Origin of the sequence: Citroniella saccharovorans, from assembly GCF_035481615.1 — a bacterium.
Lineage (GTDB): Bacteria > Bacillota > Clostridia > Tissierellales > Peptoniphilaceae > Citroniella > Citroniella saccharovorans.
The window spans coordinates 1,382,119-1,439,789 of the sequence record NZ_JAYKOT010000003.1; the positions used below are offsets into that span (position 1 = coordinate 1,382,119).

At 32.3% G+C, this 57,671-nt stretch carries 43 protein-coding genes and 1 tRNA gene (2 of these 44 only partly in view); 9 read left to right on the forward strand and 35 right to left on the reverse strand.

What is annotated here, in order from left to right:
* The 3 genes from VLK81_RS09375 to tyrS form a co-directional block, all read right to left on the reverse strand.
* Window positions 1-177: the beginning of an ABC transporter permease gene (locus tag VLK81_RS09375; RefSeq protein ID WP_324620384.1), read on the reverse strand. Its footprint begins 1,458 nt before the window's first position; only the first 177 of its 1,635 coding nucleotides appear in the window; the start codon lies at window positions 175-177; the stop codon falls past the left edge of the window.
* Window positions 178-804: 627 nt separating this feature from the next.
* On the reverse strand, window positions 805-2,199 hold the full coding sequence (locus VLK81_RS09380; RefSeq protein ID WP_324620385.1) for an MATE family efflux transporter: 1,395 nt from the start codon (window positions 2,197-2,199) through the stop codon (window positions 805-807).
* 4 nt (window positions 2,200-2,203) lie between these two features.
* Window positions 2,204-3,415, reverse strand: a complete 1,212-nt coding sequence (tyrS, locus tag VLK81_RS09385; RefSeq protein ID WP_324620386.1) for a tyrosine--tRNA ligase — start codon at window positions 3,413-3,415, stop codon at window positions 2,204-2,206.
* Between the two features lie 368 nt (window positions 3,416-3,783).
* Here tyrS and VLK81_RS09390 point away from each other — a divergent pair, with 368 nt between their 5' ends.
* The gene (locus VLK81_RS09390) at window positions 3,784-4,578 is read left to right on the forward strand and encodes an Mrp/NBP35 family ATP-binding protein (protein ID WP_324620387.1); all 795 of its coding nucleotides are present in this window, start codon (window positions 3,784-3,786) and stop codon (window positions 4,576-4,578) included.
* 9 nt (window positions 4,579-4,587) lie between these two features.
* Entirely contained in the window at window positions 4,588-5,034 is a 447-nt protein-coding gene (locus tag VLK81_RS09395) for a GatB/YqeY domain-containing protein (protein ID WP_324620389.1), read from the forward strand.
* A 54-nt stretch (window positions 5,035-5,088) separates the two neighbouring features.
* Here the strand turns inward: VLK81_RS09395 and VLK81_RS09400 are convergent, their stop codons facing one another.
* The 3 genes from VLK81_RS09400 to VLK81_RS09410 all read right to left on the reverse strand — a co-directional run bounded on the left by VLK81_RS09400 (window position 5,089) and on the right by VLK81_RS09410 (window position 9,041).
* A complete protein-coding gene (locus tag VLK81_RS09400; RefSeq protein WP_324620391.1) occupies window positions 5,089-6,252 on the reverse strand; it encodes a CD0519/CD1768 family membrane protein in 1,164 nt (387 codons plus the stop codon).
* 146 nt (window positions 6,253-6,398) lie between these two features.
* Entirely contained in the window at window positions 6,399-8,693 is a 2,295-nt protein-coding gene (locus VLK81_RS09405; protein ID WP_324620393.1) for a heavy metal translocating P-type ATPase, read from the reverse strand.
* A complete protein-coding gene (locus VLK81_RS09410; RefSeq protein WP_324620394.1) occupies window positions 8,694-9,041 on the reverse strand; it encodes an ArsR/SmtB family transcription factor in 348 nt (115 codons plus the stop codon).
* Window positions 9,042-9,290: 249 nt separating this feature from the next.
* Here VLK81_RS09410 and nox point away from each other — a divergent pair, with 249 nt between their 5' ends.
* The gene (gene nox / locus VLK81_RS09415; protein WP_324620396.1) at window positions 9,291-10,637 is read left to right on the forward strand and encodes a H2O-forming NADH oxidase; all 1,347 of its coding nucleotides are present in this window, start codon (window positions 9,291-9,293) and stop codon (window positions 10,635-10,637) included.
* Window positions 10,638-10,853: 216 nt separating this feature from the next.
* On the opposite strand, the gene VLK81_RS09420 is transcribed toward nox, so the two are convergent.
* The 9 genes from VLK81_RS09420 to VLK81_RS09460 form a co-directional block, all read right to left on the reverse strand.
* Window positions 10,854-12,059, reverse strand: coding sequence for a sensor histidine kinase (locus VLK81_RS09420; protein ID WP_324620397.1), 1,206 nt, complete (start codon window positions 12,057-12,059; stop codon window positions 10,854-10,856).
* Entirely contained in the window at window positions 12,059-12,736 is a 678-nt protein-coding gene (locus tag VLK81_RS09425; protein WP_324620399.1) for a response regulator transcription factor, read from the reverse strand. The genes VLK81_RS09420 and VLK81_RS09425 overlap by 1 nt, the downstream gene beginning before the upstream one ends.
* 12 nt (window positions 12,737-12,748) lie before the next feature.
* Entirely contained in the window at window positions 12,749-13,408 is a 660-nt protein-coding gene (gene phoU, locus VLK81_RS09430; protein WP_324620401.1) for a phosphate signaling complex protein PhoU, read from the reverse strand.
* Between the two features lie 14 nt (window positions 13,409-13,422).
* Entirely contained in the window at window positions 13,423-14,172 is a 750-nt protein-coding gene (pstB, locus tag VLK81_RS09435) for a phosphate ABC transporter ATP-binding protein PstB (protein WP_324620403.1), read from the reverse strand.
* On the reverse strand, window positions 14,165-14,992 hold the full coding sequence (gene pstA / locus VLK81_RS09440; RefSeq protein WP_324620404.1) for a phosphate ABC transporter permease PstA: 828 nt from the start codon (window positions 14,990-14,992) through the stop codon (window positions 14,165-14,167). The genes pstB and pstA overlap by 8 nt, the downstream gene beginning before the upstream one ends.
* On the reverse strand, window positions 14,992-15,840 hold the full coding sequence (gene pstC, locus VLK81_RS09445; RefSeq protein ID WP_324620521.1) for a phosphate ABC transporter permease subunit PstC: 849 nt from the start codon (window positions 15,838-15,840) through the stop codon (window positions 14,992-14,994). The genes pstA and pstC overlap by 1 nt, the downstream gene beginning before the upstream one ends.
* A gap of 78 nt (window positions 15,841-15,918) precedes the next feature.
* Window positions 15,919-16,863 (reverse strand): substrate-binding domain-containing protein, encoded by a 945-nt coding sequence (locus VLK81_RS09450; RefSeq protein WP_324620406.1) that lies wholly within the window; start codon window positions 16,861-16,863, stop codon window positions 15,919-15,921.
* Between the two features lie 277 nt (window positions 16,864-17,140).
* On the reverse strand, window positions 17,141-17,968 hold the full coding sequence (locus VLK81_RS09455) for an aminopeptidase (RefSeq protein ID WP_324620408.1): 828 nt from the start codon (window positions 17,966-17,968) through the stop codon (window positions 17,141-17,143).
* Window positions 17,901-18,377 carry an aminopeptidase gene (locus VLK81_RS09460; RefSeq protein ID WP_324620410.1) on the reverse strand — a complete coding sequence of 159 codons (477 nt, stop codon included), beginning with the start codon at window positions 18,375-18,377 and terminating at the stop codon, window positions 17,901-17,903. The genes VLK81_RS09455 and VLK81_RS09460 overlap by 68 nt, the downstream gene beginning before the upstream one ends.
* A gap of 100 nt (window positions 18,378-18,477) precedes the next feature.
* Here VLK81_RS09460 and pepF point away from each other — a divergent pair, with 100 nt between their 5' ends.
* The 4 genes from pepF to VLK81_RS09480 all read left to right on the forward strand — a co-directional run bounded on the left by pepF (window position 18,478) and on the right by VLK81_RS09480 (window position 22,763).
* Entirely contained in the window at window positions 18,478-20,262 is a 1,785-nt protein-coding gene (gene pepF / locus VLK81_RS09465) for an oligoendopeptidase F (protein WP_324620412.1), read from the forward strand.
* Between the two features lie 273 nt (window positions 20,263-20,535).
* The gene (locus VLK81_RS09470) at window positions 20,536-20,751 is read left to right on the forward strand and encodes a helix-turn-helix domain-containing protein (RefSeq protein WP_324620523.1); all 216 of its coding nucleotides are present in this window, start codon (window positions 20,536-20,538) and stop codon (window positions 20,749-20,751) included.
* A gap of 2 nt (window positions 20,752-20,753) precedes the next feature.
* Window positions 20,754-21,656, forward strand: coding sequence for an adenine-specific DNA-methyltransferase (yhdJ, locus tag VLK81_RS09475; RefSeq protein WP_324620414.1), 903 nt, complete (start codon window positions 20,754-20,756; stop codon window positions 21,654-21,656).
* A gap of 9 nt (window positions 21,657-21,665) precedes the next feature.
* Window positions 21,666-22,763 (forward strand): hypothetical protein, encoded by a 1,098-nt coding sequence (locus VLK81_RS09480; RefSeq protein ID WP_324620416.1) that lies wholly within the window; start codon window positions 21,666-21,668, stop codon window positions 22,761-22,763.
* Window positions 22,764-23,304: 541 nt separating this feature from the next.
* Here the strand turns inward: VLK81_RS09480 and VLK81_RS09485 are convergent.
* The 10 genes from VLK81_RS09485 to VLK81_RS09530 all read right to left on the reverse strand — a co-directional run bounded on the left by VLK81_RS09485 (window position 23,305) and on the right by VLK81_RS09530 (window position 48,091).
* The gene (locus tag VLK81_RS09485) at window positions 23,305-24,822 is read right to left on the reverse strand and encodes a hypothetical protein (RefSeq protein ID WP_324620418.1); all 1,518 of its coding nucleotides are present in this window, start codon (window positions 24,820-24,822) and stop codon (window positions 23,305-23,307) included.
* A complete protein-coding gene (locus VLK81_RS09490; RefSeq protein ID WP_324620420.1) occupies window positions 24,819-24,986 on the reverse strand; it encodes a hypothetical protein in 168 nt (55 codons plus the stop codon). The genes VLK81_RS09485 and VLK81_RS09490 overlap by 4 nt, the downstream gene beginning before the upstream one ends.
* The gene (locus VLK81_RS09495) at window positions 24,970-25,698 is read right to left on the reverse strand and encodes an ABC transporter ATP-binding protein (protein WP_324620422.1); all 729 of its coding nucleotides are present in this window, start codon (window positions 25,696-25,698) and stop codon (window positions 24,970-24,972) included. Before VLK81_RS09495 ends, VLK81_RS09490 begins: the two co-directional genes overlap by 17 nt.
* 135 nt (window positions 25,699-25,833) lie before the next feature.
* Window positions 25,834-27,621, reverse strand: coding sequence for an ABC transporter ATP-binding protein (locus tag VLK81_RS09500; protein ID WP_324620424.1), 1,788 nt, complete (start codon window positions 27,619-27,621; stop codon window positions 25,834-25,836).
* On the reverse strand, window positions 27,608-28,471 hold the full coding sequence (locus VLK81_RS09505) for an ABC transporter ATP-binding protein (RefSeq protein ID WP_324620426.1): 864 nt from the start codon (window positions 28,469-28,471) through the stop codon (window positions 27,608-27,610). Before VLK81_RS09505 ends, VLK81_RS09500 begins: the two co-directional genes overlap by 14 nt.
* Window positions 28,449-29,339, reverse strand: coding sequence for an ABC transporter permease (locus VLK81_RS09510; RefSeq protein WP_324620428.1), 891 nt, complete (start codon window positions 29,337-29,339; stop codon window positions 28,449-28,451). The genes VLK81_RS09505 and VLK81_RS09510 overlap by 23 nt, the downstream gene beginning before the upstream one ends.
* Before the next feature lie 470 nt (window positions 29,340-29,809).
* Window positions 29,810-31,069, reverse strand: a complete 1,260-nt coding sequence (locus tag VLK81_RS09515) for an MSCRAMM family protein (protein ID WP_324620429.1) — start codon at window positions 31,067-31,069, stop codon at window positions 29,810-29,812.
* A 31-nt stretch (window positions 31,070-31,100) separates the two neighbouring features.
* Entirely contained in the window at window positions 31,101-34,151 is a 3,051-nt protein-coding gene (locus VLK81_RS09520) for a pilin N-terminal domain-containing protein (RefSeq protein ID WP_324620431.1), read from the reverse strand.
* An 838-nt stretch (window positions 34,152-34,989) separates the two neighbouring features.
* Window positions 34,990-36,534 carry a SpaA isopeptide-forming pilin-related protein gene (locus VLK81_RS09525; protein WP_324620432.1) on the reverse strand — a complete coding sequence of 515 codons (1,545 nt, stop codon included), beginning with the start codon at window positions 36,532-36,534 and terminating at the stop codon, window positions 34,990-34,992.
* Window positions 36,497-48,091: a SpaA isopeptide-forming pilin-related protein gene (locus VLK81_RS09530; RefSeq protein ID WP_324620433.1), complete on the reverse strand. Its 11,595-nt coding sequence runs from the start codon at window positions 48,089-48,091 to the stop codon at window positions 36,497-36,499. The genes VLK81_RS09525 and VLK81_RS09530 overlap by 38 nt, the downstream gene beginning before the upstream one ends.
* Before the next feature lie 824 nt (window positions 48,092-48,915).
* Here VLK81_RS09530 and VLK81_RS09535 point away from each other — a divergent pair.
* Window positions 48,916-51,207: a S8 family serine peptidase gene (locus tag VLK81_RS09535; RefSeq protein ID WP_324620434.1), complete on the forward strand. Its 2,292-nt coding sequence runs from the start codon at window positions 48,916-48,918 to the stop codon at window positions 51,205-51,207.
* Between the two features lie 91 nt (window positions 51,208-51,298).
* A tRNA-Lys gene (locus VLK81_RS09540) sits at window positions 51,299-51,374 on the forward strand.
* A 185-nt stretch (window positions 51,375-51,559) separates the two neighbouring features.
* On the opposite strand, the gene VLK81_RS09545 is transcribed toward VLK81_RS09540, so the two are convergent.
* The 10 genes from VLK81_RS09545 to VLK81_RS09590 form a co-directional block, all read right to left on the reverse strand.
* On the reverse strand, window positions 51,560-51,745 hold the full coding sequence (locus VLK81_RS09545; protein WP_324620435.1) for a hypothetical protein: 186 nt from the start codon (window positions 51,743-51,745) through the stop codon (window positions 51,560-51,562).
* Window positions 51,746-51,849: 104 nt separating this feature from the next.
* Entirely contained in the window at window positions 51,850-51,975 is a 126-nt protein-coding gene (locus VLK81_RS09550) for a hypothetical protein (RefSeq protein ID WP_324618953.1), read from the reverse strand.
* A gap of 145 nt (window positions 51,976-52,120) precedes the next feature.
* A complete protein-coding gene (locus VLK81_RS09555) occupies window positions 52,121-52,348 on the reverse strand; it encodes a phage holin family protein (protein WP_324618951.1) in 228 nt (75 codons plus the stop codon).
* The gene (locus tag VLK81_RS09560; protein WP_324618949.1) at window positions 52,348-53,613 is read right to left on the reverse strand and encodes a glucosaminidase domain-containing protein; all 1,266 of its coding nucleotides are present in this window, start codon (window positions 53,611-53,613) and stop codon (window positions 52,348-52,350) included. Before VLK81_RS09560 ends, VLK81_RS09555 begins: the two co-directional genes overlap by 1 nt.
* A gap of 16 nt (window positions 53,614-53,629) precedes the next feature.
* Complete coding sequence (locus VLK81_RS09565; RefSeq protein WP_324618947.1) at window positions 53,630-53,911, reverse strand: hypothetical protein; 282 nt, start codon at window positions 53,909-53,911, stop codon at window positions 53,630-53,632.
* Window positions 53,912-53,935: 24 nt separating this feature from the next.
* On the reverse strand, window positions 53,936-54,334 hold the full coding sequence (locus VLK81_RS09570; RefSeq protein WP_324618946.1) for a hypothetical protein: 399 nt from the start codon (window positions 54,332-54,334) through the stop codon (window positions 53,936-53,938).
* Between the two features lie 3 nt (window positions 54,335-54,337).
* A complete protein-coding gene (locus VLK81_RS09575; RefSeq protein WP_324618945.1) occupies window positions 54,338-55,795 on the reverse strand; it encodes a hypothetical protein in 1,458 nt (485 codons plus the stop codon).
* Window positions 55,796-55,798: 3 nt separating this feature from the next.
* Window positions 55,799-55,930, reverse strand: coding sequence for a hypothetical protein (locus VLK81_RS09580; protein ID WP_324618944.1), 132 nt, complete (start codon window positions 55,928-55,930; stop codon window positions 55,799-55,801).
* On the reverse strand, window positions 55,914-56,279 hold the full coding sequence (locus VLK81_RS09585; RefSeq protein WP_324618943.1) for a hypothetical protein: 366 nt from the start codon (window positions 56,277-56,279) through the stop codon (window positions 55,914-55,916). Before VLK81_RS09585 ends, VLK81_RS09580 begins: the two co-directional genes overlap by 17 nt.
* Before the next feature lie 12 nt (window positions 56,280-56,291).
* Window positions 56,292-57,671 carry the 3' portion of a phage tail spike protein gene (locus VLK81_RS09590; RefSeq protein WP_324618941.1) on the reverse strand. It continues 720 nt past the right edge of the window, so the window shows 1,380 of its 2,100 coding nt (coding positions 721-2,100); its start codon lies off the right edge, out of view; its stop codon occupies window positions 56,292-56,294.

A 57,671-nucleotide genomic window follows, 5' to 3' on the forward strand; every position in this document is an offset into this window, starting at 1 on the left:
TTCGGCAAAAAGGCTGAGAATAGAGGTCCTATAAGACTCTGATCTATAGTTTTCAATAAATGTATTCATTGCATTAAAATCAGACTTATAAGTAAAATATGATAATAGTAAGGCTAAAACTATAATAAGTGGGATTATTAATTTTCTATGAAGCTTAATAAATTCAAACCTTATCATTTCTTCTCCTTATGTAAGGCTAGAGTTCTCTAGCCTAGTAAGTTATTTATTGTTCCAACCATAGTCTGCTAAATCAAGTGTTCCTTCATAAACAACTTTTATATACTTTTCTGTCTTATATATGGCTTTTAAAAAAATATAACCCTGATAATAGTGTCCACTATCATAAACTCTTCTATGGATTGAAGCTGGGAAACTATCAGAATAATATTTTATCTCTTCTTTATAATATATCGATTGTAAGACTTACGCCATTGGCTCTACTATTTCTTCTCCTCTTAAACTTTCAGCAAAAGTAGCTGTAATTGGACTTATCAAAATAGCAAAAACTAAGACAAATAAGGTAAGCTTTAAAGTCTTCTTCATTTTTTTCACCTCCTTTTATTTAAATCTTATATAAGTAATTTTTCTCTTATATACAATATTAAAAATCTAGTCCTTTTCTTTTTTTCTATATATTTTTAAATTCACTTTAACCACTTTTGTTTAATTTATTGTATCACACTAATTTGCTTTTGTCCAATTTTTTTCTAATTTTTTAATCTTAGTAGATGATTAGTTATGTAATCTATCTGTAGTATTTTTTTTCTATTAAAAAAGGCTGGAATATTCCAGCCTTCTAAAAATCTATATACCAACTACAAATTCTCCATCTTTTTCAAAATTATGAGTTAAAAAATTAGATTTTATTAAAAAATACGTAGTAACAAGAGTAGACAATAAATCACTTACAGCCATTGCAGTCCAAATTCCATTTATATTTAAAAATATAGGTAAGATAAAAAGCAGTGGCATTAAAAAAATTAATTGTCTTGTCATTGAAAGAATAAAACCAACTCTAGCCTTTCCAATTGATTGAAATAATCCGGATCCTACAAATTGAAATCCCAGCATAAAAGTCATAGAGTTATAAATTCTAAGACCAGGTACTGCAATTGGTTTAATCGCTTCAAAACTTGCACTATCTTTAACAAAAACTCCAACGAGCGTTTCAGGAAATAGCATCATCACAAGCCATCCTAAGCTTAAATATATGGTGGCATATTTTAAACTTAATCTTAAAGCATTTTGCACTCTCCTATATTTTTTTGCACCATAATTAAAGCCAACAATAGGCTGAAGACCTTGATTAATTCCAAAAATTGGCATAAAAACAAGCTGACCAATGCTGTCTATTATAGCCATAGATGAAGTTGCAAGGTCTCCACCATATTTTTGAAGCTGGTGGTTAAAGCCAACTGATACAAGGCTAAAAACAAGCTGCATTGAAAAAGGTGTTATGCCTAGAGAAATTATTTCCTTAATATAGTAAGTTTCTAACTTCATATCCTTTGGAACAATTTTTAAAAGACTTTTACCAATTGTAAAATAACGGATAGTCCATAAAAATGATAAAAATTGTCCAATTCCTGTTGCTAAAGCGGCTCCCTTAACCCCCATATCAAAGATAAATATAAAGACATAGTCTAAAATTATATTACTAATAGCACCTATAAACATAGTAGCCATAGCAACTTTAGGGTTACCTTCTCCCCTAATAAAATTATTTAGGGCAAAGCCTATCATATTAAATGGTCCAAATAAGACGAGTATTTCTCCATACTCTTTTGCGTAAGGAAGAATGGTCTCAGATGCTCCAAAAAGTACTAAAAGTCTTTCTAAATTAAAATATAGTAATACTGATAAGGTTACACTTATAAGTATAATTAAGGAAAAAGAAGTACCTAGGATTTTCTCTGCCTGATCTTTTCTATTTTGCCCAAGCCTAATTGAAGCTATAGAGTTTCCACCAAGTCCAACTAACATTGAAAAAGCCATCATTGATAGAACAATTGGTAAATTTAAATATACTCCACCAATAGCTAACTGGCCAACACCATTACCCAAAAATATCCTATCTACTACATTGTAAATGGCTGTTACCATCATCCCAATAATTGCTGGAATAGAAAATTTTACAAGAAGTTTACTAATATGCTCCTCACCAAGCATCCTGGACCTTTCATCTTTTATTTCTGTCAAAAAACTACCTCCTAACAATTCTTACAAAATTTTTCTTTCCCTTTTGTAAGATAAGCTCACCTTCCTTAAAACTATTATCATCAATAAGAAGTTTTGGATCAGTAACTTTTTCTCTATTTACACTAATTGCATTTCCCATAACAAGTCTTCTTGCTTCAGAATTTGACTTAGTAAATCCAATTTTTGTAAGTAGATCAAGTAGGCCTATTTCTCCTTCTTCTAGGACAAATGTATCCATATTTTCTGAAGAAATTCCTTTTTCAAAAACAGCTCTAGCAGCTTCAAGTGCAGCCTTAGCCTTTTCTTCTCCATGGATAATCTTACAAACTTCATAGGCAAGAATTTCTTTAGCCTCATTAATCTTCTCACCTTCCAAAGCTCCAAGTCTCTTACACTCTTCTGTATCAAGGAAAGTTAGCATAAGAAGGTATTCACAAACTTTAACATCTTCAACGTTTCTCATATATTGGAAAAGTTCATTTACAGAAGTTTTATTTTCATCTAACCAAACAGCGCCCTTTTGGCTTTTTCCCATCTTAGTTCCGTCAGCCTTAGTTAGAAGTTTGAAGGTCATTGCATAAACCTTATCATCTCTTAATTTTCTAACAAGGTCATAACCTCCAAGAATATTTGCCCATTGGTCAGATCCGCCCATCTGTAATTTACACTTATGTTTATCATATAAAACTAAGTAGTCATAGGACTGAAGCAGCATATAGGAAAGTTCAAAGTAGGTAAGACCTTTTTCTAACCTATTTTTATAAATATCTAGATTTAGCATTTGATTTACATTGAAATGAGTTCCTATATCTCTTGCAAATTCTAGGAAATTTAAATTTCTTAGCCAGTCTTTATTATTTTCAATAATGCCATTTCCATCAGAAAAATCTAAAAATCTAGACATTTGTTCCTGAAATCTTCTAGCATTTTCATCAATTGTTTCTTCAGTCATTAAACTTCTCATATCATTTCTTCCAGAAGGATCGCCTATCATAGTAGTTCCCCCTCCTAGAAGTGCAATTGGAATATGTCCATGTTTTTGCATTCTCATCATAACCATAATTTGAATAAAGTGTCCTATGGTTAAAGAGTCTGCTGTAGCATCAAATCCAATATAAAATTTAACTCTTTCTTTTTCTAATAATTCACTTAACTCATCTTCAAATGTTGCCTGCTCAAAATATCCTCTTTCTTTTAACTCGTCAATAATATTCATTTTTCCCTCCTAAAAAAAATAGCTATTAATGATAAAGGGACGACTGAGCCGTGGTACCACCCTCCTTTGCCATTAAATAGCCTCAAATTTATCTAAAATGATAAGTTTAAAGAAATAGCTTAGTTGTAATTCCTTAAAAAATAAGTACTGGGTCTAAGCCTTCTTATTATTTAATTTTATAAAACAATTATAACATAAGACTCGTAATTATAAAAGATATATTTTTTAGAAATGAATTTATTTAAATATTATAAAATCACTAGGTCCAGTATGCTTTTTTTCTAATATATTAAAATAAATTTATAAACTTTGTTTAAACAAAAAATATATTTATGATATAATCTAAAGAAGAAGGAAGTGATTATTACTTGGAAACAAATGCACAAATATCAAAGTCACATAATCCAGTTTTAAATAAACTTAGGTTAAATGATAAATCAAGAGTTAAAAAAGTAATTGGAGTTTTAAGTGGAAAAGGCGGAGTAGGAAAGAGTTTTGTATCTTCTAGTCTTGCAGTTCACGCAGCAAAACTTGGAAAGAGGGTAGCTATATTAGATGCAGATATTACTGGGGCATCTATTCCAAAATCATTTGGAATTCATGAAAATGCCCTCCAATCAGATGGACTCATCCTTCCAGCCATAACTAAATCAGGCATACAAATAATGAGCGTGGGCCTACTTTTAGAAAATGAAACCGATCCAGTTATATGGAGAGGTCCTGTAATTTCAGGAGTTATGAGTCAGTTCTACACTGACGTCTACTGGAATGATGTTGATATAATGTTTGTAGATATGCCTCCAGGAACAGGCGATGTAACCCTAACAGCCTTTCAAAGTTTTCCATTAGATGGAATAATTATAGTTTCATCTCCTGGCGACTTAGTTAGCCTAATTGTCGAAAAACAAGTTAATATGGCTAAAAAAATGAATATGAAAATTCTTGGTCTAATAGAAAATATGTCTTATTTTATAACACCAGACACTAGAAAAAAATATGAAATATTTGGTAAAAGTAGACTTAATGAATTTTCAGAAAAACTTCAAATCTCTGCTCTAGGTTCTCTACCAATTGATCCAAAAGCAAAAGAACTTGTAGATGCTGGAAGGATTGAAGACTATTACAATATAGATATAGAAAAAATAGTAAAGAAAATAATATAAGGAGATAATATGGGATTTTTAAATGATTTAAGAAAAGATAAAATGTTAGCAATGAAGGAAAAAGATAGGCTTAAAGCTTCAGTAATTTCAAATATAATGAATGGCGTTCTACTAATGGAAAAAGAAGCTAAAAGAGAAATTCAAAAAGATGAGGGAATGAAGATTGTAAAGTCTGAACTTAAGCAGGCAAAAGACACTCTAGAATCACTACCTAGTGACCACGCTGACCTTATTGAAGAGACAAAAAAGAGAATAGAAATTATTGAATCTTATCTTCCTAAACAATTATCCGAAGACGAATTAAAAAATATTATAGAAAAAATTATTGAAGATAATTCTTTAGACAAATCTCCAAAATCTAAAGGCCTAATTATGAAAAATTTAATGGCAGAACATGGGGCAAGTGTTGATGGAAAACTTGCAAACAAAGTTATAGATAGTCTAATTAATGGTTAAATTTTCTAAAAAAATAAAGCTATAAGGTCATTTTTTGGCCCTATAGCTTTTTTATTATCCTAATAGTAAAAACAAAAAGTGAGCTGAAATACCTGCTGCTAGTCCGCCAAGTGTATGAGATAAAATTGCCTTAGGAGCAAGTTTTCTAACTCCAAGTGCATCCATCATACCAACATGAGTTGAAAGATATCCTGACCAGCACATTCCAAGAGCTGTAAATACAGCTATATCATTTGCAGTAATTGAACCGTCTGTAAGTAGTTTTGGAACCATTCCAAGAGCCGCCCCAACACTTCCTAAAGCTGTAAGTGGAAAAGCGATAGCTTCATTGGAAGTAAATCCAAAAAGAGTATTTAAAACTGGAGAAAGAAAAGCTCCAACTTTAGGAATCAAAGCAACTCCTTCATAAGCTGCACCAGTATAAACCATATTTCCAGTTTGAGGATCAACTGAGCCCTTATAAGTTAATATCATAACCAAACTACATATAACAACTACTCCAGGTATAATATCAAAACCAATTTGAACTCCGTTTTTGCCGCCTTCAAGTAAAGCATTTAAAACTCTCTCTACTGTAGAGCCTTCAGTTATTTCCCTATATCCATCACTTTTTGCGAGCTTTTGTAAAGCCTCTTTTTCCTTGTCATATCCAAAAAATTTCTTTGTGAAAATCATCATAACCCTAACAGAAACAATAGAGCCTATAACAGCTCCTAAAAGGCCAATACTAGCAGCCTTCATATATTCGCTTCCATTACCCTGACTAGAAAGAAAAGTCCATACAATAAGTCCCATCCCAAAAGATGTTCCTAAGTTACAAAGAGTTGGAATCTGCCAATCTTTAAAATATTTTTTAAATCCACTATCAGCAGCAAGTCCAATAATTGCTGGATTATCAGATAAGAAAGTTGTTACAACTCCAAGAGCAGCAGCTCCAGGAAGATTGTATAAAGGCTTCATAATAGGTGAGATAATCTTATTTACTAGAGCAATAACTCCAAACTCTGAAAAAAGTTTTGAAAGAGCCCCTGTAAGAACAGCTATAGCCATTATGAAAAACACAGTATTTAAAAGTAGGTCATGGGCAGTGGCCATAAGAGTATTAAACATATTACCAACTCCCATAACTGAAGCTATGTAGGTAAACATTCCAACTACAACAAATAAAGTGATAAAGGTATCAAGGCCAATTTCCTTTTTCCTTTTGGTATTATCCATTCCATCCTCCAAAATATTTATTTTGATAAAGATATTCTAACACAAAAAACGTTTTTTTAAAATGATTTTTTAAATATCTTTTGAAAAATATTTTTATGCCAATAAAAAAAGTCTAAAAGCTAGACTTCTAACTTTTAGACTAAAAATTAAAACTTAGTAAATAAAATTCTTACAGCATTTAAGATAGCAAGTAGGGCAACTCCGGTATCTGCGAAAATGGCAATAGCCATATCTGCTTTTCCAAAAAAGCCTAAAACTAAAACAATTAATTTAAAAAGAAGGGCAAAGATAATATTTTGTCTAACTACTCTTAAAGTTTTTTTAGAAATTTTCAAAAACTTGCCAATGAGACTTATATCATCATTCATAATTACAGCATCACTTGCTTCAACGGCTCCATCTTCTCCCTTATATCCCATACTTAGAGAAACATCTGCTTCAAGCATAACAGGCGCATCATTTAATCCATCTCCAACAAATAATACACTATAGTCTTTTTTAAGATCTTCAACTATTCTTCTCTTATCTTCAGGGAAAAGCTCCCCATAAGCATTTTTAATAGCAAGTTTATTTGCCACTTCTTTTGTAATTTCTTTATTATCCCCACTTAAAATACTTGTTTCTTTTATTCCAAGACTTTCTGAATTTTTAATAAAACTTCTTACTTCTTCTTTAATTTCATCTTCAATAATAATACATCCAAGATATTTTTCATTCTTTGCGACATAGGCCTTAGTTGCAATAGTATTTACTTCTTCAAAATCAATAGAAAATCTATTCATCAGCTTTTCATTACCTACATAAATCTTATCTCCATTAACTATGCTAACTAAGCCTTCTCCCCTAAAGTCTTCACTTTGAACATCTTCTCTAAAGGTAAAATCTCTAACTTCAGCCTTTATTGACTTACTTATAGGATGATTAGAGTTTTGCTCAGCCATGGCAGCTAGTTTTAGAATTTCTTCCCTACTTTCACCTTTTGAAATAACTTCTGTAACTTTAAAATTACCTTTTGTAAGAGTACCAGTCTTGTCAAAAACTAAATGATTAGCCTTGCTTGCACGTTCCAAAACTCCAGAACCCTTAACCAAAATTCCTTCACTGGAAGACTTTCCAATTCCAGCAAAAAATCCAAGTGGGATTGAAATAACTAATGCGCAAGGGCAAGATGCAACTAAAAATACCAAAGACCTATAGACCCAATCTTTAAATGGAATATCAGTAACTAAAGGCATCAAAAAAGCCATAGCTAGAGCTAAAATTACAACTGTAGGAGTGTAAACCCTAGAGAACTTAGTAATAAATTTTTCCTCTGGTGAGGACTTAGAGCTAGAGTTTTCTATAATATCCAGTATTTTACTTGCCATAGAATCCTCAAATAAGCTATCTACTTCAAGAGTAACAGGAGAATTTAAATTTATTGTAGCAGAATAAACCATATCGCCCTCAGACAAATTTTTTGGAACACTTTCCCCTGTAATCATCTTTGTGTCAAATGAAGAATTTCCATTTATAATTTTACCATCAACTGGAACTCTTTCTCCTGGTCTAACTAAAATCTTATCTCCAATATTTAAGTTCTTACTTTCAACCTTCCTTATCTCGCCATCACTTATAAGATTTGCATACTCTTCTCTTAAATCCATAAGGCCTTCAATTTCCTTTCTGGACTTTTCAGTAGCTAAATCTTCTAAAAATTCCCCAATAGCATAGAGAATCATTACAGTTAGTGCTTCCTTATACTCTCCAATAGCAAAAGCTCCAAGACTGGCTATAAGTATTAAGAAATTTTCATCAAAAACCCTACCTTTTTTTAGATTATTTATTGCATTAATAATAACCTTATGTGAAACTAAAAGATAAGATATAGCAATTGTAGAATAAAGCATAAGCTTATTTTTAATAATAAAACTTAAGGCAAAAAGTAAAATTGAAATAATTAAATATGCTGACTTAGCCAAATTTGATTCTTCTTTTTCCTCATCCTCATCCTCATCTTCATCTTTAATGCCAAAATCTACAGAAGAATAGGCTTCAATTTCTTTGAAACAATCGTTAATCTTTCTCATGTCCTTTTCTTCCAAATCCCTATTAGAATTAATTATAAGTTTTTTCCTAGAAAAATCTACCTTTACAATTAAAAAATCAAAAGATTTATTTATTAGTCTTTCAATCTTCATCGCACAATTTGCACAACCTAAATTATTTATATCATACTGATAGCTTTTTCCTAAACTAATTACATCCATAGATGGATAGAATTTTTTAAATAGTGAAGAAGGGCTTTTTGGATTAAAATCATCCTTTGCATTTATAGAAAGAAAGCCTTCTTCGCCTAGTAGGTCTAGGTCTAAAACCCCCTCCAAACCTTTTAGCTTTTCTTTAATATCTTCCTCATCATCTTTTTTAAAATTATTTAATCTATACAAATATCTTTTCATCTAAACCTCCTTAACATGTTCTAAACCTATACTTAAAATATCCCTAATATGATCGTCATCAAGAGAATAAAAAATATTTTTTCCTTCTCTCCTAGCCTTTACAAGCCTTGAAGCCCTAAGGACCCTAAGCTGGTGAGAAATAGCAGACTGGCTCATACTAAACAAATCAGCAATATCTTGCACGCATAACTCTTTAATAACAAGAGCAAAAAGAATTTTAACCCTAGTAGAATCCGAAAAATTCTTAAAAAGGTCTGAAATTTCAATTATATCTTCTTCCAAAGGTAATTTATCATTGATCTCTAAAATCTCTTCAGAACTAAAATGATCTATATTAACATCAGCCATAATACACCTCCTTCTCATATGTTCAACTGTTCATATGTTTATATTAAACTCTTTTTCTAAAAAAGTCAAGCAAAATTTAAGTAATTTTATAACTTTTAATTAATTATTTGTTGAAATATAATATAAAACAAATTTTTATTTATATACTTTATCTTGATTTCACAAATAAGCTATGTTAAAATGAAAGTATGTAAATCATACTCTTTTACTAGGGTAATTTTACAAAAATATTATTATTCGGAGGATGTCATGACAAAAATTATTTTAATTGGAGCAAACCATGCAGGCACAGCAGCTGCAAATACAATTTTAGACAACTTTAAAGACGTAGAGCTTACAATCTATGATAGAAATAACAACATTTCCTTCCTAGGATGCGGTATGGCACTTTGGATTGGAAATCAAATTTCTACTTCCGACGGATTATTCTATTGTAGCAAGGACGTATTTGAACAAAAAGGCGCTAAGGTAAATATGGAATCTGAAGTTTTATCAGTAGATGAAAAAAACAAAAAGATAAAAGTTAGATTAAAAGATGGAAGCGAAATTGAAGATACTTACGATAAACTAATCCTTGCAACCGGATCAAGACCTAGATCAAACAATACCCCAGGAGAAGATTTAGAAAATGTAGATGTAGCTAAACTTTTCCAAGATGCTCAGAAAGTTAAGGCTACTGCACTTAAAGATGAAATTAAAAATGTTGTTGTAGTAGGTTCAGGTTATATAGGAGTTGAACTTGCTGAAGCTTTCCAAAGAATTGGAAAAGAAGTAACCCTAGTTACTAGAGATGAAAAAATATTAGAAAATTATTTTGATAGAGAAATTTCAAAAGACCTTCAAGATTCTATGACTGAAAATGGAATAAAGTTAGTATTTGGTGAAGATGTTGTAGAATTTAAGGGTGAAGGCGGAAAAGTTAAATCTGTTCTTACAAATAAATCTGAATATAAAGCAGAACTAGTTATAAACTCAATTGGATTTGTTCCAAATGTATTTTTAGCTGAATCTTTAAAAAAACATGAAAGAAGTGGAGCTTACCTAGTTGACAAAACATTTAAGACATCAAACGATGATATATATGCTATAGGCGACTGCGCAACAATTTATTATAAGCCAACTGAATCAAATGAATATGTTGCCCTTGCAACAAATGCTGTTCGTTCAGGAATTGTAGCAGCTTTAAATGCCTGCGGTCTAAAATTAGAAACCCCAGGAGTTCAAGGTTCTTCAGGAATGCAAGTTTATGGACACAAAATTGTAATGACAGGTCTATCCTTAGACTTTGCTAAAAAATATGGAATAGACGCCGAAGTAGCTGATTTTGAAGATCTACAAAAACCAGAATTTATGGAAAATGTTGAAAATGATAAAGTTAAGATTAGAATAGTTTATAGAAAAGATGATAGAAGAATAATAGGTGCACAAATGGCATCAACTTATGATATGTCAATGGGAATCCACATGTTTAGTTTAGCTATACAAAAAGATGTTACAATAGACGAACTTGCCCTTACAGACATCTTCTTTATGCCTCACTACAATAAGCCATATAACTATATTACAATGGCAGCTCTAGGAGCAGTTTTAAAATAAATTAATTATAATTTTTAAAGCCAGATTATTTTACTTTAGGCCCCAAAATTATTGAGCTTAAGCTTAATTTCTGGCTTTTTTAATTTGTACAAATAAAAAAATCTATTTTATTTTACTTTTCTAGACTTAGCATTCTATTTTTATTAGATTACTTACAAAAAAAGAGAATGAAAAAAATCATTCCCTTAAATTCAAATTTTTTAAACTATTTTCAGATTACTGAACAAACTTAGGTAATTCAACTATAAAAGTTGATCCCTTACCAATCTCACTTTTTAAATCTATTGATCCATTGTGGTTAAGAACTATATATTTTACAAGCGAAAGTCCAAGCCCCGTTCCCATAGTCCCATTGCTTGACCTATTCACCATATAAAATCTTTCAAAAATTCTTCTCTGATCTTCTTTTTTAATTCCAATACCAGTATCTGCTACAGATAAAGTAACACTTCTTTCCTTATTTTTTACCTTAACATATACACTGCCGCCCTTTAGATTATACTTTATAGCATTTGAAATTAAATTTGTAGCAAGTTCATACATCATTTTTCTATCTGCATTTAATAAAGCTTTTTCGCCTTCAAAGCTTAAATTAATCTCCTCAATCTTTGCATAGTGGATCATATCTTCCGTTACCTCTTCTGCAACTTCAGAAAGATCTAGCTCTTCTTTTTTCATCTTATCCTTATATCCAGAGTCATACTTAGAAAGCTGAAGTATCTCATTAATCATTTGAAGAAGTCTATTGCCCTCAGATAAAATAATATTTGAAAATTTTTCTACATCCCCATCCTTAACTAGTCCGCTTGCAATCATCTCAGCATAACCGTTGATACTTGTAAGAGGCGTCTTTAATTCATGGGTTACATTAGCAGTAAATTCTCTCCTGCTTTTTTCTGCTTCAATAAGTTTTTTTAAAGTATTTTCTAAAGTTTTTTTCTTGTCCCCATCATAAACACTAGTTAACTTATCAAAAACCTTATCTGGATCTGCCACCTTGCTATCTCCAGATAAAATTCCTTCAATAAGTGTGTTCATATTTTCTATTGGTTCTAATACGGTTCTAAGTCTTTTTTTCCTTAATCTTTCTTCAATTATAAGTAAAAAAGATAATAATATAAGATTTGAAAAAATAAGGTAAATAATAAAACTTGAGAACATTTCTATATCAGGATATATATAATACTCTTCTCCACTTTTTGACCTTATTGTTTGAATGGGATTTTGATTAGGTTTTTTACTTATAATATAAGAAGAAAGATGAATTTCTTCATCTTCTATCTCTATTTTCCCACTTAATGAATTTATATTTTCTTCACTTGGCAAAAAATAAAATTTACTAATAAATATATTTGCTAATGATAAAGCTATAAAAAAAATAATTATAAAAAAAGTGGAAAGTCTATTTAACTTATTTTTCATTATTCACCTAATTTGTAGCCGACATTTCTAACAGTAACAATATATTCTCCAGCCTCACCAAGCTTTTGCCTAAGAGTTCTTATATGAACATCTACCGTCCTAGATTCTCCTTGATAATCAAATCCCCAAACTCCAGTCATAATTTTATCCCTTGAAAGAACTATTCCCTGGTTATTAAGTAAAAAGGTTAAAAGCTCAAACTCTTTGAAAGTGAGTTCTACTCCATTTCCATCAACTTCAACTGTTCTTTTACTAGGATCTATTTTAAGTTTTTTATATGAAGATGCCCCTTCTGGCGTTTCATCTTTTCCAACCCTTCTTAAAACAGCTTTTATTCTTGAAATAAGTTCTAGAACTCCAAAAGGCTTAGTTATATAATCATCAGCCCCCATATCAAGCCCCTTAACCTTATCATACTCAGCTGTCTTTGCAGTAAGCATTATAACAGGAATATCTTCAAGGCTAGAATCATGCCTTATTTTATCTAAAATATCATAGCCTGAATCTTCCCCTAGCATTATATCGAGTAAAAAAAGGGAAGGTTTTTCTTTTTCCAAAGCTAAATATAAACTTTTAGAAGAAGAAAAGCCCTTAGCTGAATATCCACTAGTATCCAGAGCATAGCAAATTAACTCTCTTATATTATCATCGTCTTCTACTACAAATATCTTATCCAAATATGTCACATCCTATAAATTTTTTTTGTAGATATGTTCACCCTCTATTGAATAATATACCCAATCCGCTATATTTACAGCATGGTCTGCAATTCTTTCAAAATATTTAGCAATCATTATAACATCTATTATTAGTTCTTTGTCTATTTCTTCATTGTTAAAAAAATCCTTCACTTTATCTTTAACTTTTGAAAAATAATCATCAACATAATCATCAGATTTTATAATATCTTCAACAAGGCTAGTGTCACCACTTTTTCTACATTCGATAGCCCTAGTTACAATCTTTTCCGTTTCCTCTCCCAAAGAAATAAGATCATCAAATATTTTAAAACTTCCCCCAAGATTAATTCTTCTTTCCACAATTTCTGAAATATCGATAGTTTGTCTACCGATTCTTCTCATATCAGTTACCATTTTTAAAGAAGAAGAAATATATCTTAGGTCTTTAGCTACAGGCTGCTCTTTCATAATAAGTTTTATTGACCTGCCTTCAACAACAGAATCATATACATAAATATCAGATTCATATTGTAGACAAGCTTTTGCATCGTTTAAGCTATCTAAGCTTATAGCTTTATTTGAATACTCAATACACTTACTTAAAATTTCTCCAAATTCACTCAAACTATTATCTAACTTTTGTAATTGTTTTTCAAAATTATCTCTCATATTATTGGCTCCTTTTAACCGAATCTTCCAGTTATATACCTTTCTGTTCTTTCATCTTCTGGATTTGAGAATAAATCATCTGTTTTTTTATATTCTACTAGATCTCCTAAAAGGAAAAAGCCTGTTTTATCTGAAATTCTTGTAGCTTGCTGCATATTGTGGGTTACTATAACAATAGTATACTTCTTTTTAAGTTCAAATAAAAGGTCCTCGATTTTAGATGTAGATATTGGGTCTAAAGCTGATGTAGGTTCATCAAGTAGAATAACTTCAGGGTCAACAGCAAGTGCTCTTGCTATACAAATTCTCTGCTGCTGTCCTCCGGAAACCTGAATAGCATTTTTCTTTAGGTCATCCTTAACTTCATCCCAAATTGCTGCATTTTTTAAAGATCTTTCAACAACTTCATCTAGTTCCTTACCCTTTTTCATTCCATGAGTTCTAGGTCCGTATGCAATATTATCATAAATTGACATAGGAAATGGATTTGGCTTTTGAAAAACCATTCCCACTCTTTTTCTTAGAGCATACTGATCAATATCTTTCCAGATTTCTTTATTATCTAAGAAGATTTCCCCTTCTTTTCTATATCCTTCAACTAAATCATTCATCCTATTGATAGCTCTTAAAAGAGTTGACTTTCCGCATCCAGAAGGACCGATAAATGCAGTTATTTCGTTTTCTTCAATATTCATATTTACATTTTTTATAGCCTTAAAATCACCATAATATGAATTGAAATTTTTTATTTCTATCTTACTCATTAATTCCTTCCTTTCCAATTCTACCAGCAAGTCTAGTAGATATGAAATTAATAGTCAAAACTAAAATTAATAAAACAACACCAGCCGCATAAGCCTCTTTCCTATGACGAGCTTCTCCAGATAAAATATACATATGAACTGCAAGAGTTCTAGCTGGAGATAGTAAATTTTTAGGAATCGTTGGATTTGCACCAGCTGTATATAAAAGGGCAGCAGTCTCTCCCACAATTCTTCCTACAGATAAGACAATACCTGCCAAAATACCAGGCATAGCTGGAGGAATTACAACCTTAAAAATAGTTCTTAAATTCATTGCCCCAAGCCCAAAACTTGCTTCCCTTAAAGAATTTGGAACAGACTTTAGAGCTTCTTCAGTCGCAGCAATTATAAGTGGTAAAATCATAATTGAAAGAGTAAATGCTCCTGCTAGCAAAGAATATTTCCAGCCCAAAAAAGTTACGAAAAATATTGACCCAAAAAGTCCATACACTATAGAAGGGATTCCGGCTAGAGTTTGAGTAGTAAGTCTTACCGGTTTAATTAATGGATTGTCTTTTTTGGCATATTCATTTAAGTAAACAGAAGTAAGTATTCCTATTGGCCCTGCAATTAATAATGCAATTACAACCATCAAAATAGTATTTATAATAGCTGGTAGCATGGAAAGATTTTCTGATGAATATTTAATAGAAAACATATCTAGTTTTAAATTTGGAATTCCCTTAATAACAACATCTATTATCACCATAAATAAGATTAAAAATGTTAAAAATGCAGCTATATTTACTAAAATTTTAAAAATTCTACTCTTTTTTTCCATCAGTACCTTTCTCCTTTATTAACTAAGTTAAAGCAAAGATTAATAATGAGTATAAAAACAAATAACACAGCTCCAGTTGCAATCAAAGCTTCCAAATGTAGTCCCGCTGCATAATTCATCTCTGTAACTACATTCATAGTCATAGTTCTAACTCCATCGAAAATCCCCTTAGGAATTCTTGGCTGATTACCTGCAACCATAATAACAGCCATAGTTTCTCCAATACTCCTACCTATTCCAAGAATTATAGAGGAGAATATACCACTTTTAGCCGCAGGAACAACAACTTCAAAAACAGCTTTTTCGTGACTTACTCCAAGAGCTAAAGCTCCTCTGTAAAAAGATTTTGGAACAGCAGTTATCGCACTTTCAGAAAGATTAATGATAGTTGGAAGAATCATAATCCCAAGTAGTATTGATGCTGTAAATATATTCATTCCATTTCCAAAGTTTAAGCTTCTAAAAAATGGCACAAGTACCATTAGGGCAAAATACCCAAACACAATAGAAGGAATTCCTGCCATTAAATTTAAGGCTGTTTTTAACGGTTTATAAAGTTTTTTTGGACAAAAGTAAGACATAAAAATAGCTGTTAGAACTCCGATTGGAACTCCAATAATGACCGATCCCAAGGTTACATAAATACTTCCTAATATCATCGGTAATATTCCAAATTCTGGAGGATTGTTGGTTGGTTTCCAAGTTTTACCGAATAGAAAATTAAAAGGTCCTATTTTAATAATTGCGGGTACACCTCTAAAAAAGATGAACCCGCAAATTAATATAACTGATAATATCGAAACTACAGTTAATATTAGGAAAAGTATTTCAAAGAATCGTTCGATCATCTTTTTTCTATTTAATAAGTCTTGTTCATTTTTATTAATAGCTTTGTTTTGGGTCGAACTATTCACTTCTACCATCTCCTATTTTACATCCTTCCAATCTCTTAGTTCGCCTAAGAAAATATTTTTAATGCTTTCCATAGAAATATCATCTATTGAGTTGTTTTTATTTACTATAACAGCTATACCATCTTTAGCCATTGCTTCTCCATGAATTTTTTCAGCTTCCTCAGTTTTTAATTCTCTTGAAGCCATACCAATATCTAAAGTTCCATCAATTGCTCCTGTAACTCCTGCAGTTGATCCAGTTGGATTTATAGAAACTTCGATATCTTTTTGAACTTCATTAAATTTTTCTACGATTTTTTCCATAAGTGGTGTAACTGAAGTTGATCCACCAACAGTAACTTTTCCGCTTAAGCCTTCTTTAGCTTCATAAGCTTTTGCTGAATCAAGTATTGAAATGAAACCAGATTTTTCAACTATTGGTTGAGCATCGCTTGACATAATAAAATCTACAAGAGCCTTAGCAGGTTCAGAAATTTCTCCTTCCTTCCACATAATATTGAAAGGTCTAGAAATTTTGTAAGATCCATTTTTAATATCTTCTACAGAAGCTTCAACTCCATCAACCTTTAAAGGTTTAATAGTATCATTTACAGATCCTAGTGAAATATATCCAATAGCTGTATCATCGCCAGATACTGTAGCTACTACTGCATCTGTTCCATTTTGGATAACAGCTTCTTGCCAAGTCATATCATTTTTATTTTCATCAATAAGTCCAACAAGTTCTGTAAAAGCTCCTCTTGTTCCAGATCCATCTTCTCTAGATATTACATTTATTGTTCCTAGTGAAGAAGTTTCATCCTTCTTTTCTTCCTTATTTTCATCTTTCTTTTCTTCTGTTTTAGTTTCTGTAGTAGTCTTGTTATCTTCAGGAGCTTTTGTATCATCCTTTTGACATCCAACTACTAAAGCACCTATCATTGCCATTAGTAAAAATAGTTTAAAAAATTTTTTCATCAAAATCACCTCTAAAATATTTTTTGTTCATCCTTATTGTATAGATCAAATGTTAAATACTATCTACTCTAATTGTAAAATCTATGTAAAGTTTAAGAAAAAAGTTCAAAGTTCAAATAAAAATTTCCCTATATTTTAGACTTTGTTAACTTCTTGTTAGACTTTTAAAAAAACTCTATTTTTAGCTTTTTCTTTTTTTCTCAATATTAAATCCAAATAAAAACTGTCCCCATTTATAATAAAATAGGGACAGTAAAGCTTTTATTTAATTTTATTTTTAGATAGCAAAGTTTCCATTTTCAAAAACTTTTACTTCTTCTCCATCTTCTTTTACACCAACTATTTCAAGGTCTCTAGCTCCAACCATAAAATCAACGTGAATTAAAGAATCATTTACGCCTAGTTCTTTAAGCTCTTCATTAGACATATTTTCTCCATTTTCAACGCAAGTTGGATAAGCTTTTCCAAATGCAAAGTGGCAAGAAGCATTTTCATCAAAAAGTGTATTGTAGAATAAAACTTTTGAATTATTTATTGGTGAATCATAAGGCACAAGGGCAATTTCTCCAAGAGTATTTGCTCCTTCTCCTTGATTTAACATATCTTTTAAAACTTCTTCTCCCACTTCAGCCTTGAAGCTAACAACCTTTCCATCCTTAAACTCAAAGGAGAAATTATCAATTATATTTCCTCCATAGGAAAGAGGTTTTGTAGCAACAAGTTTTCCATCTATTCTTCTACAGTCTGGGCAGGAGAAAACTTCTTCAGTAGGAATATTAGCTATAAAAGTTTGACCCTTAGCGTTTTTTGAATCACCAGCAATAAACTTGTGGCCCTTTGGAAGTCCAACTGTTAAATTGGTTCCATTTGAGGACTTATATATAAGTCTATCAAATTGCATTTCATTTAACCAATCAGCATGTTTTGCCATTGTGTCAAGGTGGTCTCTCCATTTCTGAACAGGGTCATCTTCGTCCATCCTAGTTACGAAAAATATCTTTTCCCAAAGCTTTCTAACAGCTTCTTCTTCATCTAAGTCAGGAAAAACTTTTTTTTGCCCAAGCCTTAGTAGAAGCTCCGGCAACGCACCAAGATACAATATCATTCATAGTGTATTTCATAGTATCTTTTAAGGCAAGTCCAAAAGCCCTATTGCTAGCTTCAATCTTTTCACTATCTATGCCCTTTAAAAGTTCTGGATTACCTCCAGTTATAGAAATTCTTCCGTAGCCTTCTTCCCCTGCATACTTAGCCTTTTGAACTATATAATCTGGAACTTCAGATAAAGACTCTTTACTTTCATTTTCAAAATTCATTCTAATAATAGATTCATCTGAAATATCAACAACAACTTTTTCTGCCCCAAGTTCATACAAATTTTTTACAATAAGTCTTGCAAATTCTATAGTTTCTGTGCTAGTTCTTATCATAATCTTATTTCCCTTTTGGCATCCTATACCAACCTCACTGATAAGTTTAGCATAGTCATTTAATTTTTCTTCAAATGTTTTCATATATATAACCTCCTTTTTTACTATTATAACACAAAGCTTTTAATATATGTTATTATATTAATATAGAAATTAATTCATAAGTAAAAGGGAGGATTATACTATGGAAGTTAAAAAAAGAGAAGAAATTGATGATTCTTTAAAATGGAACTTAGAAGATTTGGCTAAAGATTTTGCTGAAGTAGATGAAAGACTTGAAAAATTAGAAAAATCAACTGAAGAATTTATTTCAAATTACAAGGGAAAAATTGTAGATGAAGATATCTTTTTAAAAGCCACCGAGATAACAGAAAAAATCTATATCGAGATGTCTCTTTTGGGTTCAAGAGTAGCTCTAGAAGTTGAAGCAGATATGACAAATGAAGAGTCTATAATAAATTTGCAAAAAGTAAGTTCAATACTCCACCAAATAGAGACAAAAATTAGCTTTTTTGATTCTGAAATTGCAAAATTAGATGATAAAATCTTAGATAAGGCAGGAGAAAAAGATAAGAGCCTAAAAAAATATATAGAAGATATAAAAAGAGAAAAGAAACATAAACTCGGAGAAGAAGCAGAACTAGTTATCAAAACTCTTGAAGAATCTTTTCAGATTCCTTATAATTCATACAATATGGCAAAAAATACCGATATGAAATTTGGGGAATTTAAGGCAAATGGTAAAGATTATCCACTTTCCTACAACCAATTTGAAAACTTTTATGAATATGAAAAAGATACATCTGTTAGAAGAGAAGCCTACAAGGCATTTCATGAAAAACTAGAAGATTATAAAAATGTAACAGCTTCTATCTACCTTAACCATTTAAAAACAGAAAAGGCCCTAGGAAAATTAAGAGGCTTCCCATCAACAATAGACTATCTTCTATTCCCACAAGAAGTAAGTCCCGATCTTTACAATAGACAGCTTGATGTGATTATGGAGAAGTTAGCTCCACATATGAGAAAGTATGCTTCAATCATAAAAAGAGCTTATGGACTTGACAAGATGACTCTTGCAGATATAAAGCTTGACCCTTATGGAAAAGAAAAGAAGGTAAATTTAGAAGACTGTAAAAATTATATTCTCGAAGGCCTAAGTGCATTTGGCGAAGACTACAAAGCCATGCTAAAAGAAGCTTTTGAAAATAGGTGGATAGATTTGGCAAATAATATAGGAAAATCAACAGGTGCATTTTGCTCCTCACCTTACGGGTCCCACTCCTACATCCTATCTTCATTTAGTGGACTTATGTCTGACTGCCTAACCCTATCACACGAACTTGGCCACGCAGGAGCATCTTACTATTCAAATAAAGAGCAAAGACTATTTTCATCTGATCCTTCTATGTACTTTGTTGAAGCTCCATCTACTGCTAATGAAATAATAATGGAACTTTTCCTTTTAAAAAATGCAAAGACAGACGAAGATAGGGCTTGGGTACTAGCACAAATAATCTCAAAAACCTACTTCCACAACTTTGTAACTCACTTTATGGAAGGATATTACCAAAGAGAAGTCTACAAGATGCTCGATAGTAACGAAGCAATAACAGCTGACACTCTATCAAAAGTTTTCAAAGAAACGCTTGAAAAATTCTGGGCAGATAGCCTTGAAATACCTGAAGGGGCAGAGCTTACTTGGATGAGACAGCCTCACTACTATATGGGACTTTATCCTTACACATATTCAGCTGGACTTACTATAGGAACTAAAGTTGCCTTAAATATTGATAAGGATCCTTCCTATGCAAAAGTATGGATTGATACCTTAAAACTTGGTGCCTACTATGACCCTATGGGACTAGCAAAGGCTAGCGGAGTAGATATCTCAACAGATAAACCTCTTACAGAAGTTATAGAATTTATTGGAAAAGTAATCGACGAGCTTGATAAGCTAATAAAATAAAAATTAAATCAATAAAAAAAGCTTCCAGCTTGGAAGCTTTTTCTTTACCTAAACTAAAATATTTTTCACTTTATCCTTATCTTAAGATATAAGAAAGCTTTTCTTAAAATTTTGTATTTTAACGAAGGCTTTTTTTAATTAATTTCCCAAATCTACTAATTTTTTCTCAAAACTTTTTTTAGCTAAAATCTTAAAAACAATAATCAAGTTGTAGAATATGGTATAATATTATAGAAAAAATGTATAAAGTAGAAGATTTATTTGAGGTGGATTATGGGATTTTCCTATGACAAATTATGGAAAAAATTAATAGATGAAAAAATGAATAAACTAGACCTACAAAATGCCATAAACACAACTCCACATACCATAGCTAAAATGGGACGAGATGAAAATGTTAGTATGGAAATACTTGGCAGAATTTGTAGGTATTTTAAATGTGATATATCTGAGATTTTAGAATACAGAATAAATAGTGAGGTAAAATAAGCATGGATTTAAGAGAATTCGAATTTTATGAAAATGAAAACTCATTAGTTATTAATGGTGATGCTTTAGATGTATTAAAAGCAATTGAATCGAATAGCATAGATTTAATTTTCGCAGATCCTCCATACGGGATTGGTAAAGATTTTGGTAATTCTAGCGATTTCTTTAATAATTCAGGAGAATATTTTAATTGGTGTAAGCTATGGATTGATGAATGTATGAGAATTTTAAGTAAGAAAGGAGTAATGTATTTTATGTCATCAACACAGTATATGCCGATTCTTGATACTTATGTTGATAAAAAATATTATGTTATAAATAGGATTGTTTGGACTTATGATTCATCAGGCGTACAACCAAAAAATAAGTTTGGCTCTAATTACGAACCTATACTTATGATTACTCATGATAAGAATACAAAATATAAATTTTATAGAGAGAATATTATGATTGAAGCAAAAACTGGTGCTCAAAGAAAATTGATTGATTATAGAAAGACTCCTCCTCAACCATACAACACTAAAAAAGTACCAGGAAATGTATGGGAGTTTCCAAGAGTAAGATATAGAATGGAGGAATATGAAAATCATCCTACACAAAAGCCTGAGTTATTATTAGAACGAATAATCTTATCAGCAACAAAACCTGGGGATATTGTTTTAGATCCTTTCAGTGGCAGTTTTACAACTTCTGCAGTTGCAAATAGATTAGGTAGAAAATCAATAGGAATAGAACTCAATCATGAATACTTTAAAATTGGTTTAAGAAGAGCTGGCATAACTAAAGAATATAAAGGTGAAATATTGAAAAAAGATAGATCTAGAAAAACAAAAAATAAGTCTAAGCAGGATCATATTGACGAAATTAATAAAGAAGAAGGAAATGTTCAGTTAAATATGTTTTAGAGGTGTTTAATGAAAGAATTTATAAAATCAATATTAAATGACGAGCTAGCAGATGAAATAAGCAATAAAAGGGTTGAAAGTGTAGAAATATTTTTCAATAAGTCCCAACTAATACAATATTTTGATTATAAGATGGGAGCTATTTACGGTAATTCTAAATCTCGAAGAAGCCTTGCTAATATCTATGCAATTTACTCCATACTTTATTTTTATACTAATGATTTTTTTAATAGACCAGAAGAATATAGAGGTTTTACTGGATATGAATATATGAAATTATTTAATTTTTATAGAAGTTTATATGGTGGAGAAAAACTACAAAATCATGCACTTAACTCTCGTGTAAATGGTGAGTTTGAAAATAAATTCAAAAAGACAAATCAAGAACAATTAATTATTATAAATGATGGTAAGTATTTAATTCATATAGATTATTTATATGTCGATGGTTTTGATATTGGAAAAATTTGTAGTAGAATCTGCGAAGAATATATAAGTATATTAAAATTAAAAGATAATAAACTTGTTTCTGATATTAATGAATTGATTTCTCTTAAAAATTACAGCGATAAAAAAGATAAAATATCTGAATTCTTGGTATCGGATTCAGAAGCTAGAATTTTTGAAATAATATCATATGCAATTTTAAAAAATCATTATAGTAATATTGAAGTGTATTTTGGTTATAGCATGGATTCGTTAGTGAAAGAACAACTAACTCTATATAAAACTGGAAGAACAAATGCAAACGATGGTGGAATAGATTTTGTTATGAAACCTTTGGGAAGATTTTTTCAGGTTACAGAAGTAGACGTATATAATAAATATTTACTTGATATTGATAAGGTTATGCATTATCCAGTTACATTTGTTGTAAAAACAACACGTTTATCTCAAGAAATATATGATGATTTAAAAAAATATATAAATATTAGAGCAAACGGCATGAAGGTAATAATTGATAGATATAATAAAGCTATTGAAGAAATAATTACAATTAATGAACTGAAAAAATGGTTATATAATTTAAATTCGAATGAAATTGACTGCTTATTAAGAGATATAGACTTATACTATAAACTCGAGTTAAATATACCTTTGTCATAATACTTGCAAAATAAATATTGAGGTTAAACAAATGATAGCGTTGACTGTTTAGAGAAAGTTTTAAATTATATGCTAAAATAATATTAGCATCAAAAATCCTTGGTCTTAGGTATATTAAGAGGCTATGAGCATTAAACTCATAGCCTTTTCTCTTGCCACTTAAAGACTCCCTGATTAAGATTTTTCTAAAATCCCTAATTCAATGAGCCTTTTGGAAGCTTTCAAGTTATTGACAAAGTAGCAAAATCCAAAAGTTAGCTTTCTATACGAAAGAAATTGTAAGAAATTTAAATTGAAATAATCCGCCCGTAAATCGCACTGTTTGAGCGTTAGCGAGCTATCGATTTACAGGATTATGAGATTTAAAATTTCTCAATTTCTGCAGTCGGATAAGCGTTTTTGGATTTTGTCTACACTCTGAAAGCTTCGACCTTGGAAGCTTTTTCTTTACCTAAACTAAAATATTTTTCACTTTATCCTTATCTTAAGATATAAGAAAGCTTTCCTTAAAATTTTGTATTTTAACGAAAGCTTTTTTTAATTAATTTCCCAAATCTACTAATTTTTTCTCAAAACTTTTTCTAGCTAAAAATTTTAAAATAAAAATTAAAATAATATGAATAAGTAAATATATTCCACCTATTATTTGAAAATCTTCAAAGCTATCTCCTATATTTTCTATGATATTAGGCAGTACAAATATTAAAGAAAAAATATAGGCAAATAGGATTAAAGCCATTATAAAAGAAGCATTTGATCTTTTAATCGCCTGAGCTGGATTATCCCAGTCTAGTTTTACAAACCTACTCCCGATAAATAGTCCTAGGTAATTTGTATAGAGAATTCCTACACCGACCCCAAGCAAAAGTCCTATTATCACAAAAGGTTCCCTAAATAAAAATATAGATACCACAATAATAGGCAAAACATTGAAAAGAGAAATAAAGAAAGATGCCTTTATTCTTCCCCTAATCTGATCTTTTGAACTAATTGGAAGAGATTTTACCAGCCAAATATGTTTTCCCTCCCTAGTAAGTGAGCTGTAGGCGCTTTGCCCTTGGATGCTTACAAAAATCGTAAGTGTAAGATAAATAAAAGAAGAAAGAAGAACTTTTGCTCCCATACTCATCATACTTAAAAATTTATATAGATCATTTAAAACTGAACTAAATTCTAATCTTTCACCGCCTGCAATAAATGGAACTACTATAAAAATTATCATCATAAGTCCATAAATAGCTATATTCATAAGATAAACTGGAGTTTTAAATATTTCAGAAATCTCCTTTTTTGCAATTAAATTAGAAATATTTGTCCTGGCAAATTTTTCGCCTCTTTTTTTCTTACCTATTCCCTCACTTCCTGAAATAGCCCCCTGAACCATAGGCCTTGATCCAAGTTTTACAGAAATAAATACTAAAAATACAGTTAAAATAATCTGACCTAGAAAATATAAAACATTTTGTCCTATACCTAGATTAGAATCTAGACCCTTGGAAAATAAAAATATATTGGCAAATAAGGTCTTTAAAAAAATATTTGAACTTAAATCCCCTATCCTTTCCATAAAAATACTGGCAAATTTTTGCTTAAATATAAACTGTGCAGAAAATGAAAATACCATAATAAGTACAAAGCCTAAAATCTGAAGAATATTTTTAACAGACTTAAACCTATTTATATATTTCATTATCCAAACAATTACAAGCTGAAGAACACTTACAGTAGATATGACAATTAAAAAGCCTGAAATAATCACATTTACCAAATAAAAACTAGAAAGGCCCTGCCTTATATAAAAAATTCCAATAGGAATCGTAACAGCAAGTGATACAAGTACTCCAAAACTTTGAGATACAATTAGCTTAGATAAATACATATCCTCTTCTCTTATAGGAAGTCTAAGCATTATCTCAAGATCCTTTGAATAATAAATACTTGAAATAATCATAGCCAATGAGAAAAGTAGGGTAATCATAAATATACTTATGCCGTAGCTAAGATTAACTACAAACTTGCCACTTAACTTATAAACTGACTCCAGCGAACTTGAAATCATAATGGCAAAAAAAGAACTGCATAAAATATAAGAACCCCATAGCCAAAAATAGAAGCCAAAAATCTATTTCTAGTCTTTTTATCTTTTAGTGCAGCCTTCGGGTTTAATATCGCCCCATAACTTACTGCAAAATCCTTTTTTAAAATATTAATTAGACTCTTCATCTGTAAGCTCCAAGAATATTTTTTCAAGGCTGCCTTCATCTTTTGCCTTTTCCTTTAAGTCCTCAAGACTTCCAACAGTAATAAGTTTTCCCTTATTTATAATAGCTATAGTGTCACATAAATTTTCTGCAACTTCCATAACATGAGTTGAGAAAAATACACTCTTACCCCTATCGCACCTCTCCCTCATTATCTTTTTCAAATTGTAAGAGCTTTTAGCATCAAGCCCAACCATAGGTTCATCTAGTATCAAAATATCAGGATCCACAATAAGAGCCCCAATTAAAGTTATCTTTTGCTTCATACCGTGAGAATAAGACTCGATATAAGCTGAAAGATCATTTTCTATTTCAAAAATCTTAGCATATTCCATAGACCTTTTCTCTATTTCCTCACTAGCTAGACCGTAGCTTTTTCCTATAAAGCTTAGGTAGAACTTCCCAGTCATTTTCTCGTAGATATCTGGATTATCTGGAACATAGGAAATTTTTTTCTTGGCAGATATTGGGTCCTTTAGTCTATCCACTCCTCCCACCATAATCTTTCCCTCGTCTGGACTTAAAAGCCCAGTAATCATCTTTATAGTAGTTGATTTTCCTGCTCCATTTGGACCAAGAAAACCAAAAATTTCCCCATCATTTACCTTAAAACTTACATTATCAACAGCTAGCTTCGCTCCAAATTTTTTAGTCAAATTTATAACTTCAATCATATTAATCTTCCCCCTCCCCTATATAGTATAACAAATAAAAAAATCTTCTTAAAAATTAATTTTTTCTTTATATTCTCATAAAAATACCAGCTTAGAATAGAAGACCCTCCAAGATGGCATTTGAAAAAATATTTACTAAAACTGACTTGTGTAAAGCTCCTTGTAGTAGCCTCCTCTTTCAAGAAGCTCAAAGTGCTTACCCTTTTCAATAATTTTTCCGTCTTTTAAAACAACTATCTGGTCTGCATTTATAATAGTAGAAAGCCTGTGAGCGATTATAATACTAGTTCTTCCCTCAACCAGTTTTTCCATAGCCTTTTGAATACTTCTTTCAGTTTTAGTGTCGATTGATGAAGTCGCTTCATCTAAAATAAGAATCTTTGGAGAAAGAGCCAAGGCCCTTGCAATAGTTATTAACTGCTTTTGGCCCTCAGATATTCCCTCTCCATCTTCCTCAAGTTTAAAATTATAATCCCCATTAAGCTTCATAATAAAATCATCCGCATAGGCATTTTGAGCATATTTCTTTATCTCAGCATCTGTTAAACTCTCCCTACCATAAGAAATATTATCTCCAATTGTGCCCTTAAAAAGCCAAGTGTCTTGAAGAACCATAGAAATAAAAGTCCTAAGATCCCTATCTGAAATATCTTTAATATCCACCCCATCAATTAATATACTTCCCTTATCCGGCTCGTAAAATCTCATCAGAAGATTTACTAGAGTAGTCTTACCAGAGCCAGTCTCTCCAACCAGGGCTGTTGTAGAACCTTCCTTGATATCCAAGCTAAAATCATCAATAATAATATCCTTTTTATTATATGAAAAAGTTACATTTTTAAATTCTACACTTGGTCTTAAATTATTAATATCTACCTTAGATAATTCATAGGCTCTCTTCTCTTCAGCATCCAATACCTTAAAAATCCTCTCCGATGCGGCAATTCCAGATTGAAGGACATTTAAAATCTCTGTCACCATCTGAACCGGCCTAGTAAATCTTCTAGCATATTGAACGAAGGACTGAAAATTACCAATATTTAAACTTCCCTTGAGGATCATATATGAACCGCCAATAGAAACCCCGACCATACCAGCATTATTAATAAACATAGATATAGGCATTATAATTCCCGATAAAAAGTCAGACTTTTTAGAAGATTCCTTCAGTCTTTCATTTTTTTCTAGAAAAGCATTTAAGGCACTCTCTTCAAAGTTGTAAGCCTTAACTAGCTTATTTGCAGAAATCATCTCTTCAATATGGCTATTTAAATTCCCCAAATCCTTATATTGAATAGAAAAAAGCTCCTGCGACTTTTTAAGAATCCTAACGGAAAAAAGTGCCGTTAGAGGAATTACAAAAATAGTTATCAGAGTTAGGATGGGGCTAATTGAAAGCATAATTATAGTTATCCCAACTATTACAACAAGAGAGTTAAATATTTGGTTTAAAACTTGGTTTAGGGAGTCGGCAAGTGTTTGAATATCACTTGTCATCCTAGACATCAAGTCGCCAACAGGATTTTTATCAAAAAAAGATATAGGTAGGCTTTTTAACTTCTTTGAAAGGTCTTCCCTCATAGTGTAAATTATAGAAACTTTTACCTTGTTACTAATTTTAAGCCTTAGCATCTCTGCAAAATAAGATATAAGAAAAATAATAATAAGTTTGTAGATAAAATTCATAAATTTACCTAAAAGAAAATTACCCTCACTCAAACTATCAATAACATAATTTGTAGTATTACCCATGATAAGTGGTCCTAAAATGTCGAAAATAGTACCTACAATCCCAAAAATTACAGTCAAGAAGATCAAAAATACATGTGGTTTCAAATATTTAGAGAGTCTTTTTAGGGTCTTTAGGGTGCTTTTATCTAATTTTCTTTGGTCATTTGGATCTATTTTTCTATTGTGCCCCATATATATCCCCTCCTGAAAAATCCTGCGACTCTAAAATTTCCCTATATTCTTCTTCATTTTCCTTCAAATATTCGTGACTACCTATACCTAAAAGCTCTCCATTTTTAAGTAGAAGAATCTTATCAAACTCAAAAATAGCCCTAGCCCTTTGACTTATAAGAATCATTAGCTTATCTGCAGCCTTATTTAAAAGTTCTTCACGAAGCTTTCTTTCAGTTTTAAAATCAAGCGCAGAAAAAGAATCATCTATTAAAAATAAGCTTGCGTCCTTGTAAACTGCCCTTGCAATAGAAATCCTCTGCTTTTGTCCGCCGGAGAAGTTCCTCCCCCTTTGAACAACCTCTGACCCTATTCCCAGTTCCTTTTCAAAGACAAAATCAGCCTGAGAAATATTAAGAGCATCAATAAGAGCATTATCCGAAAAGCTAGTATCACTACTCATAATAACATTCGACTTAACAGTTCCCTCAATCAGCCTAGGCTTTTGCTCAATATAAGAAATACTATCCCTTAAAGATTTTAAACTGTAGTCCTTTATATCCCTACCATTTATTAAAATCTGCCCTTTATCTACATCATAAAATCTAACCAAAAGACTAGCAAGGGTAGTTTTCCCAGATCCAGTAGACCCAATAATTCCAAGTTTTTCCCCCTTATTTAAGACAAAACTTACATTTTTTAAAGAGTAACTTTGAGAATTTGGATACTTAAATGAAACATCCTTAAACTCTAGCTTTTCAATCTCATCTAGGATAAGATCTCCACCTACAGTCTTCTCCTCATCTATATCTAAAATTTCATTAATCCTATCAAGCGAAGCCTGAGCTCTAGGAATTTGGGCAATAATCATAGAAATAAAAGAGAAAAGAAAGCATAATATTGTTGGCATATTGAATAAAACCTATAAGGTCTCCAACCTGCATATTATTTCCTAAGATTAGATTTGACCCATAGTAGATTATACCAACTAGGGTCATATTCATTACAAAACCCACAAAAGGAGCAAATATAGCTGCATAATCTCCAGTCTTTTTAAAAACATCCGAATAATTTTTATTGAACTTTGAAAAATTTTCCTCCTCAAACTCTTCCTTGTTAAAAGCCCTTATAACCCTAATCCCACTTAGCCATGCCCTAAAGTGTTCACTTAACTCATCGAGGCTTGTTCTGGATTTTTTAGATAGGGGAATTACCTTTTTAGTAAATAAAAAAATACCAACTAGAGTTATAGGTAGGGATACAAAAAACACTGAAGATAGTTTTAGATTGGTGGAAAGAGCCATTATAATTCCCCCAATAAACATAAGAGGCGCCCTAAGCATCATCCTAAGACCAATCCTAGTAAGTTCCTGAACCCCTCTTACATCGTCAGTGGTTCTGACAATTAAAGAAGAAGCCCCAAACTTATCATAAGTTTTTATGGGAAAATCCTGAATAGACCTAAACATATCCTCCCTAATATCACTTGCAAAAGAAGCAGCAACATGAGTTGAATAGTAAATTGATATAATCATAAAAACCGATGATAAAACAGAAATAAGTAGCATTAAAGCCCCTTTTTTTAAAATATAATTTGTATCAGTATTTGCTACACCTATATTTATAATATTTACAGTAATTCTTGGAATGAGTAAAACCCCAATAACATTTACAAAAAGAGATAATACAACAATTACAATCTCCTTAATATATTTTTTTAATCCTCTAAACAATTTCATACCATCACCTATAATCCTTCTCTTATATATATTCCCATAACTTGCCTATTATAACACAAAATGAATACAAAAAAGGAATTAAAAAATAGCCTTTACTATAATTTTTATAAGCTTTAGTCTTTTTTAGCATGCTTGTCTACTAGCTAATAATTATAAAACTTTATAAGCTTAACTTAAAGACCTACCTTCCCAAAGCAAATTAATGGCATTAAAAAAATTAAAATAACAATATTAGAATAATATATAATATCTCCTAACTTTCTATATACTCTACTATTAAAGGCAATATATAATAAATTCTAAAATAAAATTAAAAAATTTATCTTTTTTACTTATCTCTTTCTTTTTAAATTCCATTTTTTACTTAAATCTTTTTAAGCTCAAAATATTTTTAATGAGGCAAGAAAACTTTTCCCTCCCCTTTCTTCCAATTAAAAAAACGCCTGAATACTCAGACGTTTTAATAATTTCTAAACAATTTCTTTTTTATCTCTCACTAAACTTATTCCCATTGCAATTAGGATAAGACCGCTTATGCACATAGCTATAAAAGCTACATCACCAGTTTTTGGAATTTCTGGTGGCCTCTTAGGAGGTTTTTCAGGTGGGTTTTCCGGTGGATTGTCTGGAGGTGGTGGAGGTGGTAGTTCGTCATTTTTTATAAATAAAATTTTAGTACTACTTTCTTCACCAACAGTGAATTTTATAGGATCTTTAAGTTTCTTATATCCCTTTGGAGCTTCAATCTCCCAAAGATAATAATCTCCAAACTCAAGGCCTTCCACACTAAACTTTCCATCTTCGCCAGAAGTAAGGATAATATCCTCTCCATTTTTTTGAACTCTCACATAAGAGCCGTCAACAAGTTTTGTTACGACAAACTTAGCTCCCTTTAGAGGATCACTATTTTTAGAAGATACCTTTATAAAGTTAAATCCCCCGTCTTTCTTGTTGATAACAGTTATTGTAGTTTCCTTGCCGGCCCTAATTACTATAGTAAACTCCCTTTTCTCTGCCCTATATCCCTTCAAAGGTTTTACTTCCTTGAATACATAAACTCCAGGCTCTAAGCCTTCAACCCTTATATATCCATCCTTGTCAGTATATAGAACCTTAAAAGTTCCATTCTTGTCGTAGCGAGTCCCACTTTCATTTGTAGGAACCCCTAGAAGCTCACCAGTAGTATTTAGAGGGTGGTCTGTTGAAAAGTAAAGTTCAAAACCAACGCCAGCTAAGGCTCTACCCTTTTCGTCAACTTTTTTAAGTTTTCCAGTTCCTGGGTTTTCTTCAAGCTCTAGCTTGGAGGAAATAGGATTTTTGGTATTATCTGGAACCTTGAAGGAAAGGAAGGCCTTGTAGGTGCTATCAGCCTTTAAAACATCAAGACCTACATAGCATCCTTCCTCTAGATTTGTCCTTATTACATAGCCTCCACTAGAATTTCCTTTTAATTGAATAGGTTCTCTTTTAAAAAATTCCTTAAGCTCAGAAAGCTCCATCCCCCTAAGTTTTTCTATAAACTTTTCAGGACTTTCAGCCTCCATTAGTTCATTATCCACCTTCCAAAGGTAGATATCCCTTGAGACAATACCTGTCTTTACATTGCTAGTTTCAAAAACAACCGGATAGCTAGCTGCCTTTGCATAAGCCCCTAAACTAAAAGTGAGTGCAAAAAAGAGGATGCTTAAAAGAATGGGGCAAATCTTATTAAATTTTTTTATTCTTTTCATAGAATCCTCCTTTGAAAATTGCCTATTAAAATTAGAATTCTTCTCTTCTATTTCTTCTCATTAGTACAAGAGCACCACCCATAATTAATAGACCTGCTACTGTAAATATAACAGTACCAATTCCACCAGTTTCTGGGATTTTAACGATTTTATTTCTTACTCTTAATCCGTAGCCTTCTTTAAGTGCTTTTGCATTAGCTTTCTTTTGTTCTTCAGTAAGTTCTGTTCCTGCTTCAGCTTCAATGTCTAAAGTGTATCTTAATTCTTTTTCAGCATCTCCCTTATATGTGTCTTTTCCAATTGTAAATGGAACTGGATCAATCTTAGCATATCCCTTAGGAGCTTCAATTTCCACTAATTCATAGTCGCCATAAGCTAGACCTGTAATTTCAAATCTACCTTGATCATCTGAAGTTAGAACTAAAGCTCCTTTTTCTACAGCTTCTTTTTCGTCTTTTGCTTCAATCCAGTCGTAGTTTTGTCTAGCTGCTTTAAATGCATCATCTCTAGTTGTTCTTAAAGTTTCTAATTCAGCTTCTACTGCTGCTCTATCATTATATGGTTGATCATTAATAGTTACTGGATATTGTACTCCTTTTCCTTCAGCCTTAGCTTCTTCAACGATTTTATTGAAAGCTGCTATAAAGTCATTGTAAGCATTTTCTGCATCTGTATATTTCTTATATTCTTCGTTTATTTCATCTGCTGGTTTAAGAGTTAGATACTTAGTTACATTATTTTCTTTTTTAGTTACTAAGAATTTAGCTCCAGCTAATCTTTCTAAATCTTGTCCTTCTTTGTCATTAGTCTTAACAAATTTTCTACCACCAGTTATAACCTTTGGTTCAGATGGGTTAAGTGGTTCAGGGTTATTTGTCTTAGTATTTGTTACGGTAACTGATCCATCTTTATATTGTTGATTATCACCTTTACCTGGTGTCTTTTCATATTTTGCTGCATAACCGATGAATTTTTCTTCTGCCTTGTATTGACGATTCTTATCTAGATATTTCCAAGTGAAAGTAATATCGTCAGTCTTTGTAACTTTTTCTTTAGTTACTGGGTTTTGGAATCCTTGACCTTCTTTGCTTCCGCCTTCTGCATAATCGCCAGTACCATCTCTGTAAGCTTCAAATTCTTTTACAGCATCTTCATATTCTTCATCAGTGTTAAAGTTATCTCTTGATGGAGCAACTAAGTCTTTTTTAGTTACTTCTTTACCAGTTTGTGCATCTTTAAGAGTAAATGTTACATCAATTCCATCTTCTGGAAGTTCAGTACCATCTGCCCATTTCTTAATTACTTCATAATTTCCATCATCATTTGGTTTAACTGGAACAGGAGTATTTCCCTTGTTCTTATCGTTACCATAGTTGAAAGTAATATCATTTGATTCTGGAATGTCTGTTACAGTTGTGTTATTAATTTCTGCACTATAAGTTAAAGTAATTTTTGCTTCTTCTTCTTTTCCATTGATAGCTTTAAGTCCAGCTTCTGTAAGTTCAAGAGTAAATCCGTCTTGAGTTTCAGATAAAGTGTACCAAGCAGTATCCATTACTTCGTCATTGTATTTTATAACAATAGATTTACCTTCGTACTTAGTTCCAGCTTTATCCATGTCTTTTGTAACGAATGTTAGACCGTGAGTCATTTTATCGTCCCAGAATGCTGTTCCCCATTTAGTTTTAGCTGGGATTTCAGTTTCTACTTTATATTCAACAATATCGCCAATTTTATGATCTACAGTTTGTTTTTCTCTAGTTGGGTTTGAAAGATCAATTCCCCATTTTGCGATTAATGCTTTATCTGCATCTGTATAAGCTTTTTGTGCTACTTCATATTCTGTTGAATCTTTTGAATAAATTTTTTCTGCTTTATCAAAAGCTATTTTGTGAGCTACTGCTGCATCAAGTGCTTCAGCTTCTTTTGTAGTCATAAATTTCTTAGCTTCATCTAGAGAGAAGTTCTTATCAAGTCTTGGTGCGTTGTCAGTGTTCTTTGGATAAACGTGAGCATCTACTACAACGCCTTCTTCGTTAACTAATGGAAGTGTAATCTTAACTGGAACTGCCTTTGAGTCAGTTAAAACTTTTCCACCATTATTGTATGTTGATTTTTCAACAATTTCATCAATTTCAAATTTACCATCTAGATAGCATATAGCATTTAGTTTTGCTCTTGATTCAGGATCATTTGCATCATAATTTGGATTAGCTATTGCATTTATTTTATTTTCTCTAGTATAGAATTTAATTTCACCATTTGCATCTGTTAATCCACTAACTGCTTCATCAATTTTATCAGTAGCTTGTGGAACTGCTACTACTTTACCATCAACAACTGACAAGTCATATGCTGGCTTATCATGAATAATTTCACCTAGTTCAGTTTTAGCCTTAACATATTTTCCAGCTTTTGTTTTATCAGGATAATCAGCAGCAAATTTTAGTGCAAAGAATACTCCTTCTGCACCCTTAGCTGAAGTACCAAAATATTTTTGAATATCTTCTATTTTATTTCCATTGTATTTTTCGCCATTAAGACCAGTCCATCCTGGGAATACACCTTCGGATAAGTTGTCTTTATTCATTAATATCTTGTGTAATGTTAATGTTTCTGTAGCTTTAGCATTACTTGCAGGTGCTTTAGTAGCTTTTTCAAATACTGCTGTGTAAGTTGTTTCATCAGCACCTAATTTTGTATTCATTTCAACAGATTTGTCCCATTTAACAAATCTATATCCTTCAATAGGAGTAACTTCTGGAACTTCTACTTTGTTTTCTTTAAGTGTTTTATAAGCAGATAAACCTTCATAAGTAACAGTTGATTTATCATCAGCTACTGTAGCAGCTGTGCTTTTAACACTTAGTGTTCCTGGATAAACTTCTTTCTGAGTTTCGTTTTCGCCTTCTTTTACTGTGATTGTAACTTTTTCGCCAACTTTGAATATTACCTTAGCACCTGTATCTTCTGAAGGGTTTAAAGGTGTAGGACTAGTTGCATACGCGCCAACAGGAGCTAATGCTCCGAATATCATCACTAATGCTAAGAATAGTGATAAAGCTTTTTTCATCTTTTGCATGATTTTCTCTCCTTAAAAAATATTTTGTTACTATTTTTATCTAAAACTAAGATTACTTAGTTTTGACCATATTTAAGGGCCCTGCCCTTCTTCCCTAGGACTTAATTTCAAAATCCTAAGAAACTTTTAAGAATCTAGCATACTCGGTGTTCCCACCACACTAGTTTTCTTTTTTCTAGCTTTTGGAGCTTTATCTTCTCCCCGCTAGCTTTTTCTTTTTCTAGCTTTTGGAGTTTCCATCTTCTCCCCGCTAGCTTTTTTCTCTAGCTTTTAAAAGAATTTTAAGTGTCTTTAACTTTTCTTTTAAGTTCTTTTAAAGGCTTTAAGTTTTTCTAAAGATTTTTTTCTTTAGTTTCTCTAACTAGCTTACCTTTGGTTTTTCCCAAATTTCCGCTAGCTTTTTTCCTCTAGCTTCTCGAAGTTTTTATCTTCTTCCCGCTAGCTTTTTTCCTCTAGCTTCTCGGAGTTTTATCTTCTCCCCGCTAGTTTTTTTCTCTAGCTTTTGGAGTTTTATCTTCTCCCCGCTAGTTTTCTTTTCTTCTAGCTTTTGGAGTTTTTACCTTCTCCCCGCTAGCTTTTTTTTCTTCTAGCTTTTAAAAGATCTTTAAGTGTCTTTAGCTTTTCTTTTAAGTTCTTTTAAAGGCTTTAAGTTTTTCTAAAGATTTTTATTCTTTGCCTAGATTCTAGCTGGAAGGATTTTCCCTCCAGCTAGTGAAGGCTTTTAATTTAAATCTTTAAATTTCCTTTAAATTTTTTTCAGTAAATCTACTTTGATGGCTCTCGCCGCAGCTCAATCATCCAGTTGGCCCCCTCGGCCCAAATTTATAAAGTGATATTTCTATTTCCATCTTATCACCTTCTTTTTCCTAGAGTAGCCAATAGCAGCTACCACCATCGCAGCAATACCAACCATAGTAAATAACCTAGTACCATTACCACCAGTCCAAGGATATTCTGCCTTGCGGTTTTCGATTTGGATTGGATCCGTGCCGTTATAGTCTACATATACCTTATCTTCTTTAACAATCTTGTCATAGTCGAGTGTATATGTTAATTCACTATATTTCCATAAATCTGAATTTACGTCCATTTTTATATCTATAGGACTTGTTGCACTGTCTTCTAGTTTTCCTGTAAATTCTACAACTAGAGATTTTTTTGTAAAGATTTCGCTTCTAGTTGGTGATGGTTTTGTATAATTATTTTCTCCATACATTCTTGCAACTGCATACCAAAGTTTACTTGAACTATCTCTTGGGGCGAAGTCTTTAAAGTCTTCTTCTTTTAAGTCACTTATAGACTTACCTTCGTCAAGAACAGCGTATCTTATCTTTTTACCTGCTGTATTTACAGTCCACTTGTCTTCATATAATCTAAGCTGAGTATCTCCTCCATCAAAATGCCATTTCTTTTGATTTGGATTTAAGATAATTCTTTGTTTGAATGTTTTATCTTTTTCATTGATTTCAATTGTTTGGCTTGAGATTATATTGCTATCTGTTTGAACAGTGCCTTGCTTAGTTGAATCTTGTAAGATTTGAACCCTTCCATTTTCTAATCTAAATTCTTTAATATATTTATCTTTAGTAAGTTTAGAATATCCATCTGGAGCCTTGGTTTCTTTTAGCGCATAATATCCACTCTTAGATACTTCTAATCTGATTTTACCATTTTCGTCAGAAGTTGCTGTGACTTTTTTGCCGCCTACAGTGTAGTTTTGATAGTCGCCGTCAATTTTTTCTTTGTAAAATACTTCAAATTGAGCATTCTTTAAAGCTTCTCCAGTATCTGCGTCAACTTTTACAAATTCAACAGGTTTGTTATTTACAATTTCTATTGGAATAGCTGTGTTTATTTCCTCTATTTTTTCTTTTCCATTTTCAATATACTTCTTAACGATTTTACCAGATTGTAATACTGTAAATTCTTCTACTGGTCCTTCAAGCTTAACGTATCCCTCTGGTGCCGATTTTTCTTCTACCTTGTAGTCTCCAGGTTCAAGTTTGCTAAAGTCAAATAGTCCATCTGCTTGAGTAGTTTTTGTTTGGTTTGCTGATTGTGGCCAGTTACCATTTAAGTCTTTCTTAAATAAACCAAACTCAGCACCTGCAAGTGCTTCGCCTTTTTCGTCTAGCTTCTTAAATGATATTTTGTTTATAGGGTTTACTGCTGTTAGAGAAATTTCAGCACTCGCCTTAGCTTCGTTTTGACTAAATCTAGCCACATCATATCTACCTGTTGTTACAATATAAATCGGATTTCCGTTACTATAATAACGACCTGTAAATGAATGAGTTTGTCCTGCGGTTTCTAGCTCTTGAATTTCTTCAATTGGAATCTTACCTTTAACCTGTACAATATATGATTTTTTCCCCACCATCATTCATAGGAATGGATATTCGGCTTAAATTTGTATAGTAATTATCATATGTTACTTCTAAGTTAGGATCATTTTCATCTATAGAAAATGACTCCGGCATACTATTTATTCTACTATTTTTAGAATTGTCCCTTAGTCTCCAAATCTTAATCTTTGCATAATCTATGGTTTTATTATTTGACACATCTTTGTAATAAGGTTTGTAGAAGAAATTCCAATTTGGATAACCCCTCACACCGTATCTATTTATATAATAGTATTGAGTAAATTCTCCCGTATCTGGATCTAGCTCGAAAATTTTTCCAGAAAGATTGTGCTTATAATAATGAAAATTATCATAATAATCATAATATCCGTAGCCACCTTGTTCAGGTGGATTTGAAGTTTCATGATCAATATCATATTTGATATTATAATTCTTAGTCTTCATTTCTTGGGCCATTAAATTTAGGCCTAAGCCTACTGGTTCATTATTCAATGAGCTCTTAATCTTATCTAGATTTACCCAAGCTGAAAGCGCTGTTGTAAATTCATCTAAAGTAAATATACTTGCAAATTTTGTAAAGACATATTTAATAACACCATTTTCTTTATCGTAACTTGCCTTGGCTATAGTACCTACTCCATCTGCAAATATATCAAGATTCATTAGAGATCTATTTTTGAAAATACCTTCTAAGTCTATTGAGTCGGTAAGTTTTACTTCAAAATAATCTCCCGGCTGAATATTTGCACCTGCTTTAACCTTAAATTCATTTTTGATACTAAAGTTTTGCGCTCTATGAGGGTAGATTGCACTCTCTTCGTTTGGTTCTGTGTCATCATCAGATAAGGTCTTTTGTACAGATATCGTAGAATTAACTAAATCTATCTTATCTGTGATATTCCTAGTTGGAGTTGGCTTTTCGTCAGCATATGGGTCAAGGCCCTTACCGCCTATAGTGAATTCCCAAACATAGTCTTTATTTACATGACCTGGATGTGGTTCAATTTCTTCTAGTCTGTAGTGACCAATGTTTAGATCGTTAAAGACAATTTTACCATTTTCGTCAACCATCTTTATATATTCATTGTCTGTAGCTGGAGTACCATCTGGATTTGTTTTATTCTTAATATCTAGTCTGGTTAATTTGAATTTGGCACCTTTTTCCAAACCATCAGCTATATCAGTAATTTTACCAAGTTCTTTTCCAGCTTCATCAACTTTTGTTAGAGAAACTTTACCTTTTCCAGGTAATTCATTTATAACCTTACCAAGGTTCTTAGCTGTTGCTGCAGTTACATAGTCTATTAGGTTTCCAGTATAACCTTCAGCGTTATATAGACTGCCTTGTTTATCATTGATTTCAATATAACCATTACCTGCTGGTATGATTTTTACTGTATGACCAGTTTTATCCTTTACTTCCAAATCTTCTTTACTTGTTTTAATAGTAAAGTCTACTATAGGTCCTTCTATAGGCTTGTATCCTTTTGGAGCTTTTACTTCTATAAGTCTATAACGACCTTCTTTTAGTCCTCTAAAACCAAAGTATCCGTTAAAGGCTGAAGATACGATTTTTTCTGACAAATCTTTCCAGCCGAATACGCCTTGGTATTCTTGGAGCATAAAGATAGCTCCTTCAAGTCTTCTTTTAGCTACTTCGGTTCCTCCAATAGCCCATTCATCTTTATCTTTACCATTTTTTGAAAAAGTAATGTTGTAGTCAACAGTTTCGTTGTTTACTCTTAGTGTTTCATCGTAAAGAAGATCCATGTTTTTTGATTCATATAATGAATTTATATTGGCTGAAGTTGTTACGCTTAGAAGTTTATTTACGCCTTTTCCAATAGGTGTATGGATTCTACCATTATTTTTACCTAAAGCATCTGGATATTTTTGACCTGGTTTAGGATCCATATCTGTTATTCCATTATTAATATTACCATTTTGGTAAGAGGCTCCATCATAGGATTTCCAAGTTCCATCAGCTTGCTTTTCTTGGAATTCTCTTGCGCCCTCATAGAAGTCTATATTGATGTCTATACTTTCTAGTTTCTTTATAGCATCTTCTCTATTTTCTGGTTTTCTATCGAAATAGCCTTCGATGTCTATAAAGTAAACACCTTTATCAAGGTTCAAAATATCTTCATCAAATCCCCAGTCAAATGGTCTCCACCTAGCTGTGTTAACCATAGTAACACCAGGATTAGATAAGCTGTACTTTTTCAGTACAGTGTCTGGATCTAAGTTTGCATCTGGGTTTTCTATCTTGTAGGTTGTTCTATAAGCTGTCTTTACACCACCTACTATTGTAACTGGAGGATCTGCATTTACAAAGTCCTTTTCTTCTCTCTTATGTTTAGGAAGAATTTGAACATTGATTTTTTCATTTCCAGTATATCCTCTAGTGTCAATATAGATCCTTTCTACATAAGTTCCTAGGGTAGTATCTATATTTGTAATCTTAGATGAATATTTAATCTGGTCAGTTGATCCAAGGTTATTTCCAGCTTTTGATGAATCTGATGCTATATAGTCAGCTGGTACTTTTTCTGGTCCACTCGCTTTTACAATAAGCTTACCATTTTCTTCTGTAACCTCTAAGTTCCATGGTGCTGGAATTTTTTTGTAACCAAGTGGAGCTTCAGTTTCTTTTAGTTGATAGTAGCCTTTTTCTAGCTTAACAGGTTTTCCATCTCTTAAAAATTCTACTTTACCATCTTTATCTGACACAGCTTCTATTTTTTCAAAAGTTTCATCAACTGTATCATATTTATCATTTGTCATCTTAGTTAGTTCAAATTTTGCTCCTGGAAGATATTGTCCATAAGTTACTTGTTTGATAACTTTAAACTCGATACCAACTTGTTTGTTTGTGATTTGTGCAAAGCTGTTAGAAGGGATTTCTACTTCACCCTGGTTAGGTCCAACTGCTTTAAATGTTGCAGAAACTGTAACATTAGATGCTGGCATTGTGAATGAGTAAGTTCCATCAGCACCTGCTGATAGAGCCTTACCATTCATTGTTACACTTTCGATTTCATAACCTTCTTTTGGTGTAACAGTCAAGTTGATTGGTGTTCCTTCTGTTGCAGATGTTGGACTTGCAGTAATTGTTCCACCTTCTTGTGGGTTTTGGACAGATACTGTAAATGTTTCTGGAGCTTTGTCTTTCCAAAGAGCAGTTACTGTTGTATCTGCATTAACTTGTATTGACGCTCCTGGCTGATATTCTACTCCATTTACTAACCAAGCTTTAAATTCTTTTCCATTAGGTTCGGTAAAACCATTAGTTGGCAATCTATAGTTTGAACCAACATTTACTTTTTCGTCTGGCATTGTACCAGAACCTTCCCCAGGTTTAAATGAAACGGTTACTTGATCTGGAGCTTTATCTTTCCATTGAGCTATAAGAATTAAATCACTAGTTACAGTTATTTTATCTCCAGCATATTTCTTTTGTCCATCCACTAGCCATCCATCGAATACTTTTCCATCTGGAGCTATAAATGAAGATCCTGGTATATTGTAAATAGTACCATCTTCAACCGTTACTGGATTCATTTGCCATTGTCCACCGTTGCCATCGAACTTGATTGTGTGGTAAACAGTTGTCTTTACTACTGGTACTCCAGCTTCGTTTGGATAGGATTTTTCTAACCAACATTTATTGCCGTGTTGTGCTGTCATATTAAAGTTATAATTTGATCCCAAACCAATTGGTTGGTTTTCATTATAAGACATTTCGATTTCTACAAGAATAGTACCAGAATAAGTGGCAGGTAAACTTCTTGTTTTAATCTTAGTAACTTTTCGTCCATCTGCTGTATCTTCCTGTACATTGTCGAATTTAATCTTTGAAGAAATATCTTTTTTATTAGCTATCTTATCTATATCTGAGCTTTCATTAATATTTGAAAGACTACTTATAGGTACTTGAAATACCCTTGTCTTGACATCACTAGTACTTATATTGTAGTTATCATAAGCTACGTGGAATTTCAATTCACGAGATTTCCTATTTAGTCCTTCTCCTTCATTAAAAATAAATACTTGCTTATATTTATTATTAGCCTTGTCTATTTCAATAATCTTTGTTTCAATTAATTGACCATAATCGTAACTTTGATCCTCTCTCTTTGTAGGCTGAGTTGAACTTGCATTGTCAACTATCTCCCATCCATCTCCAGCTCTTTGTGCTTCTGAAACTATTTCTTCCCCAATTTCTAGGTCTAAGCTGTTAGACTTCTTTTCAAGTATTGAAGTTTGTCTAAATGAATTCATGATCTCTTTTATACTTGGAGTTTTATCTAATTCTTCTTTTCTCTCTTCTAAGCTTAGAAGTTGAAGAAGATTTGGAGAACTTATCATCAAGGATTGTTCCCTATTTGCAGACGCACTTCTATTTCCTGCTGGTACTGTAAATGTTGGACTATTAGGGTCAGCATTTGGATTAGCGTCCTTTATAAATACTTTTCCACTTGGATCTATCCTAACTTTCCATTTTGTATCTACTTTTTCATAACCTGGTGCTGGTTGAGTTTCTTCTAAAGTATAGGTTCCAGCTTCCAAGCCATCAAAGGTTATCATACCATCATTTCTAGTTACCATAGATTTTTCATCTTCAAGTGGCTCTGGTCCTATTAGTCTAAAGGTTGCTCCTTGGATAGCTTCATTAGTACCTTCTTTTACCTTTTTAAGTCTAAATCTGTAAGTTTTCTTATCGTTTGTAACTTCTAAGGAGTCTTTGCCTACATAGGATCCGATAATGCTTCCAGCCTCAGACTTAGTTGGCCCTTCTTCAATGATTTCGGTTACTTTATTATAATAGTCAGATTTCCAGTAGGTTGTACCATCTTCTCTCCAATCCATTACAGTACCTACTTCGCCGTTTTCATCCTTGTATGGAACTTTTACGTCTACTACTATAGGCTTATCTGTTACTGGCAACTCTAGTTTTAATCTTGATTCCCCATAATGTGATTTGTCTTTAGATTTTTTAACATCAGTTGTAATATCAGTTACATTATAATCTGCAAATCTTAAATCTGAAATTAATCCACTTACTGTACCGGAAGTATTTCCGCCTACTTTGGCTGCTAGGGTATATATTTTTATTTCTTCATCTTCATTGTACCAATCCATATTTGGTGAGTTTGGTGGTTCTCTATGAATTGTTGCCGCTGTTGTAGTGTCAATTTTTTTCGCTTCTGGATTTATAACATATCTTTGAATAACATATTTTTCAGTTTTATTTATGGCAATAATTCTTGTACCTAAGTGCACAGCATTTTTGCTCTTGCCTGTCCAACCTGTCCATCTGTTATCATTTTCTTTCCAGTTACTAGTATTTCTACCTTTAACGTCAACCCAGTTTGTTCCGTCAGCATATACTAGTTGACCATTTTGGTCTTGGCCTTGATCTTCAGATTTTAAATATTTGTAAACTTCTTTATTGCCCTTATTATCTACAACTAGTACCCATTTATTATTTGTCTTATTGTAACCAGCTGGTGCCTCAGTTTCTTCTATTATATAGGTTCCTTCTGTTAGTGTTCTTGAGAATTTTACAACCCCGTTAATATCAGAAGTTCCTGTAGCAAAAGTAGTTTGTTCACCTTGCTTTGTTATAGTAAACTTTGCTCCAGCAAGAGGTTTATCATTTGAGCCTTTTTTATAAACTATAAATTCTTCTCCTACTGGTCTATTGGTTACTTTTATTAGTATTTGTTTTCCATTATAGGATTCGCCAATTCCAGTTATGCTTTTTTCGGTAATTTTTACATTACCATCTGAATAGACAACAACTTTCCAAGTACTACTAGATTTTTCATATCCATTTGGAGCTTTGCTTTCTACAAGTGTATATGCTCCTGGAGAAAGTTCTGTAAAGCTTATTTCTCCATTTTCATCTGTAGATCTATTTATAACTTTCCCATCTTTAGAAGTTAGAGTAAAGATTGCTCCTTTTAAAGTCTTTGTTCTATCTGATTCGTCAAATTTCTTTATAGAGAAATTACCAGGTGTATAAGGAGAGTTTGGTAGTTTTATAACTTGCCTATATAATTCTGGAATTTCTGATCCGGACTGATTAGCTGCCGCTTCATTGTAATTTCCTTTTTGATAAGAAGCTGCTTGATTTATTCCATCTGAATAGTAGTAAAGTCTCCATAAAGATTTATATCTTTCAAAATCCTCAACCTTAAATTTTTGAACAATTACATAACCTTCTTTTTTTGCAGATATCATAGGCATACCTATTTCTAATGGGTGATTTTTATGACCATCTGCATTAATAGTTCCAGAGCTTTTGATTTTTGAAGGATCATAGGTAACATATATTTTGTCTTGTCTTCCTGAGAAATATTCCTCAGGATTTATATTACTTTTATTGTAAACTAGCTCGTAGATATCTGGTCTTAGTTCTGGACGAACACCAAAGGATAGTGGCATGTTACGTTCATTAGTTAGTCTGCCATTAATTCTTTCTGGCTCAACCTTGTATATTTTCATATCATCTAAGGTGTATGCGGGCTTACCTTGGGCTGGGTAGTAACTCATATCTGCAACTCTTTTATTTTGAATTGCTGAAATCCAGTCAATATTAAGAGTTCTAGCGGCTCTAGATCCTTTAGCTAGGGCATTGTAATAGATTATACCATTGAAATATTTTTCTCCATTTTCTTCGTAGATATCTGTGTAATAGTTAGAAAATGGTGGTGTGCCAGCATTGTCATAATACGAAGCATAGTCAGCTGTTACTTTATAAGTGTCCCTCTTATTAAAACCTTCAGGATCTACAGTTATATCAAAGGAATAGTCGCCACTTACTGTAGCATAATACTTGTCAGGAATTATACCATTGATCCTAAGAGATATATCTACAGTATCGCCTTCTAATTTGTCATTGAAAACATATGTCAAAAGATTTGTGTCATAGTTGAAATAAACATTTGCAAAGTTTGGAGCTGGTATTTCATAAACGTATTGCTTGAAATTTAGGTCAGGGTCAAATTGAATCTTCAATACTTTTCCTTTTGCAACATTTTCTGCGTGAATTTTAGCTGTGTATATTAGGGATTCAAACATATATGCTTCCCAAATACCTGGTCTACTTCCTATTGATCCAGAACCTGCGCCTTCAGAAATTACTAGGTTTTGTTCAACAGTAGTGACTCTAGGCTTTTCTGTTTGTTCGCTTATGTTTTCTGTTTCTATATAGTAGTCTACGTTTGGCTGAGGATTTCCAGAGCCATCTCTAAATTTAGCTTTATATGTTACAGTACCATCTTCTCCTACCGTTACGACAAATATTACATCTGAAGGCACGTAGTTTTCTGGTGCTTTTTGTTCTTCTATTATATATTCGCCTGGAGAAAGATTTCCAAAATCAGCCTCTCCGTTATTACCTGTAACTATTGTTTGTAAAACTTCATTATTAGAATTTTTTAATACAAAAGTTGCATTTGCAAGTGGTGTTTTTTGTACTCTGTCGTTGTTAACTTTTGTTATTTTGACAGGTTGTTTTGGAAGCTCGTCATTTTTAATTATTACTGCTACTTCGTCTTTAGTCTCTACACTGCTAAGTCCAATTGTTTTTTGTATCTTTGCATTGGCACTTGTATCCTTATCTGGATCAGTTAACCAGTCATATGAAACAACGCTACTATTAGATCCGTTAGCTGTAACTTTTACTAAAAATCCCCAATCTTCATTAAATCTATTTACAGGAAATTTAAGTTGATATCCGGTTTTGTTTGTAAAAGGATCAGGTACATTTTTATTTCCTGTAATATCATCCTTAACGCCTTGATTAACTTGGTTAGAGCCAAGATTATTTCCAACAGTATTATAAGATATATCTTGCTCAAACATTAGATTTCTTATAGCATCTCTTTGATTTGGATAGACGTTAAAAACTTCAACATTCTCTATACTACCACGGTCAATACAAAGGTTTAGTCTAGTATCTCTATTAGTAGATCCACCAGTGTAGTTAGATCTTGGTTTTAAATAGATATATGTTACTATGTTTCCATCTTTGTCAATCTTGCCATAGTGCATTGAGTTCATATAGTCTGGCCAGCTAGGTGCTTGGTCATGTTCTATAATTTCAGTTTTGATAGTACCACCATCAACAAAGATATCTTCGCCTTGTAGTGTAACCTTGCCATCATTTGCTACATCTACTGTAATATTGTTTGCTTTATTCTTGTAACCTACTGGTGCACTATTTTCTACTAAGGTGTATTTTCCTGGTTCTAAGTTAGAAAACTTTATTTCGCCATTAGGGTCTGTCTCAAGCTCTACTTTGTATTTTGGATTAACTAGAGTAAATTTAGCTCCAGCTAATTTTTTATTAGGATCTTTTGAATCTGTTTTGACAACTTTTAATGTTGCACTACCAGTTGGTAGATCCTCTCCAATATAATTTAGTATATAGTAAACTTTGTCATCAGATTTTTGGTAATTATAGCCTTCTATATAAGAATACTGCCCATCTTTAGGCAAATCCTGTACTAGTTTATGATGAATTCTTTCTTCTGTACCATCATTTTTTATATTGAAGTATTTTACATTATCTAAAGTTAGGTCTCTTTCAAAAACTTGATCAGTTCTACCTGGAATATCAAAAGTTTTTAAACTTTTTCCATTTTGGTCTTGTACTTCTATTTTTTGGTCTGGAATAGTAGCAGGTATAGAAGCACTCTTGTTCCATTTTTGATTTACTTTAATATCTTGGTATTTGGTGATATTTACCCCAGATAATGAGTAGCCTACTTCAGATTCTACTAAATTTGTTTTATATTCATATACTGCTATTCTACCTGGTAGTTGGACATCAGCTGGGTTTGTTCCTTTTTCAGGGATTTGACGGTTAAGATCTGTTACTGTTTGTTTAACTACCATCTTACCATCTGTGTCTAATCCATAAACCGCCATCTTTGCAGATGCTAGGGTTTGGTTCCCAGTTAATTCCCTAGTTGCTAGTGGAAATTTAACATCCTTATCTCCAGCAGAAACCTGATCTGTTATAGTCCATGTTGCAGAACTTTCACTTGAAAATTCTCCAAGTATTGTTGTTCTGTTATTCATGTCAACACGCTTAGATGTTTCTTCTTTTATAGTCTCTTCGTCAAAGCCTTTATCAAATATAAGTCTAACTGCACCAGATTTATTCTTTGCTTTTAAAATTACAGAAAGATCTATTACATATTTAGCTTGAGGAGTGTCTTCTACTGGTGTTCTAAAGTTAAATTTAACTTCTTTTGTGTTAAAAGAAAGCGTATGGTTTTTAGATTTTACTATTCCAAATTGTCCTTCTATTGGGTTATTGCTAAGATCTCCAACTTGGACAGGTTTTCCATTTAATAAAATACTTTCAAAGTCTTTTAAACCAGATCCTTTTACTAAAGTTGCATTGGATACTAATCCTAAGGCTAGCAAATCTTTAGTTCCAGAAAAACTTATTGACCAGTCTATTGCTTTTAATTTTCCATTTTCTACTACTGGTGTACCGAAAGCATCCATATAAACCTTATAGTCATCGCCTTGTTCTACGATTTCATATACGCCTTTTTTATCAGGTTCAACTATTTGATTTATTATATTGCCCTCGTTATCTACAACAGTTTCTGGTAGACTTACCGGTTTTACAACTCCAACTCCTGAAATTGAGTTTTTGATAGAGTGTTTACTAGCATTACCATCTAATTCTTTTACTTTTTGTACGTTGTAGTCAACGTCAACTCTTAGAGGTATACTTATACTATCTGAAATAGGTGTTGTTACCATGTATTTTATAGCATTTGTATTTGAATCATATGATGGTCTAGCAATCTCCTTGCCTTTATAATAAATTGACTTTAATGTAGATGTATCTTTAACTGTAAGTCTATCGTCAAGTTTTATAGTAAATGATTGACCTATAGCAATAGGACCTACTGCATTTGAAGTTTCAAAGCGAGTTATTATGGTGTATTTTTTACCATCTAAGTTAAGCTCACCATCAGCTCTTTGTGCTTCTGGACTTACTTCATCAGATATTTCGATTTCGTCTTCTGCTAGTTTTTTGATTGACTCCTCGTTATCTTCCATTAGTTTAAGTTCTTCAGCTTTTGTAAGATTATATTTTTCTGAAAGCTCTGTTACCATTCTTAGGATTTCATCAAAGGTAGTTTTTTCATTTTCTAGCTTTGATTTTATTTCTTCGTCTGCCTTATTTAATCCGCTTTGTTTAACAAGCTTTTTTAATCCTTTTAGAAGTGGATTATCTTCTTCTTTATCTTTTACTGCCTTTTCTTTTTCCGCTTCTGATTTTAGTTCTTTTATAAGCTTGTCGAACTTTTCTATTTTTTCTTCTTTTGTATATGCTTTTTTTGAATTTATTTTTATGTCTTTTGTATCTTTTGTATCTTCTTTAGGTGCATCTTCCTTCTTTGAATCTAGATTTTTGTCTTCTAGTTTTTTGCTATCGTCATTTTTTTCTTCAGAAGGTTTTGTTTCACCTGTAATTGTTTCAGTAGCATTTTCTTTCTTTTCTACTGTTTTTTCGTCTGAAATAGGTTTTCCAAGTTCTTCTACTACTTCTTTTACTATTTCTCTTTCTCTACTATCTTTCTCTCTTTGAAGCTGAGAGATTTCAGATATTATATAATCTTCGTTTTTTACCTCTTTAGAAGAAAGGGTAAAAATATATTTGTATCCAGTATCCAATTCGTCTAAGCTTAAGGAAGTAACTGTTTTGCCATCTTTGTGACCTTCTTCTAATACTTCTTTAAAAGCTTCTTCAGGCTTTGGATCTAAAGGAATTTCCAATCCCTCATCGTCTAATTCTGGTTTTTTGTTAATTGGTTGTTTTTCAACTTTTAATATATCTAAATCATCTATGTCTTTCTTTGTCTTGAAATTTATTTTTAGTCTTTCAAGGCCTTCTAATGAATTTACATAAATTTCTTTTATTAGTGGATTTTCCTTGTTAGTCTTTAGTGTAAGACCTTGGTTTTTAGTGCTTTCAAATTTTCCTTCTAAGTCATTTATAACTATTGGAATAGAAAATTCATCATATTGTTTATAATTTATCTTAAAGAATGTTTCAGTAGGATTAATATCTTTAGTTTTCTTTGCTTCATAAGCTTTATAGTCTAGTCTATACTTTTTTATAAGCCTTTCTATTTCTTTTATATTTGTAAATTCTGCTATTTCTGCTCCATTTACAAATTTAATATCTCCATTTTCGTCTTTTTCTACAAAAATGTATTTTTCAGCTTCAAATTCATTTTTAGAGTCTATAACTAAAGGTCCACGGAACAGCTCAAAACTATTCTTTTCTAACCTTTCTAAAGCCTCTTGTTCTAGTCTTGTAAGTTTAAGTTCACCTTGTAAAGTTTTTTCGTTTAGCTTTTCAGCACTTTCTTTAGTTTCTGAACTTTTTCTTTGGACTATGCCATTTGCGAGGGAGCTAGCTAAGCCATATCCGTATTTAATAGCGTATACTGGCTCTTGTAATGCTTGGAGGATAAATAGAACTCCAAGTGCTCCTGATAAAATTCTTCTAAATAAATTTTTCTTTCTCATAAATTTCCACCTACCTACTCAGTATTCTATAATCTATATTAATCTATCTATATAATTCACTATTTTTTAGTTATTGTTTTAAACTGTGAAATAAACTATTAAGAATGAATTTCAGGCTTTATTTAGTTTTGTGTAGTAAAGAATTAATCTTACTTTTTAAGTTGTTTTTTCATTTAAAAAATTTTATCTCTTATTTTCCTCCTATTTTCAGCTAGCTTTTATAAGTTTTTAAAAATAATAAGGCTAGTGAAGTTCTTAAATATAAATATAATTGGTATTTTTATAGGCATGTATCTTCTTAAAATTTTAGAGTATATCTATACATTTATCCTACCTTATTTAATTACTAATAGTATACTCCTTCTGTACACATTATACAACACATTTTTTAATATTTTTTGCAACTCAATATAATTTTTATATTATTTTTAAATTTTCAACTATTTTTTTCTTGCTAAAACGTTTCAATAAATAATAAAATGTTAAATTTTTGTAATTTTTATTTTTTTCTTTCCCTAAAATTAAAGCTCTCGACTTATTATTATTAAATTAATTATGCTTTTATTTTTTTATTCCATGGTATTTTGGTATATTTTGTTTTTTAAGCACAGTATTATTATTTTTAAAATTTTATTTTTAGTAGATTTTATGTTTTTTTGTTCAATTATATTATGATTTGATAAATTCTTAGGTAAAACTATAAATTTTTTACCTTTTTTTATATGATTAAGACAAGATGGGCTTGATTTTTGCTGTAATTTTTCTTTTTACATATAATTCATGTTATAATTTATATAAATGAAATATTTTTTTAGGAGGAAATTATGAAGAGAAATTTTTTAAGAGTTTTTTTATTTTTACTAATTTTAATAAATTTCAGGGTTTTTGCAAGTGGAAATATTAATTCTAGTGAATTTAAAGACTCTTATAAAAAGGTAGATATTCTAATTGAGTTAAAAGAAAGTTTTAGCTTAAAGTCAGGTGTAGCTTCTTTAAAGGATGATACCCTAAAGAGTCAGAAAAATATTTTAACTTTTCTAGATGGAGAAAAAGCTAAGGGGAAGGTTGATTTAGTTGAAACTTTTTATATTACCAATGCTATTCATACTATTTGCACTGACGATTTGATTAAGGAGCTTCAGGCTTTTGATGAAATTAAAAAGATTAGTTTTAACGAGGATAACCAGCTTCTTACTTTTGATCCTAGTCCAATTGACGAAAAGCAATTAGTTAACAATCCTATTATGGAGAATAAATCTAATGATTTTTATTTGGAGATGATATCTGCGGATAAGATTGAAGAAAAGTTTTCTCTTACCGGAGAGGGAATAACTATTGGATTTATTGATTCCGGGGTTGATTTTTCCCATCCAGAGATTAAGGATAAATTTAGGGGTTACAACAAGGAAGATGGATCTTTTGACGGCAAATATAGCTGGCTTGACCTAGTAGGGTCAAGTGTACTACCTCAAGATAATATAGGACATGGTACTGCTACTGTTTCTATTGCTCTTGGTGGATCTGAGAACTCTTTTGTAAAAGGGGTTGCAAGAGGTGCTAAGTGGATTGCTGTAAGGGCTTTTGAAAGTGGAGAGACTTCCAATTCCAATATTATTAAGGCTTGTGAGTGGATGCTAGCTCCAGGCGGAGATGAAAGTAAAAGACCTGATATTGTAAATAATTCTTGGGGACAAAAGGCAAATGAAAAAACTTGGTTTAATGATATCTTAAAAAAATGGAAGGAAGCTGGAATTTCTCCTGTATTTGCTAGTGGCAATGAGATCTCTGGCAAGGCTGAAGCAGGCTCTATTGATAATCCTGCATCTTTAATTGGCGCTCTATCTGTTGGCTCAGTTGATAAAAATTATGAGCTATCTAAGTTTTCAAGAAGGGGCCCATCTCTTTTTGACCCAGATGGAAAGTATTTTAAGCCAGAGCTTGTGGCTCCTGGTCAAGATATAAGGGCGGCTATAAATAATAATAGGTATGGTTACATGTATGGAACTTCTATTTCTTCTCCTCAAGTTGCGGGAGTGATTGCTCTTATTAAGGAAAAAAATCCAAATCTAAGTCCAGATGAGATTGAAGACATCTTAATAAAAACTGCGAGAGGACTTACTGATGAAGAATATAAGGAAAGTCCAAATATGGGATATGGATATGGGATTGTCGATGCTGAAAAAGCTATTCTTTCTTTAGATTCTCCTAAGGAAGATCCAGAAGAAAATACCAGAAGAATTTCTGGAAATGATAGAAAAGAAACCGCTCTTGCAATATCTAAAAAATATTTTTCTACGGAAAAAGCTGTTTACTTAACTGGTGCAAATTCTTCTGTCGATGCTCTTGTATCTTCTCCTCTAAATAAATCTGTAACTGGTCCGCTTCTACTAACAGATAGGGATGAGCTATCAAAAGATGTGTTAGATGAGATAAAAAGGCTTGGAGCTGAAAAAGTTGTAGTAATTGGCGGAGAAAATACTATTTCAGAAAAAGTTTTTAATGAGCTTAAGGATAGTACCGGTGAAGTTATAAGGCTTAGTGGAAGTGATAGGTATGAAACTTCCAGAAAGATAGGGCAAAGTGTAATTGATGAGAATGAGTCAAACTCAGTATTTTTTGTAAATGGACAAAAGGAAGTCGATGCTGTTGCTCTTGCAGGAGCTAGTATCAAAAATAGTCTTCCAATAGTTTTAGTTGGAGGAGAAAATTTAGATAAAAATACTCTTGATTTTATAAAGAAAAATAAGATAGAAAAGGTTATACTCGTTGGCGGTGAAGGGTCTCTATCAAGTGAACTTGAAAAAGATCTAGTTAGTTTAAATATTGATACCAAAAGAATAGGCGGAGAAAATAGGTTCCAAACAGCAAGTCTAATAGCTAGTGAATATTTTAATAGTCCAGAAGGTGCATTTGTAGCAAGTGGAGAAAATATAGTTGATGCCTTAACTATTGGCCCTGTTTCAGCCATAAAATCCTATCCAGTAGTTTTAACTTCAAGGGATAATCTTCCTCATGAAAGTTTACTATATATAAAGGAAGAAAATATTGAAGAAATTATAATACTTGGCGGAGAAAATTCTGTAAGTAAAGCTATAGAGGAGTTTTTAGAAAAATAGTTAATATTTAGTTAAATCAATATAAAAAATATTTAAAAATCACTTGACAGGGATATTAAAAGAGGTTATAATATTCCTGTTAGTTATTTTTGCACCTTTAGCTCAGTTGGTAGAGCAACTGACTCTTAATCAGTGGGCCCAGGGTTCGAGTCCCTGAAGGTGCACCATAGGCGTTAAGGTTTGTTATAGCTGTTTATAGATGGCTATATCAAGCCTTTTTATTTTAAAAATATCACGTATTTAGTTATAACTTGTTACAGTTTGCCTTTTGGGTTGCAAACTCGTTGCAAACAAAAATAAGGAGTATATGCTATAAAAAAATTTAGTCCTCAAAACTTTGAGGACTATTTTTCTACCTATTTACATTTTCATTATCAAATATTTCTAATAGCTCTTCTACTTCTTTTCTTGATTTTGCATATTTTCTCGCAAAAGTTCTTGCACTAGATTTTATCCTTTGGTATCTTGCTTTTTCAGGATTTCTTTTTTCCCAAGCTCTACTAGCTCTAATTTGAGCATCTGACGTTTTATTTTCCATAAAATCTCCTTGTGAAATTTCCTGTTCTTTGATATAATCAACTTAAAGAAAAGGGAGGAACAGGGCTCCCTAATCTTTACTATCGTAGCCTACTTTTTAGTAGGCTATTTCTCTATTAATTTCTTTATTTCATTAACTGCTTCTTCTTTCGTCTCTGACTTCTCAATTATTGCTAATATCATTTCCAATACTATTTTAAATTGTTCATTAGTCATTCCCTTATCTTCCATTTTCTCCTTCCTCCTGCTCTTTACTCGTAAGATTTCTTTTCTTACTGTATATATAATATAACACAATTGTTATATGTTGTCAACCTTTTTTTATTATTTTTTAGAATTATATGTAATAAAGCCCGTATTTTTACGGGCGATTGTTTTATTTTTCTATAGCATTTTTTGTTCCAGAATAAAGACCGCAGGCTGATAAACCGTAGCCGATACCGACTAGGATTGTATCCGTAGAAAATCCATTTTTTAGAAAAGAAAAAACCACCCCAATTAAAATACTTGCAAGTGGTATAAACTTCTTATCTATATCAAATTTTTTCACTACTTCTAAAATTCCAACTATAAGTGGAACGATTAAAATATCAAAATTGTCCATTATCTTCCCCCTTTTATCTCTTCAGCAAATTTTGCCACTTCTTTTAAGGTAGCTAACCTGTCATCTCCAAATACCTTTTTATCCGCTCCTTTAATATCATATCCGCCCACTTGCACAATGAAAGCTCCCTTGTCTTTATATATTCTGGCATCTTTTGTTTTAGTAAGTAGACCTGCCCCAATCGCATTAAATAAGGCTTCTGCATTTGGAAGGTCGCCATCACTCCAGTAAGCAATTATAACTTGTTTATCCATAAAATCCACCCCACTTTCTTTTAAAGCCTTTTTATCATACTCATAAAGCTTATATTTTTCTATAATATCAATTAACTTTCCTGGATACTTTGGATCAGTTGCATATCCATCATCATAAATTTTTTGGCATGCCCTCTTGTAGTCCACCTCTCCAATTAAATTTTTGTAGATATAAACCCCACCTATACACCTGGTAGTAAGATATAAAAGCCTATCCCTTATTGACTCATCCCAGGACTTGTAAGACTTAAATCCAGCTAAGACTTCCACATACTTTCCGTTAATCCACTCAGAAGTTTTTTTCTTATAAATCCTAGTCCAGCTTGGATCAGTACTAGCCTTTATCCCAAAAATTGCATTTGCTCTTACTGCAAGCTCCGAATTTCCACTGTCAGACTCTAGGATAGCTTGAGCAATAGTAAGACTTGGTAGGATTCCATGAGTCTCCCAGCCTTTTATGGCACCATCTTTTATCTTTTCAATAAAATCTGGAGTAGAAAGTCTGGTCTTTTTAGATTCCTTTAGTTCTTCCATATACTTTGCAACCTTTCTCTTAAAAGGCTCCCAGCCATTATTGTCTAGCATCCTATGAGGACAGTACTTACCGGACCAGATTTGGTGATTTCTAAGCCTATCAATACCAAATCCCTTAGACAGTAAAAGTTTTGCCGACTTGTGTGCTGCATTATCCTCAGCTACTGGATACCTACTATCGCCCTTATCAAGAGAGTAGCAAATTTCAAGTGCTACAGACTTTGTATTTCCGTCACCTCTTCCATCTCCAGCATGCCAGCAGGACATATTAAGCCTTTGAATTTGTACACACTCTCTGTCATCAATCGCAAAGTGATAAGTAACTTCACTTTTCCCACTATGCACATACATAGCTTCGCTCCTAGCACTCACACGATTCGCTGTGTTGTGGATAGTTATATATTGCCAGTCCATCTCACCGAAAGTCCTAGTATCGCTTAAAGGTAAAAGCATAGTGGTTTCTTTATAACTTGCCATAGGATCGATCCCTCCTTTACTTTAAAATAATACTTAAAATATAGCCAACAATTCCACTAATTCCAGCAATTATAAGCTTATCCCAATACTGCACAGGTCTTTCAAGTATCTTCTTCACATCCATTTTAGTTTCCTTTGTTGTCATATTAATCACGTCAACCTTATACTCCGTCTTACTTAAATCCGACTTCAAATTCACAAAATTTTCTTCCAACTTTTCCACCCTACTTTTTACATCCAATAAATCCTCGCTTAAATTCTTCATACGCTCCATGCAGTTTTTTTCTTCTACACACATCTAACCACCTACTTTTTAATAAAATTAAGCATATCCCTCGCCCATTGCACTTGTTTGTGCAACTTCTTTTCCGTTATAGATAGCAGTGAAAGTTACATATCCAAAATTACTTGTATAAGTTGGACTAGTAACCGAACTTTGACCAGTGTATTCAATTCGGTCGCCTTTCATTGTATTGTCGGCATTAAGTTTTACAACGATTGTAATTGGCTTGATATCTTTAAATTTACTATCAATATCGACTTTATAATAGTAAGTCTTAAAACGTGAACCAGGTCTACTAACATCAACCCTTTCTAATCCATAGAAAAACTTACTCCAGTCCAGTCCTTGCCACACCAACTTATCCCCACAGTAGACCTCGGATATAGCCTTGTCGCCGATATAAATCTCTTTAGTGTCCTTATCGTTAAACTTAATCATAACTTACTCCTGCACAAAATATAAAGTGCTTGGGCCTTTAGTCATGCCAGTATAAGTTGCCTTACTTGTGATGACAAATTTTAAGTCCTTAGTAGCCCCACTCAAATTAGCCTTTATACTGTCATGGGTATGGTCTTTACTAGCCGTGTTTTCAATAGCACTTTTATTATCATGTATATCATCAACCATTAAATCTATAACATCGTTAAGATACATAGTGAAATAGTGCTCGGCAGCACTACTTTGAGTTTCTATATCAATCTCTGTGCATTTGTGCCTATGCTCCTTACTAGCCGTATCCTCAAGCTTATTTTGTAGGTTAGTCACATCTTCTATTGTGTGCTTATGCACTTTTTCAGCCCTATTTTCAATCGATTTACTCAAAGTCTCTTTTGTTATATTTAAATTATCTACACTAGGCACAGTATATGGTGCTGATTCTTTTTCTGTTCCAATAACTTTCACAACCCCTGCTGTGCTTGAAGTTGCATTAGGTATCACACCTTGCATAGTCTTATCCCAGCTCTCAAAAGTAGACTTTCTTTTCTTTTCAACTTCTACCCTTTGAGTTTCCTGACTTTGCCTTGCGTTTTCTTGTGATTCCCTAGTATTTTCAGCACTTACTCTTGTACTTTCAGCTGATTTTCTTTTACTTTCTTCGTTTTGTCTTGTATTTTCTTGACTGCTTCTTGTACTTTCAGCACTCACTCTTAGAGTTTCAGCACTTACTCTTTTCTTTTCTGCTTCAACTCTTTGTTTTTCCTGACTATCTCTTGTTATTTCGTTTGACTGCCTGGCGCATTCTTGATCTATTCTAGTCGATTCTCGAGACAGTCTAATAGATTCTTGTGACTGCCTAGCCTTTTCTGCACTAACCCTACTAGCTTCTGCAGCCATTACTCCCTCCATATCAGTCCTGATTTTCTTGACTGCTGTGGTGTCAGTTGATACCTGCTTTTGTTTATTTGTCACATCAACCCTAATTGCTTCCTGCTTTTGCAGACTATCTTTGTATGCTTTTTCTTGTGCGTCTACCCTTTCAAGTGCTTTTTCAAGCTTTGTGAAGTCAACTACTAGGTCTTTGCCGATACTTCCGCCATTGGCCATAGACTCGGTCACTTCAACTTCTTTTACTTCTGATTGAATTAATTCTTCAGACCCCTTATATAAAGCAATTTGAAGCTTCAAAGTACCAGCCTTAGAAACCATATCAGTAGACAAGTAAACCTTGTATCTTCCATCTTCGACTGTGGCTACTGTGTAGAAAGTTTTGTCAGGATAATTTGAGTTCACTCCGTAAAGCCTGCACTCATACACACTACTTGCTTCTAAAACTTCTCCATCAGTAGAGACCATCTCAACAAGAAAGCCCCTAGACCTAGTATCTCCTTGGACTGGCTGTAAGTATCCCAGCTGATTATCATCAAACCTTAAAGTAATCGATTTTATCCCTAAATCCATAAGCTACTCCGCCTTTTCTATTTCTTTTAACTTTTCTTCCACTTTATCCCTCATGCCAAAATTATTTCCTATCATCTCAAGCCTGATCTTTTTCTTAATCACAGCCTCGCAAAGCATATTAATTAGTACTTCCATTTTCCCCTCCAGTATTCGATAAAAGTAAGGTAAGTTCAAGAACCTGTCCCTGTAAGCTCTCAATTTCCTTATTTTTCGCTTCTAATTCCCTATTAAACCTTTCCATATCAAAGCTATCAACTTTTACCAAATCAAGCTCTATAAGGTCTTTGAGCTTATCTTCAGCCATCTTAAACTTATCGACCTTTTTGGTCATTACAGCTGTCATTTCTTCAGCGTTTAAATTAATTTCACATCTCATAAAATCATATGGAGGGCGGTTAGACTGAAATTGAATTGTTCCACCTATATATACTCCACCACGTTCAATATCAATTTTTGGTAATACATCTACATAATCAATTTTCATAACTTATCCTTTCTACTCCTTCCACTTCCACGTGCCATCACTTGCCCTTATGAGCGGATATCCTCCGGCTTGTATTGGAGATCCTTGAAGATTTAAAAGACCGCTACAGCCAATGGCAAAACCATTACTATAACTAGCTTTGAACCAGCCCGACCCATTCATAAGAGTTAGACCATTTTGTTCCAGCGAGTGCCTATTGCCATTCGGATTTGCGGCTATTCTTCCCTGGGCCTCAAAAGTATTTGATCCATAGTCAAAACTAAAAGCACTTGAGTTCGCATTAAGACTAGTAGCAGATCCGTTAATCGAAGCCTGCCTATAATTTCCTGACAGATAAGATGAGGAGTTACTAACAGTTCCCGTGTGTGTCCCACTAGAGTTAGTCGTTAAAGTTCCAGTAGTTATCGAATTTGCACTTAAGTGCTCAAACCTCACATCCCTACCGCTAATAGTCCCAAAGACAGCACTACCACTAACCTGAAAATCTCCATTAACTCGAGTTTGTCCGTCAAGGATTATATTTTTCCCCTGGATCCTTGCATTTTCAGGACTTAAATTTATAGCGGAGATTACACCGTCTTTTCCAACTTTTAGGTCAATCTCTTTTGCTTGTGCTTCAAATTTGCTTTCTGTATCTTTCTTCAAGTCGTCTACAAGTGAGATTTTTAAATTATTTGTCCGTGGATCGTATATGATTTTATTAGCCAAGTTAAAAGATCCCTTGTCCATGCTTAAAATAAATTTCCCTTGTTTATCCGATAAGACACCTGCTTTGAGTAGGTCAGCACTTAAAGTTCCTGTATCTATAAAGTCAGCTACTATGTGACCGTCTATTGTAATTCCTACACTATAAGGTCCTAATATTCCATTGTGACTGAAACCAATCCCATTTTTGTTAATCCTTACAACTTCTTTAGCTGTGGACATGTCGGCTGTATCCATTACAAGAATTTCAAAAGGCTTTCCGTCCGCAGTAGTTCTTGTGACTATGTTTCCTCCTGATACTCCACTTAGTTTGTCCGTAGCTTCTTTTTGTTTTTGTTCAAGTTCACTAGCTTTTACTTCTATCTTTGAGTCTATCTCTTTGATTAGTGTCCCAGTGTTTTTTGCCATAGAGTTTGTAAAGTTACCAATCTCTATGCTTTCAAATCTTTCTTTCAAGCAGTCGTACTTATAAGAAATTACATTAGATTTCAAGTTAATATCAAGTTTTGGTACTATCACGTGTACTACGTCGTAAAGGTCAAGTTCCTCAAGCCATACGTACTTCTTGTAGTCACTTGTATTTCTAAGACTTATAAAGTTGACCTCATAATTTACTATTGGTTTATCAATATTATGCTCTGTAAAATACTTTTTAGCTTCTTCTCTTACGTACTTTTCTTTATCTTC

Bases quoted from the DNA above. Each gene is read 5' to 3' on its own strand.
- VLK81_RS09485 (WP_324620418.1), bottom strand. From the start codon at position 24,822: ATGATTTCAAGTTCGCTGGAGTCAGTTTATAAGTTAAGTGGCAAGTTT.
- VLK81_RS09395 (WP_324620389.1), top strand. From the start codon at position 4,588: ATGGGATTTTTAAATGATTTAAGAAAAGATAAAATGTTAGCAATGAAG.
- VLK81_RS09575 (WP_324618945.1), bottom strand. From the start codon at position 55,795: ATGGATTTAGGGATAAAATCGATTACTTTAAGGTTTGATGATAATCAG.
- VLK81_RS09525 (WP_324620432.1), bottom strand. From the start codon at position 36,534: ATGATGGTGGGGAAAAAATCATATATTGTACAGGTTAAAGGTAAGATT.
- VLK81_RS09480 (WP_324620416.1), top strand. From the start codon at position 21,666: ATGAAAGAATTTATAAAATCAATATTAAATGACGAGCTAGCAGATGAA.
- pstB (WP_324620403.1), bottom strand. From the start codon at position 14,172: ATGAGTAAGATAGAAATAAAAAATTTCAATTCATATTATGGTGATTTT.
- VLK81_RS09470 (WP_324620523.1), top strand. From the start codon at position 20,536: ATGGGATTTTCCTATGACAAATTATGGAAAAAATTAATAGATGAAAAA.
- VLK81_RS09495 (WP_324620422.1), bottom strand. From the start codon at position 25,698: ATGATTGAAGTTATAAATTTGACTAAAAAATTTGGAGCGAAGCTAGCT.
- pstA (WP_324620404.1), bottom strand. From the start codon at position 14,992: ATGGAAAAAAAGAGTAGAATTTTTAAAATTTTAGTAAATATAGCTGCA.
- VLK81_RS09510 (WP_324620428.1), bottom strand. From the start codon at position 29,339: ATGAAATTGTTTAGAGGATTAAAAAAATATATTAAGGAGATTGTAATT.
- VLK81_RS09555 (WP_324618951.1), bottom strand. From the start codon at position 52,348: ATGGACAATTTTGATATTTTAATCGTTCCACTTATAGTTGGAATTTTA.
- VLK81_RS09450 (WP_324620406.1), bottom strand. From the start codon at position 16,863: ATGAAAAAATTTTTTAAACTATTTTTACTAATGGCAATGATAGGTGCT.
- VLK81_RS09580 (WP_324618944.1), bottom strand. From the start codon at position 55,930: ATGGAAGTACTAATTAATATGCTTTGCGAGGCTGTGATTAAGAAAAAG.
- VLK81_RS09455 (WP_324620408.1), bottom strand. From the start codon at position 17,968: ATGATATTGTATCTTGGTGCGTTGCCGGAGCTTCTACTAAGGCTTGGG.
- VLK81_RS09515 (WP_324620429.1), bottom strand. From the start codon at position 31,069: ATGAAAAGAATAAAAAAATTTAATAAGATTTGCCCCATTCTTTTAAGC.
- VLK81_RS09410 (WP_324620394.1), bottom strand. From the start codon at position 9,041: ATGGCTGATGTTAATATAGATCATTTTAGTTCTGAAGAGATTTTAGAG.
- nox (WP_324620396.1), top strand. From the start codon at position 9,291: ATGACAAAAATTATTTTAATTGGAGCAAACCATGCAGGCACAGCAGCT.
- phoU (WP_324620401.1), bottom strand. From the start codon at position 13,408: ATGAGAGATAATTTTGAAAAACAATTACAAAAGTTAGATAATAGTTTG.
- yhdJ (WP_324620414.1), top strand. From the start codon at position 20,754: ATGGATTTAAGAGAATTCGAATTTTATGAAAATGAAAACTCATTAGTT.
- tyrS (WP_324620386.1), bottom strand. From the start codon at position 3,415: ATGAATATTATTGACGAGTTAAAAGAAAGAGGATATTTTGAGCAGGCA.
- VLK81_RS09570 (WP_324618946.1), bottom strand. From the start codon at position 54,334: ATGATTAAGTTTAACGATAAGGACACTAAAGAGATTTATATCGGCGAC.
- VLK81_RS09505 (WP_324620426.1), bottom strand. From the start codon at position 28,471: ATGATTATTGCCCAAATTCCTAGAGCTCAGGCTTCGCTTGATAGGATT.
- VLK81_RS09560 (WP_324618949.1), bottom strand. From the start codon at position 53,613: ATGGCAAGTTATAAAGAAACCACTATGCTTTTACCTTTAAGCGATACT.
- VLK81_RS09490 (WP_324620420.1), bottom strand. From the start codon at position 24,986: ATGAAGAGTCTAATTAATATTTTAAAAAAGGATTTTGCAGTAAGTTAT.
- VLK81_RS09460 (WP_324620410.1), bottom strand. From the start codon at position 18,377: ATGAAAACATTTGAAGAAAAATTAAATGACTATGCTAAACTTATCAGT.
- VLK81_RS09420 (WP_324620397.1), bottom strand. From the start codon at position 12,059: ATGAAAAATAAGTTAAATAGACTTTCCACTTTTTTTATAATTATTTTT.
- pepF (WP_324620412.1), top strand. From the start codon at position 18,478: ATGGAAGTTAAAAAAAGAGAAGAAATTGATGATTCTTTAAAATGGAAC.
- VLK81_RS09520 (WP_324620431.1), bottom strand. From the start codon at position 34,151: ATGCAAAAGATGAAAAAAGCTTTATCACTATTCTTAGCATTAGTGATG.
- VLK81_RS09400 (WP_324620391.1), bottom strand. From the start codon at position 6,252: ATGGATAATACCAAAAGGAAAAAGGAAATTGGCCTTGATACCTTTATC.
- pstC (WP_324620521.1), bottom strand. From the start codon at position 15,840: ATGATCGAACGATTCTTTGAAATACTTTTCCTAATATTAACTGTAGTT.
- VLK81_RS09565 (WP_324618947.1), bottom strand. From the start codon at position 53,911: ATGTGTGTAGAAGAAAAAAACTGCATGGAGCGTATGAAGAATTTAAGC.
- VLK81_RS09535 (WP_324620434.1), top strand. From the start codon at position 48,916: ATGAAGAGAAATTTTTTAAGAGTTTTTTTATTTTTACTAATTTTAATA.
- VLK81_RS09545 (WP_324620435.1), bottom strand. From the start codon at position 51,745: ATGGAAAATAAAACGTCAGATGCTCAAATTAGAGCTAGTAGAGCTTGG.
- VLK81_RS09500 (WP_324620424.1), bottom strand. From the start codon at position 27,621: ATGGGGCACAATAGAAAAATAGATCCAAATGACCAAAGAAAATTAGAT.
- VLK81_RS09405 (WP_324620393.1), bottom strand. From the start codon at position 8,693: ATGAAAAGATATTTGTATAGATTAAATAATTTTAAAAAAGATGATGAG.
- VLK81_RS09585 (WP_324618943.1), bottom strand. From the start codon at position 56,279: ATGAAAATTGATTATGTAGATGTATTACCAAAAATTGATATTGAACGT.
- VLK81_RS09550 (WP_324618953.1), bottom strand. From the start codon at position 51,975: ATGGAAGATAAGGGAATGACTAATGAACAATTTAAAATAGTATTGGAA.
- VLK81_RS09530 (WP_324620433.1), bottom strand. From the start codon at position 48,091: ATGAGAAAGAAAAATTTATTTAGAAGAATTTTATCAGGAGCACTTGGA.